Origin of the sequence: Nonomuraea sp. B5E05, assembly GCF_039880665.1 — a bacterium.
Taxonomy (GTDB): domain Bacteria; phylum Actinomycetota; class Actinomycetes; order Streptosporangiales; family Streptosporangiaceae; genus Nonomuraea.
Window position 1 is genome coordinate 1 of record NZ_JBDPMJ010000001.1, and the last position, 56,092, is coordinate 56,092.

Below are 56,092 nucleotides of genomic sequence, written 5' to 3' on the forward strand. Positions count from 1 at the left end.
GGTCTCCCACCCCGTTTGGGGGTAAGGCTCCCGGTAGACGACCGGGTTGATAGGCCGGGTGTGGAAGCACGGTAACGTGTGGAGCTGACCGGTACTAATAGGCCGAGGACTTGACCACAAAGCATACCTTTCCGGTGTGTGCAGCGCTCTGTTACCTTCGCTGGGTCCGGAGCCGCGCCGCATCGTGGTGAGGTTTCTTGCTCGCGTCCACTAGGCAATTCTGAGGCAGCAAACGGTTGTGTTTGTTGTTTCGCAAGGTTACGGCGGTTATGGCGGGAAGGAAACACCCGGTTACATTCCGAACCCGGAAGTTAAGCTTCTCTGCGCCGATGGTACTGCACTCGGGAGGGTGTGGGAGAGTAGGTCACCGCCGGACAATCTTTGGAGGGGGTTTCGACGCCTAGCGCGTCGAAACCCCCTCTTTTTTGGTGTTGGGGCACCTCCGCAGCCGGGCCGCGTCGAATGCCCTCTTCTGATGCTCGACTGGGAGTCCGGTGGAGCGACGCCTTGGAACTGCGGCGTCCGCAACTGGACAAGGGACCCGTGCGTGGTGGCGCGGGTCCCTTACGGCTGGTTCTGGGGGGTGACTCCGGGCGTTACTTGGGGAGGACCAGGAGAGCGTCGCCGATGCCGCGTTCCGAGCCGTCAGAGGGCCGGTTGACGACCTTGTTGTCGACCACCATCGCCGTCGAGCCGCCCCCGTCCAGGTTGATGGCCTGCTTGGCGCCCAGCCAGCGCATGAACTGGGCCGCCTCCACGAAGTTCGCGCCGACGGTCACTCCGGGCTGCCGGCCGTCGATGGCGGCCAGGATGAGGCTGCCGTTCTTGGTGGTGCCGAGGAGCGTGCGCGGGTGGCGGCGGAGGATCATGTTCATCGAGTCATGGCCGTCACGCTTGGCGGTGATCCTGACCTCGCCGTTGCGCACCAGCCCGACGCCGCCCGCGATGACGTTCAGCTCGGGGGTCAGCTTGAGTGCCTTGTTGGTGCGCAGGTCGACGACCTTGGTGTCGATCTTCACCTTCCACTCCTGCCAGGCATGCTCGTTGAGCCAGTCGGCGCCCACGCCGTTGCCGTGCAGCACCCGCATGCCCTTGACGATCTTCCCGCCGGAGGCGCGCAGGCCGACGACCTTGCCGTCGGCGTCGATCACGGCGTCGGTGCCGCCGGTGGGGGTCTTGGCGCCGTACTCCTCTGTGTAGAGGACCAGTTCGTCGGTGGCGGCGGCCCGGTTGACGCCGTTGACCTCGGTCTTCTCGCCGTCCTGCGAGATCGCGGTCACGGTCGTCTTCAGCTCGGTGATCTTGACGGTCCTGCCTCTGAGCACCACGGCCGAGCGGCCGGGGATTGCCTCGCTCAGGAGCTTGCCGTTGACCACGGACGCGCCGACGGGCTCGCCGCGCAGCGCCTTGGCGGTGTGAATGTTGAAGAAGCCGCCGTTGACGCCGACCAGCGCCTTGGCTGCCTTGGCCATCGACGAGACGGTTTCGCGCTTGGCCACGCTCTTGCCGAGCGAGGCCACGTACGAGCCGCGGAAGGCCTTTCTGTCGATCATGACGACTTTGACGTTCCAGGGGCCCGTGGTCTTGAGGCCGTCGTCGCCGAGGTAGTCGACCTTGACCTTCAGGTCGGCCTTCGTGAGTTGCTTGGCTGTCTTCTCGGCCTTCTTCTTGTCCTTGAAGGACCAGAGGCCGACCCGCACCATGTACACGGTCTGCGAGGGGGCGTCGGCGACGCCGGGCCTGATCACCTTCTGCAGGCTGGGGGTTTCTCCGGCGGCCTCCACCTCGGCCGCCGTGGCCTCGGCGGTCGGGAGGGTCCCGTAGTCGCGGCCTGACGGCATCAGCACGGTCACGGTGTAACCGTCGGTCGACGTGCCCGCCTGCACGTCGTACAGGTCGATGCCCTGTGCCACGGTCGTCATCTTCTTGGTCGCCGCGGGCCGGGTGCCCAGCGGGAACTTGGCCGACGGAAACCTGACCGACGCCTGCTCGGCCGCGACGGACGCGACCGGCAGCGTGGTGAGGGTGAGTGCCGCGGCTATGGCCAGGCCGCCGGCAAGGGTGCGTCGAGACATGAATTCTCCAGAGGGCGGTAAAAGGACCGCACCATCCTGACGAGATCAAGGTCTCTAAGGGAGGCGAACACGCGAAAGAAGTGGAGAGGTTACGAGATTGACACCACCAGTGGATACAATTCGGATATGACACAGAGCGGCATGTGGTGGTGGCCCGTAGACGGCCACTGATTCCCCATGTCCGGGCCGTCTCGAGACGGCCCGGTTAACGTGCGGGTTCTCTCCGGGACGGCATTAATCCCAAAGGAGAGACACCATGAAAGAGGTCGTGCTCACGGGTGACCGTCCGACCGGGCCGCTGCACCTGGGCCACTATTTCGGTTCGCTGGCCAATCGCGTCCAGTTGCAGGACGTCCATCCCATGTACGTCCTGGTCGCCGACTATCAGGTGATCACCGACCGCGACCTGCCCGGCCAGGTCCAGCGGAACATCACCGAGCTGCTGCTCGACTACCTGGCCGTCGGGCTCGACCCGGCCAAGGTCACGATCTTCCGGCACAGCGCGGTCCCCGAGCTGAACCAGTTGCTGCTGCCGTTCCTCAGCCTGGTGTCGGTGGCGGAGCTGCAGCGCAACCCCACGGTGAAGGACGAGATCGCGCACAGCTCGCAGCGGGCGGTCAGCGGCCTGATGTTCACCTATCCGGTGCACCAGGCGGCCGACATCCTGTTCTGCAAGGGCACGTTGGTGCCCGTCGGCAAGGACCAGCTTCCGCACGTGGAGATGACGCGGCTGGTGGCGCGCCGCTTCAACGAGCGCTACGGCGAGGTGTTTCCGCTGCCCGAGGCCATGATGGGGGAGCACCCGCTGCTCAGAGGGCTCGACGGCGGCAAGATGAGCAAGAGCCGCGGCAATGCGATCACCCTGTCGGCCACCGAGGACGAGACGGCCGCCCTCATCCGCAAGGCCCGCACCGACTCCGACCGGCTGACCACGTTCGACGAGACGCACCGCCCCGAGGTGGCCAATCTGCTCACGCTGGCGGCCCTCTGCCTGGGCCGGTCACCGCAGGACGTCGCGGAGGAGATCGGGTACGGTGGCGCCGCCGCGCTCAAAAGCCTGGTGACGGAGGCGGTCAACGAGTTCCTGCGCCCGATCAGGAAGCGCAGGAAGGAGCACTCAGAGCAGGACGTGCGGCAGATCCTGGCCGACGGCGACGAGCGGGCGCGTGAACGGGCGGTCGTCACCCTCGACGAGGTGCGGGCCGCGATGGGGTTCTAGCGACGTGGAGTGGCGCACGGGCGATGGTGAGCGGTTCATGCGGGTTGCCGGGTCTGATAGACCTTCCTGAGCGTCTCATGCACGATCCAGGTGGTCCTGGCGCCCTCGGCCAGCAGCCCGACGTCGCCGGGGCCGACCTCGATCGTGGTGCCGCCCTCGACGGCGATCGTGGCGCGGCCCGACAGCACGACGAAGATCTTGTCGGTCTCCACGCCCGTCACCACGCCGGGCGTGATCTCCCAGATGCCGCGGCCCTCGCCGAGCTCCAGTGAGGAGGCGGCGGGTGCGCCTGCCACGATCTGGCCGGGATCGAGTTCGTCCGGGGTCAGGCGCACGTCGTGGACGGGCACCGAGAAGGCTCCCGCGGTGGCCAGCATGCGGCCGAGGTCGGCCAGATCGGGCATCAGCACATCAGACATATCGCCCATTCCAGCACATCGGGCTGCTCACCGGCTCTCCCGGCGGAAGGACTCCAGGGCCAGCAGGGCCACATGGAGGGAAAGGCAGGACTCGACGTCGTCGAGATCGGTGTCCAGGATGCGTTCGAGGCGGCGCAGGCGGTCGTAGAAGGCGGGCCTGGACAGATGGGCCTTCTGGGCGGCGACCGCCTTGTTCCTGCCCGCGTCGAGGTAGATGCGCAGGATGCGGGTGAGATCGCCGCCCCGCTGCGCGTCGTGGGCCAGCAGCGGGCTCAGCTCCCGCTCGGCGAACGTCTGCAGCCTCGCGTCGTCGCGCAGCAGGTGGAGCAGGCCGCGCAGGCGCAGGTCGGGCAGCCGGTAGAAGGCCCGGCCGTCCGGCTGGCGGACCGCCACGTCGGCCACCTGCTCGGCTTCGAGAAAGCTGCGGCGTACGTCCCTGATGGACTCCACCAGCGAGCCCGCCGCCAGCACGAACGCCGAGCCGGGCCGCCACAACACGCGCAGCCGGTCGGCCAGCGCGGTCAGCGCCGCCTCGGCCTCGGCGCGCGGCGGCAGCGGCATCAGGACCCCGACGCGCTCCTGGTCGAGCGCTCCCACGAGGGCGGGCAGGCGCGCGTCGCGGCAGGCGGCGGCGGTCGCCTCGGCCAGCTCGCCGAGCAGCGCCTGGCCGTCCAGCGCCTGGTCCACCGGGTCGGTCGGCCTGATGACCACGCTGACCAGCTTGCGGCCGGTGAGCGGCACGCCGACCGCGCGGGCGCGGGCGGCGGCCTCCTCGGGATCGGCGTAGGCGTGGGTGAGGATGCCGGTGATGATCGTGCCGTGCGCCTGGCGTTCGAGCGACTCCTGGTGGCGCTCCAGCAGGCGGCCCAGGGCGAGCGTGGTGGCGGCGCGCTCGGCCAGCACCATGTCGCGCGGGCTCGGCGAGGAGCCGCAGATCAGGATCAGCCGCCCCCAGTCCTGCCCGCGCGCGCCGACCGTGGTGACCAGCCATCCCGAGGCGGCGTCGTACGCGGTGCGTTCGGCCGGGGCCACCGCCCTGGACCTGGTCTCCCACCCCGCCAGCAGGGCGCCCGTGTCGCGGCCGGCGGACTCGCAGGCCAGCACCTGGTGGGCGAGGTTCTCCAGCAGCACGGGCCGACCGGACAGCCTGGCCACCTGGGCCAGCACCTCGGCGGGCGAGGCGCCTTCGACCGACAGCTCGGTGAAGACCTCGTGCAGTTGCTCGGAGGCTCGCAGCTCCTCCAGCTGGATGTCGATGATCCGGGCGTGCACGGACTCGGTGATCTGTACGAACGGCGTCTCGCGGGTCAGCACGACGAGCGGCAGGCCGTGCTCCTCGGCGGTCTTGACCACTGCGCGGGGCAGCTCGCGGACGAACTTGCGGCCCAGCTCCACGATCAGGCCCGAGGCGCCCACAGAGGAGAGCTCGCCGATGTAGTCGGCGAGCTTCTCCGGGTCGTCGGGGAGCGCGACGCCCGTGGTGAGGACGAGCTCCCCGCCGCGCAGGAGATGAGCGATGTCGGCGATCTCGCCGACGTGCACCCACCGCACCTTGGTGTCGAGCCGGTCGGCGCCCGCGACCACGCGCGGGTTGCCCCGGCGCACGGTCTCCAAGGCGAGGACATCGGCGATGGTGGGCAACACGGGGCAGAGCCTAGCTGATCAGCCTGTAAGAACGGGTAAAGGGGGATTTACACTGTGAGTTGTTGTCATGGTGCCAGGTCCTCCTCGCGGAACTCGTGGCGGGGCTGGCGTACCCGCAGCTCAACCCGCCGGATCTTGCCGGAGATGGTCTTCGGCAGCTCGTCGAACTCCAGCCGCCGCACCCGCTTGAACGGCGCCAGCTCCCGGCGGCAGTGCTCGAAGATCGCCCGTGCGGTCGTCTCGTCCGGTTCGAAACCGGGTGCGAGCGTCACGTAGGCCTTCGGCACGGCCAGCCGCACCGGGTCGGGGGCGGGGACCACGGCGGCCTCCGCCACGGCGGCGTGCTCCAGCAGGACGCTCTCCAGCTCGAACGGCGAGATGCGGTAGTCGGAGGCCTTGAAGACGTCGTCGGTGCGGCCGACGTAGGTGATGTAGCCGTCCTGGTCGCGGGTGGCGACGTCGCCGGTGTGGTAGAAGCCGCCGCGCATGGCTTCACTAGATCCACCGACATATCCGGACATGAGGCCTAGGGGGCGGCGGTCGTCCAGCGGCAGGCAGATCTCACCGTCGTCCCCCTGCTCGCCCGAGACCGGGTCGATGAGGACCACCTCGTAGCCCGGCAGCGGCCGCCCCATCGAGCCTGGCCTGACCGGGTCGTCCGGCGCGTTGCCGATCTGCGCGGTGGTCTCGGTCTGCCCGTAGCCGTCCCTGATGGTGATGCCCCACGCCTTGGCCACCTGGTCGATGATCTCCGGGTTGAGCGGCTCGCCGGCGGCCACGGCCGTGCGCAACGGCAGCCGCCAGGCCGCGAGGTCCTCCTGGATGAGCATCCGCCACACGGTCGGGGGCGCGCAGAACGTGGTGACCTGCTCGTCCCGCAGCACCTCCAGCAGGGCGCGGGCGGAGAAGCGCTGGTAGTCGTGGATCAGCACGGTGGCGCCGGCGTTCCAGGGGGCGAACACGTTGCTCCACGCGTGCTTGGCCCAGCCCGGGGACGACACGTTGAGGTGCACGTCGCCCGGCCGCAGGCCGATCCAGAACATGGTCGACAGGTGCCCGGCGGGATAGGAGGCGTGCGTGTGCTCGACCAGCTTCGGTTGCGAGGTCGTGCCGGAGGTGAAGTAGAGCAGGAGCGTGTCCTGTGCCCGGGTGGGCTCGTCGGGGACGAAGTGCTCGGGCGCTTCGTACGCCTCGTGGTAGGACAGCCAGGTGTAGGCGTCACCGACGGCGATCTTCGTGTATTCGCCGCCCGTGAACTTGCCCGCGTCGGCGGCGTTGGCGATCACGTGGGCGACGCCGCCGCGCTCGATGCGCTCCGTGATGTCCTTCGCCGTCAGCAGCGTGGTGGCGGGGATGATGACCGCGCCCAGCTTCATCGCCGCCAGCAGCGACTCCCACAACTCGGCCTGGTTGCCCAGCATGAGCAGGATCCGGTCGCCGCGCCGCACGCCCTGCTGGTGCAGCCAGTGGGCGACCTGGTTGGAGCGGGCCGACAACTCGGCGAAGGTGTAGGAGGCGCTGCTCGCGCCGACGATCTTCAGTGCGACGGCGCCGGGTGTCTCCGCGGCCAGCACCCCGTCGAACCAGTCGAGCGCCCAGTTGAACTCCGACGGCTCCGGCCAGCGGAAGTCCCGGCGCGCGGTGTCGGGGTCGGAGCCGAGAAGGAAGTCACGGGCGGCGCGGAAATCGCTCATGTCTCGGATCCTGCTACGTCGCCAGCCGCCGCTCAAGGCCGTCGAGCATCGACACGAGCCCGAAGTCGAAACACATCTCCCGCATCGCCATCGGGTCGTCGTAGCTGTCCATGTTGATGCGCTCCAGCATGTCGGGGTGGCCTGCGGCGGCCCTGGCGACCGCGGCGCGCATCTCGTCGGGGTCGTACCGGGCGCCCATCGTGGCGTTCCAGGCGGTCTCGGGGATCGTCATGCCGAACACGTAGGCGGTCAGCGTGGCGTTGGCGAAGTCGATGTCGAGCCCGGTGAACCCGGCCGCCTTGAACATCTTGCGCATGCGGTCCGCGACGTCCATCGCGTGCGGGCCGAGCGCGGGCAGGCGGCCGATGAGGTCGGCCGACCACGGGTGGCGCAGGACCACCTGGCGCATGCCGTGTGCCAGGGCCGAGGCCGAGTCGCGCCAGCCCACCCGGTCGGGATCGGGGACGGTCATCTCGCCCCACACCTCGTCGTAGGCCAGCTCCAGCAGCTCGTCCTTGGTGGCGACGTACCAGTAGAGGCTGGTGGCGCCGGCGCTCAGCTTGGCGCCGAGCTTGCGCATGCTCAGCCCGCTGAGCCCTTCCTGGTCGAGCATCTCCACGGCGGCTCTGACGATCTCCTCGCGGCTGCGGCCGGGAGTGGCCGCCTTGCGCGGCTCGCGGAGCCATACGGAGGTGAACTGCTTGCCGGTCATACGCCCATGATAAAAGCACTCGCACGCCGTACGAGTTCTGCCGTACGGTGTGCGAGTGAACTCGAACATTGTACGAGACCCCCGTCGGTGGTGGACCCTCGTCGTCCTGTGCCTCTCGCTTCTGGTGCTGACCGTGGACGGCACCGTGCTCAACCTGGCGATCCCGTCGCTCATCGAGGAGCTCGGCGCCACGTACTCAGACATCCAGTGGATCCTGGACGCCTACGTGCTCGTCTTCGCGGGCCTCCTGCTGACCGCGGGCAGCCTGTCCGACCGTTACGGGCGCAGAAGGTTCCTGGTCGTCGGCCTGGCCTTCTTCGGCGGGGCGTCGCTGCTCGCGGTGCTGGCCACCGAGCCGTGGCAGGTGATCGGCGCGCGGGCGCTGATGGGCGTCGGCGGATCGATTCTGATGCCCTCGACGTTGTCCATCCTCATGACCGTCTTCGCCGAGGACGAGCGGCGCAAGGCCATGGCCATCTGGGGCAGCGTCGCCATGCTCGGCGTGATCGCGGGGCCGACGCTGGGCGGCTTCATGCTGGAGCACTACTGGTGGGGTTCGGTCTTCCTGCTGAACATCCCGATCGCGGCGGTGGCCATCATCGCCGCCTACGTCCTGATGCCGGAGACCCGCAGCGGCGGGCGGAAGATCGACCCGGTCGGCGTGGTGCTGTCGATCGCCGGCCTGACCGCGGGCGTCTACGTCATCATCGAACGCGAGTGGAACCCCCTGGTCATCGCCCTCGCCGTGATCGCCCTGGGCGCCTTCGTGTTCTGGGAGCGCCGCTCCGAGCACCCGATGTTGCCGCTGGCGTTGTTCAGGAACCGCAACTTCGGCGGCGCCTCCTTCTCGATCCTGCTCATGTCGTTCGGCGCCGGCGCCGTCATGCTGATGCTGACGCAGTACCTGCAGTTCGTGCTGGGCTACGGCGAACTGCGGGCCGGGCTCGCCATGTTGCCGCAGGCCGCCGCCGCGGTGTTGTTCAACGGGATCGGCGCGGGACTCGGGAAGAAGGTGAGCAACCGGATGCTGGTCTCGGGCGGTCTGCTCGTCATGGCCGCCGGCTTCGTGGTGATGGCGAGCACCACCGGCTACCTGCCGCTGATGTGCGGCCTCGTGCTGATGGGCGCGGGTGGAGGGCTGGCCGGGCCGTCGGCGTACGCGTCGCTGATGGGGGCGATCCCGCTGGAGCACGCCGGTGTCGGCTCGGCGCTCAACGACACCGTCCAGCAGGTGGGCCTCGCCCTGAGCATCGCCGTTCTCGGCAGCGTGCTGGCCGGGGTGTTCACCTCGTCCATGCCCGACGGCGTGCCCGCGGCGGCTCAGGAGTCGATAGGTGAGGCGTTCAGGCTCGGCATGGTGGAGCCCGCCAGGGAGGCGTTCACCACCGCCATGCACGTCGGGTCGTGGGTGGGGGCCGGGTTCACCGTGGCCGCCGCGCTGCTCGCGTTCACGGTGTTGCGGCCTGCCGCCGGCCCGGCCTCCGACGCCGTCGAGGCGCGCGAGCCCGCCGCCGAGGGGGTCTAGCAGACACGTGGCTCCCCGGCGGTCACGGACAAGAGGCAGGCCCGCTGGATGCCGGCGGGCCTGCCTGGCGTGCGGCGACCGCGGCAGGAAATTCTTCGGCCCCGCCAAACCGGAAAATCGGACAACATGGACGAACTCAACGCAATAATGCCTTTACATACGGTTGACTATCATGACTAAACGGGAATACTGGTTTATCCGTTGACCGTCGTTCGACTGAGACCGAGGATGCCATGTCGCTTGGCCTCGCCCTGGCCCAGGCAGAGCCGCACCAGGCACGCAGTCGTGCCGACGTCGCGGAAAGGCGCGGTCCGCACCGACATGGTCCATGCCGGACGTTGTGCTGATTCCGCCACGCGCCGCTAGCAGACTCTTCGGCGGTTGACATTTTCCGCCGGCTCTCCTCGACCTCAGGACTTGTCATGCCGCCAGACTCCTTCAGCGTCCCGATAGCGCTCATCGCCCTTGGCCTCCTCATCGCCCTCGTGGGCGTCGTGCTCCTCCACCTGCGCGTACGCCGCGATCTCGCCCAGGCCCGTGGGCAGCTCGGCAAGGCTCGTCAGGAACAGCGCCACCGGACGCACGAGTCCAGCGCCGGTCAGCAGCGGCTGGCCCAGGCGGAGCGCCAGATCAAGGAGAGCGCGGAGCAGGTGCGCGAAGCGCGCGCCCAGCACGACCTCGTACGCGCCGAGACCGAGCACCTGATCACGAGGCGAATTCCCGCCCTGCTGTCCCACCTGCGCACCCCCCACGTGGTCGTGCCCGGAGTGCAGGAGCCGGCACTCGCCGGCACCGACGTCGACAGGCAGCACAGCGCCCTCCTCGACGCGTTCGCCCGCGGCCTCAGAGAGGAAGGCGAGCGCATCGACGAAGCGGCCCAGGCGGTCATCAGAGGCGCGATGTCCCGCGTGCAGACCCAGGCGTTGCGCGCCCAGGACCTGCTCGCCGATGTGCAACAGCGCTACAGCGGCGACGAGCACACCGCGCTCCTGCGCGAGGTGCTGGGACTGGACATGTTCAACGAACTGATCATCCGTCGCGTGCAGGTGACCGGCATCGCGTGCGGCGCCACGCCCGGTCTGTCGCGTGACGACACGTATCTGGTGGACCTGGTGGTGGGCGCCGTCTCCCGGGTGGAGAACTTCGAGCAGCGCATCGAGAGTCCGGCCAACCACCTGCGCCGCCGGATCGGGGTCGCCGCCCGCGCAGCGGAGTCGATCCTGTTCATCACCGCCGAGTTGCTGGCCAACGCGGTCCACCACTCCTACGGCACGCTCAAGGTGAGCATCGCCGTCCACGAGACCAACAGCGGCGCCGCCATCGTCATCGACGACGCCGGTGTCGGCCTCAACGAGGAACAGTACGCCCGCGCCACCCGCCTGCTGAGCGGCACCCAGCCGATCCGCCTGGTCGACCTCGGCAACCCGCCCCGTACCGGCTGGGCGGCCATCGGCCGCCAGGCCGCGCACTACGGCCTGCAGGTCACGGTCAAGAAGAGCGCCTTCGGCGGCGTACAGGCCGTGCTCACCGTCCCCGCCGCCCTGCTGGTGGAGATGCCGGAGAACACCCGGCCGTCGGTGCTGGCGCCCGAGCCGGTCCGCGCCCCGGTCCCGGCCGGCCAGCCGGAGCGCATGCCGGCGGCTTCGCGGCTGGAGCCGGTCTCCTCCGCCGCGGATACCGACTTCGTGACGGCGCCGCAACAACGGTCGGCGGAGGACCTGGCGCCGCTCCCGCAGCGCCGCCGCCAGGCGCCGCGCGCCACGTCCGGCTCCGGGCGCGCCGGAGGCGGCTCGCAGGGCCCTGACGGCCGCACGCTCACCACCCCGGAGGAAGCCCAGAAGCGGTGGGGAGACTTCCAGATCGGAGCCGAAGCGGGCCGCCGCGAAGCATTCCCGACCGAGCCGCACGACACCACCGAAGGGAATTGACCGTTCCATGGACGCTCACAGCGCTTCAGGCCGTGTTCCGACCAAGGGTCGCGCGTTGTCCCTCGACGTGTCCTGGGTCCTGTCACCGCTCCTGGCACTGCCCGGAGTCACGCGAGGTGTGGTGCTGAGCCGTGACGGGCTGATCCTCGGCGGCTCGGCCGATGTGACGACCGAGAACGGCGAGCGCGCCGCCGCCATGACGAGCTCCGTCCTGGGGGCCGCCCGCGCCCTGTGCGAGGGCCTCAGCGGCGGCACCGACGACGGGGTGGAGGACATCGTCATCTCCGCCGGCAGCGGCTACTACTACATCGCCCCGGCCGGCGACCGCGCCGCCATCGTGGTAGCCGCCACCGGAGCGGTCAACATCGGGGCGCTGGCCTATGAGGTGCAACTGCAGGTGCAGAAGCTGATCAAGGCTCTCGACGAAGCCAGCGCGGCCAGGGTGCCGGGCGTCCGGACGTGACCTCCGGACGGCAAAGGCGGCGGGTCGTCCCGGACTACATGGCCGCCGCGAGGCTGACCGTGCCCGAACACATCGATGTCGAGCGCACGACCCTGGTCTACATCGCACCCGACGCCGCCACCAACGGGCTGGACCCGCCCGGGTCGCATCTGCTGGCCCTGCTGGAGGACGGGCCGTTGTCGGTGTACGAGTGCGCCGCGCACCTCGGCCTCCCGTACTGCGTGGTGCGGTTGCTGGTCGCCGGACTGGTAGGCAGCGGAACGCTGCTGACCCGCAATCCGCCGGTGGCCACCAGCCTGCCGGACATCGAGATCTTGGAGTTGGTACTCAGTGGCCTCCGCGCTCTCTGACAGCCGTGTCAGTGCCGAGCACATCCCGGTCAAGCTGGTCATCGCAGGGCCGTTCGGCGTGGGCAAGACGACCATCGTCAGTGCGCTCTCGGAGATCAAGCCCCTCAACACGGAGGAGGTGCTCACCCAGGCGGGCACGCTGGTCGACGACCTCACCGGCGTGAACGAGAAGACCACCACGACCACCGCGATCGACTTCGGGCGCCTCACCCTGCCGGGGGCCGTGCTGTACCTGTTCGGGGCGCCGGGACAGACCCGCTTCCAGGTCCTGTGGGACGAGCTGGTACGCGGCGCACTGGGGGTCCTGGTGCTGGCCGACACCCGCCGCATCGACGAGAGCTTCGCCGTCCTCGACCTGGTGGAGAACGCCGGCATCCGTTACGCGGTGGCCGTCAACCACTTCCCCGACTCGCCGGACTACCCGCTGGAGTCCGTGCGTAAGGCGCTCGACCTGGACCCGCGCACGCCGCTGATGGTGTGCGACGCCCGCGACCCCGCCTCCGCCCGTGCCTCGCTGATCGCACTGGTGGAGCACGTCAGAGAGCTGGTGTTGTCATGACCCTGCGCTACATGCCCGACGCCGGGCGCCTGTACGGGCCCGAGTACGCCAGAGACCCGCAGGCGATCTACGCGCAGCTGCGCGTGCGGCACGGCGCGGTCGCGCCCGTGGAGATAGCCCCGAGCATCGAGGCCCACCTGGTGATCGGCTACCGGGCCGCCCTGGACGTGCTCACCAACGTCGGCGGCGTCTGGAGCAAGAACTCCAGTGCCTGGCAGGCGCGGCTCCCCGACACCCCGGAGGCCGCGGGGGCGATCGCCATGCTCGGCCGCCGGCCGAACGCGCTGTTCTCCGACGGCGCCGAGCACGCCCGCTACCGGAAGGTGATCTCCGACTGCTTCGAGCAGATCCAGCCGCACAAGCTGCGCCAGATGGTGAGCGAGGTGTCGGACTCGCTCATCAGCCAGTTCGCCGCGAAGGGCGAGGCCGACCTGGTCGCCGAATTCGCCCGGCTCATCCCGGTCCGCATCTTCAACCGGCTCTTCGGGCGGCCCGACGCGGACAGCGCCGGCCTGACCCAGGCCCTGTCGGACATGATGGAGGCCGACGGCGAGACGGGCGCGCGGGGCAGCGAGGCGTTCAGCCGCTACATCGGCGAGCTGATCCAGACCAAGCACGCCCAGCGGGGCGACGACCTGACCTCCTGGCTCATCGACCATCCGGCCGCGCTGCAGCCCGACGAGCTGGGGGAGACCCTCGTGCTGGTGGTGGCCGCCGCCTACGAGCCCACGGCCAACCTGATCTCCAACACGATCTCCCGGATGGTCAGCGACGACCGCTACTTCAGCTCGCTCACCAACGGCGCGCTCAGCACGTACGACGCCCTCATGGAGGCCCTGCGCGCCGAGCCGGCGATGTCGAACTACGGCCCGTACTTCGTGCGCCAGCCCGTGCACTTCCACGGCACCTGGATCCAGCCGGCCGAGCTGGTCCTCGTCTCCTACGCCGCGGCCAACACCGAGCCCACCAACGTGCCTGAGGAGCTGCGTTCCGACGGTGGCGCGTACCTGGGCTTCGGCGCCGGGGCGCACCGCTGCCCGGCCAGCGATCCTGCCGTGCTCATCGCCATGACCGCGATCGAACGCCTGACCTCCCACCTGTGCGACCTCGAACTGACCGTGCCCCGCGCGGAGCTGCCGTGGCGGCCCGGCCCGTTCCATCGCGCGCTGGCGCACCTGCCGGTGAGCTTCACCCCGATCCGCCCCGACCAACCAGGAGATTCTCCGTGGGCAATGCAGCCCCTGTCGTCCTCGACCCCTTCGGCACCGACCTCTCCGGCGAGGTCCGCCGACTACGTGACCTCGGCCCCCTGGTCCTCGTAGAGCTCACCGGAGGCATCCCGGCCTGGGCGGTCACCCGGCACGACCTGCTCAAGCAGCTGATCCTTGATCCGCTGGTGAGCAAGGACAAGCGGCACTGGCGGCTGCTGCCCCAGGCGCTCTCCGAGCCCGGCTGGAGGTGGATCATGACCTGGATCGGCGTGTCGAACATGCTCAGCGCCTATGGCGAGGAGCACAGGCGGCTGCGCAAGCTGATCGCCCCGAGCTTCACCGCGCGCCGTACCAAGGCCATGCAGCCCATCGTCGAGGGCATCGTGGCGGAGCTGCTGGACGCCATGGCCGCGCAGCCGCCGGGCCGCCCCGTCGACCTCCGCAGCGCCTACGCCCACCCGCTGCCGATGCGGGTGATCTGTGAGCTGTTCGGCGTCCCCGCGCACATGCGGGAGGAGATGGCCCAGGTCATGGAGGCCATCATGGACACCACCGCCACGCCGGAGCAGGCGGAGGCCACGGCCGTCCAGATCGGCACCGTGCTCCCCGGCCTGGTCGCCTACAAACGGGAGCACCCGGGCGACGACCTGACCACCGAGCTGATCAACGTTCGCGACAGCGGCGACTCGCTCAGCGACGACGAGTTGCGCGACACCCTGCTGCTCCTCATCGCGGCCGGGCACGAGACCACCGTCAACCTGATCGGCAACGCGGTGCACGCCCTGCTCACCCATCCGGACCACCTGGAGCGGGTCCTGTCGGGAGAGATCTCCTGGGACGCGGTGATCGAGGAGACGCTGCGCTGGTCGCCGTCGATCGCCAACCTGCCGCTGCGGTTCGCCATCGAGCCGATCGAGATCGGCGGGGTACGGATCGAGGCGGGCGACGCGATCATCACCAGCTACATGGCGGCCGGGCACGACCCCGACCAGCACGGCCCGCAGGCCGACCGGTTCGACCCGACCAAGGAACACGGTGAGCACCTGGCGTTCGGCATCGGCGTGCACCGCTGCATCGGGGCGCCGCTCGCCCACCAGGAGGCGCTCGCCGCCCTGCCCGCGCTGTTCGCCCGGTTCCCGGACCTCCGGCTGGCCGTGAACGAGAGCGAGGTGCCCCACGTCCCGTCCTTCATCGCGCACGGCTGGGGCAGCCTGCCGCTCCTGCTGGGCCGCTGACCCGCGCGGAGGCAGGGGCCGGCCTGCCCCTGCCTCCATCGGCTGCTCGCGGTTACACTGTGTAACTCGATTTTCTCCTGCGCCGACACTCTGGAGATAGGAGGATGGGGGCGAAAAAGGAATACTCGGGAGCATGTCGGAGCTTCTCGCGCGCCATCGGGCAGTGATGCCTGCCTGGCTGGCGCTCAACTACACCGAGCCCATCGAGATCGTCAGCGGCAAGGGCAACCGCGTCATCGACGGCGACGGCAAGAGCTATCTCGACTTCTTCGCCGGCATCCTGACCAACATGATCGGGTACGACGTGCCCGAAGTGCGCGAAGCCGTCGAACGCCAGCTCGCCACGGGTGTGGTGCACACCAGCACCGCCTACCTGCTGCGCGGCCAGGTCGAGCTGGCCGAGAAGATCGCGCGGCTCTCCGGCATCCCCGACGCCAAGGTCTTCTTCACCAACTCCGGCACCGAGGCCAACGAGACCGCCCTGCTGCTGGCCACGTACGCGCGCAAGAGCGACCAGGTGTTCGCGATGCGGCAGAGCTACCACGGGCGCAGCTTCGGCGCGATCAGCGTCACCGCCAACCGGGCGTGGAAGAACAACTCGCTCTCCCCGCTCAACGTGCACTTCCTGCACGGCACCGACCGGCACCTCACCCAGTTCGCGGGCCTGTCGGACGCCGACTACGTCAAGGCGTGCGTCGACGACCTGCGCCACGTGCTGGCCACCTCCGTCTCCAACGACGTGGCCGCGCTGATCGCCGAGCCGATCCAGGGCGTGGGCGGGTTCACGATGGCCCCGGACGGGCTGTTCGCCGCGTACAAGGAGGTGCTCGACGAGCAGGGCATCCTGTTCATCTCTGACGAGGTGCAGACCGGCTGGGGCCGCACCGGCAGCGCGTTCTTCGGCATCCAGAACCACGGCGTCACCCCCGACATGCTCACGTTCGCCAAGGGGCTGGGCAACGGCTTCGCCGTCGGCGGCGTCGTGGCGCGCGGCGACCTGATGGACGCCCCGCACGCGGTGGGCCTGTCGACGTTCGGCGGCAACCCGATCTCCATGGCCGCCGCCAACGCCACCCTCGACTTCGTGCTCGACCACGACCTGCAGGCCAACGCGGCGCGTACCGGCGCCATCATCATCAAGGGGCTCAAGGAGGCGGCCGAGCGGCTGCCCGTGGTCAAGGAGGTGCGGGGCAAGGGCCTGATGTTCGCCGTCGAGCTCGAAAGCCCCGCGCAGGCGTCGCGCTTCATGGAGGAGACCAAGAAGGCGGGCCTGCTGGCGGGCAAGGGCGGTTTGTACGGCAACGCCATCCGCATGGCGCCGCCCCTCACCCTCATGGTGGACGAGGCCGTCGAGGGGCTCGGCATCATCGTCACCGCACTGGAAACCATCAACGCAGAGGCAGCAGCTCAGTGAAGTCGGTCAAGCACTGGATCAACGGGGCGCTCGCGGACGGCGACGACCGTGCCGCCGAGCTCTTCGACCCCGCCACCGGCGAGGTCAGCGGGCACGTGGCGCTGGCGTCGGCGGCCGATGTGGACGCGGCCGTGGCGGCCGCCACGGCCGCGTTCCCCGCCTGGCGGGACGCGTCCCTGATGAAGCGGTCGCAGGTGTTGTTCCGCTTCCGCGAGCTCATGTACGCCCACCGCGACGAGCTGGCGGCGCTGATCTCGTCCGAGCACGGCAAGGTGCACTCCGACGCGCTCGGCGAGGTGGCGAGGGGCCTGGAGGTCGTGGAGTTCGCCTGCGGCATCCCGCACCTGCTCAAGGGCGGCTTCTCCGAGGGCGTCTCGACCCGGGTCGACTCCTACTCCATCCGCCAGCCGCTGGGCGTGGTGGCCGGGATCACGCCGTTCAACTTCCCCGCCATGGTGCCGATGTGGATGTACCCGATCGCGATCGCGTGCGGGAACACGTTCGTGCTCAAACCGTCGGAGAAGGACCCTTCGGCGTCGCTGCTGATGGCCCGGCTCTGGCAGGAGGCGGGGCTGCCCGACGGCGCGTTCAACGTCGTGCAGGGCGACAAGGTCGCCGTGGACCGGCTGCTCGAACATCCGGACGTGCGGGGCGTCTCCTTCGTCGGCTCCACTCCGATCGCGCGCTACGTCTACGAGACGGGCACCGCGCACGGCAAGCGGGTGCAGGCGCTCGGCGGCGCCAAGAACCACATGCTCGTGCTCCCCGACGCCGACCTCGACCTGGTGGCCGACTCGGCGGTGTCGGCCGGGTTCGGCTCGGCGGGGGAGCGCTGCATGGCGATCTCGGTCGTGCTGGCGGTCGACCCCGTCGGCGACGAGCTGGTGGAGAAGATCGTCGAACGGGTCGGCCGGCTGGTGATCGGCCCGGGCGACGACCCGAAGTCGCAGATGGGGCCGCTGGTCACGGAGGCGCACCGCGACAAGGTCGCCTCCTACCTCGACCTGGGCGTCGAGGAGGGCGCGAAGCTGGTCGTCGACGGCCGCGAGACGGCGGTGCTCGGCGGCGGCAGGGCCGCTGAGACGCCCGGCTTCTGGCTCGGCCCGACGGTGCTCGACCACGTGCCTCCGGGCTCGCGTACGCACCAGGACGAGATCTTCGGCCCGGTGTTGTCGATCGTGCGCGTCGGCTCGTACGAGGAGGGCCTGGAGCTGATCAACGGCGGCGAGTACGGCAACGGCACCGCGATCTTCACCAACGACGGCGGCGCCGCCCGGCGTTTCCAGAACGAGGTCGAGGTCGGCATGGTCGGCATCAACGTGCCCATCCCGGTGCCGATGGCCTTCTACAGTTTCGGCGGCTGGAAGTCCTCGCTGTTCGGCGACACGCACGTGCACGGCACCGAGGGCGTGCACTTCTACACCCGCGGCAAGGTCGTCACGTCCCGCTGGCTCGACCCGTCGCACGGCGGCGTGAACCTGGGCTTCCCCACGAACCGGTAACCCGCGATTCCGGACGGGAGGGATGCGCGTCCCTCCCGTCCCGCTCCCCGGTAAGCTCCCAGCAGACGGACAAGGGGGGACATCGTGGATCGTCGTCGCACTTATGCCCTGGCGATCGCCGCATCGGCGCTGGCCGTCGGCATGGGAGCGGCGAGGCCCACACCGGCGCCGAGCCCGTCGGCGAGCCCGACCGCCAGCCCCACCGCCAGCCCGACGGCGACGCAGAGCGACGGCACGCTGCAGATCCTCACCTACCGGGGTTACGCCGAATACGGCGGCACCAGCCCCAAGGTCAACTGGACGGGCGCGTTCGAGAAGGAGACCGGCTGCCGGATCGCCAAGCTCGACACCGTGCAGACCTCCGAGGAGATGGCCGAGAAGGTCACCCAGCGGCCCTACGACGTGATCTCCGCCGGGCCGGTGCTGGCGGCCGACCTGATCGCGAAGAAGCAGGTGCAGGCCGTCGACCCGGCCAAGGTCGCCGGCTACGACGACATCGACGAGCGCTTCCGCGACATGTCCACCGTGTCGGGCAAGGTCTACGGCGTGCCCTACCTGTGGGGATACCACGAGTTCATCTACGACTCGGGCCGGGTCGAGGGCGGCGACCTCGGGCAGGTGTTCGCCTCCGAGCGGGTCGCGCTCAGGGACACCCCGCTGACGATCGCCGACGCGGCCATGGCCGGCGGCTCCTCGGACGAGCCGTACGAGCTGACCGAGAAGCAGCTCGACGAGACGATGACGATGCTGGAACGCAACAAGGACCGCGTCTACTGGCGTAACCCGATCGACCTGGTCAAGGGGTTCGCCACCGGGTCCCTCGACTACGCCCAGGCCACCCCCTACTACCGGATGTTGCTGCAGAAGGCGGGAAAGCCGATCAAGGCCGTGCACACCCGCGAGACCACCGGATGGGTCGATTCCTGGATGCTCGGCGCGAACGTGCCCGACACCACCTGCGCCTACCGGTGGCTCAACTGGGTGACCGCGCCCGACGCGCAGCGCGACGCCGCCGCGTGGGTGGGGCTGGCGCCGGCCAACGACAAGGCGTGCAAGGGGCGGGCCAGGCAGATGTGCGAGGCGTACGGCGCCGGCGAGGACAAGAAGCTCGACCACATCGCCTTCGCGGTACGGCCGCCCGCTTGCGGGGAATGTACGGACTATGACGCCTGGACCGAACGGTGGCGCGAGCTCGCCGAGTGAGGAGCGCAGCCACCGGACCTGACGTGCTGTGCCGCGGGCGCGCCCCCTCCCCCCGCTGGGCGTGACCTGCAGAGACGCCCTGGGCCTTCCCCCTCTGTCCCGGGGCGTCTCGCTGCCCGGCGAGAGTTCAGCGGGACGGGAAGGCCACGACGGTGGCCGCGGGAGCGGGCAGGAGCGCTTCGGCGCAGTCGCCGCAGGCCAGGACCGGAGCGTCGTCGGGCAGCCGGCCGACCCTCATGCGCGGCCGAGGCCAGCGTTTGTGACAGACGACGCAGGCGTCGCCGTCACGCTGGGCCCAGGTCAGTCCCTCAGGGTCGAACGTCACCATGCTCCGCGCCGCCGTTTTGGTGGAACCCCAGTTCATTACGCTTCCCGCAGCCATCGCCCATCCGTATACCGGAACCGTTATAACCCTGACCGTGGCTGTGATCGTCTAGCAGAGCGTCAAGTCAGGGTGATTTCTCTACCCGGTCGACGGCTGTTACACCAACAAATCGGGCATCCAACCACAAGCCGGATGCCCGATTCGGATGGGTTCGTTCTAAAGTTCGGCGATCGCCTTCTCCAGGATGCCGAGCCCTTCCTCGAGCAGGTGCTCGGGAATGACCAGCGGCGGCAGGAAGCGCAGCACGTTGCCGTACGTGCCCGCCGTGAGCACCAGCAGGCCCTCTGCGTGGCAGCGCCGGACGATCTCCTGGACGGCGGCCGGGTTCGGCTCCTTGGTGCCCGGCTCGACCAGCTCGATGGCGATCATCGCGCCTCGTCCGCGCACGTCGCCGATCACGTCGAAGCGCTCCTGGAGCGCCCTGAGCCGGGGCAGCATGATGTCGCCGATGCGGCGGGCCCTGGCGACCAGATCCTCCTCCTCGATGGTCTCCAGGACGCCCAGGGCGGCCTCGCAGGCGAGCGGGTTGCCGCCGTACGTGCCGCCGAGGCCGCCGGCGTGCACCTTGTCCATGATCTCCGCGCGCCCGGTCACGCCCGCCAGCGGCAGGCCGCCCGCGATGCCCTTGGCGGTGGTGATGATGTCGGGCACGATGCCCTCGTCCTCGCAGGCGAACAGCGTGCCGGTGCGCGCGAACCCGGTCTGCACCTCGTCGGCCACGAACAGGATGCCGTTGGCCTTGCAGAACTCCGCGATGCGCGGCAGGAAACCCCTGGCGGGAACGATGAAGCCGCCCTCGCCCGCGATCGGCTCGATCACCACGGCGGCCACGTTGCCCGGGCCGACCTGCTTGGTGATCATGTCGATGGCCTGCTCGGCGGCCTCCTCGGCGCAGTTGTCCGGCCCGGACGGCCAGCGGAACGGGTACGCCAGCGGCACCCGGTAGACCTCAGGCGCGAACGGGCCGAACCCCTCCTTGTACGGCATGTTCTTGGCCGTCAGCGTCATCGTGAGCAGCGTGCGGCCGTGGTAGCCGTGGTCGAACACCACGACGGCCGGTCTGCCTGTGGCGTGCCGGGCGATCTTGACGGCGTTCTCCACGGCCTCGGCGCCCGAGCTCACCAGCACGGTGCGCTTGTCATGGTCGCCGGGGGTCAGCTCGTTGAGCTTCTCGCACACCCGCACGTACGACTCGTACGGGGTGACCATGAAACAGGTGTGGGTGAAGTCGGCGACCTGCCGCTGCACGCGTTCGACGACCTTGGGCGCGGCGTTGCCCACGCTGGTCACGGCGATGCCTGAGCCGAAGTCGATCAGCGAGTTCCCGTCGGCGTCCTGGAGCACGCCGCCGCCCGCGCGGGTGACGAAGACCGGCAGCGTCGTGCCGATGCCGGGCGGGACTGCGGCCTGCTTGCGGGCCAGCAGCTCCTGCGACTTGGGGCCTGGGATCGCGGTCACGACGCGTCGCTCCTGGGGAATGCTCATGCTCCGACGCTACGGCGGCCTCTCACCTGCGCCGATATGTCGATATGTCAAACTGGAGGCGGTCGTATTCGCCAGAATGGACAAAAGCCACATGCCGCCTTCACTGCGGACCGTGGTGCGCCGCATGCGCCTCCGGCCCCTCGCCGGCACCACCACCCGCGCGTCCTCCGACCGTCCGGGGGCGGAGGCGCCGGGTGGTCGGGGCCGCCAGCCGGTGTCACGCCTTCGAGGCGACGGGCCCGTACAGGGGCATCCGGGTGACCGGCCCGTGCCGGGGGTTCCGGTGGGCGGGCGGTCCGGCGCGGGTGCGCTGGACGTGCCGGTGCGGTGGGTGGCGGTCAGCGAGCTCGCGGACCCGACTCCGTACTTGGAGGGTGGGGAACTGCTGCTCACGACGGGGATGCGGATGGCGGGCGACCTATCCGGATATGTCGCCCGACTGGTCGCTCGCGGCGTGGCCGGCCTCGGCTTCGGCGTCGGGGTCTCGCACGAGGAGGTGCCCGCCGCCCTGATCGCCGCCGCGGAGGAGCACGGGCTGCCCTTGCTGGAGGTGCCGCGCGAGACCCCGTTCATCGCCGTCGGCAAGGCCGTCAGCGAACTGCTGGCCGCCGAGCAGTACGAGGAGATCACCCGCGCCTTCGACGCCCAGGGACGGCTCACGCGGGCCGCGCTGCAACCGGAGGGCATGTACGCGGTCATCGACCGGCTCGCCAAGGAGGTCGGCGGCTGGGCCGCGCTGCTGGACGAGTCGGGCGAGGTGCGTCACGCCACGCGCGGTGCCAGGACGGGCGCGGTGACCGCCGAGCTCGGCCGCCTCCGGGGCGCCCGCCACCAGGACGCGTCCGCCGCCCTCCAGCCGCCCACCGGGTTTCCCGCCAGCCTGGCTCTGTCGGGGCCGGGCGAACACATCGTGGCGCAGCCGGTGGGCGGCGGGGTGCGGCCGCGCGGGTTCCTCGCCGTGGGGGCGGAAGAGGCGTACTCGCCCATCACCCACACGGTGATCAACGCGGCGGGCTCCCTGCTCACGCTGGCCATGGAGCAGGGCAGGTCCCAGCTGGAAGCCGAACGCCGGGTGCACGCCGCGGTGCTGCGGCTGCTGCTGGAGGGCGCCCGGGAGCAGGCGCGTGTGGTGCTGGAGCCGCTCGGCCGCCGGTTGCCCGAGGAGCCGCTGGCGGTGCTCGCGACGGGCCCCGAGGCTCTGGACGTGCTGGAGACGTACGCCTTCGCGGCCCTGCACGACGACACGGAGACGTGGGAGGGGGTGCGACAGTCAGGCGGGAGCCGCTCCCAGGCCCGGGCGGCACGCCCCCGGGCGAAGGGGCAGGTGGCCATCGCGCTGGTCGCGGCCGGCACCGTGGACAACCGGGCGGGAGGTCCGGCGGAGGACGCCGCGGTGCGCATGGCGGAGAGGGTGGCCCTTGAGGCGGACGCACCCGTGGGGGTCAGCCTGCCGTGTGGCGATGACCCTGTGGCCCTGCGAAGCGCGCTCGACCAGGCGAGACGAGCTCTTGAGGCAGCCGGGTCGAGCGCGGGAAAGGGCGGTGAAACGTCGGGATCCAGGGCGCTCGGCAGCGGCGGTGGGGGTGGTTCGAAGGCTGGGGAAGAGGGCCGGGGGCCGGGGAGGGAAGGGGGGCGGGTGGTGCGGTTCGCGGAGCTGGCCGGGCAGGGCGTGCTCGGGCTGCTCGACCAGGCGGACGCCCAGGCGTTCTCGGCCGCGCTGCTGGCTCCGCTCACCGGCTACGGCTCCCGGGCCGGCCTCGTCGAGTCCCTGCGCGCGTACCTGGAGAACAACGGCCACTGGGACGCGGCGGCGCAGCGGCTCGGCGTGCACCGGCACACGCTGCGCTACCGCATGAAACGCGTGGCCGAGCTGCTCGGCCGCGACCTCGACGATCCGGGCGTCCGCGCCGAGCTGTGGTTCGCGCTCGAAGCGGCCCGACGTTGAGTGTCGGCGGTGGAGCCCGGCCCGACGTTGAGTGTCGGCGGCGGGGCCGGGGAACCGGTCAGGCCTGCTTGTCGACCTGGTAGCAGCAGATGGTGGCCATGGTGACCGCCTCGAACGTGCGCCCGTCGCGCAGATGTCCGGCGCGCTCCAGGCTGATCGCCCCCTGGGCCGCCGCCCACAGCGCGTCCGCGATCTTGCGGGGCTGGGTCGGGATGAGGTAGCCGGCGGAGATGCAGTCGGCGATCACGCGGTCGAGGATGTTGAGTGCCGCACGGGCGAGGGTCCTCGCGCGCTCGCTCGGTTCGAAGCCGGGGATCGCCCGCTCGAACATCAGGCTGTAGTAGCCGGGCTCCGACAGGCACGCCTGACGGTAGGCGGGCCCGAGGGCGGTCAGGTGCTCGAACGGGCTGCGTCGCTGCGGCACCGACTCCAGGTAGCGGCGGAAGCGCTCGAACCCCTCCAGATAGAGCGCCTCCGCCAGGCCCTCCCGGTTGCCGAACATCGTGTAGATGACGGTCGTCGTGCACCCCGCCTCCGCGGCGATCCTGCGCATGGTGAGGCTGTCGGGGCCGTCGGTCTCGAGCAGGTTGACGGCCACGTCGAGGAGGTGGGAGCGGAGTTCGTCGTGGCTGGCGCGCTCTCCCTTGAGGTAAGCACCCTGGAGCCCCAGCGGCGCCGAGGTCATGAGACCTCCTCAGCGGCCAAGGAGCTATGTGTCCTTGTGACCTCACGGTGTTCGGTCACGGGGCCCACGCCTTTCTGATCGGGGGCCCACCACGCTGTAGACCCGCATCCGATGACTTAGCCAGAGCGACGATTGCTCAAACCACTCCGCACGGTAAACATCCCGAATTGGGTCTAGTTCCGTTACATCATGGGTATACAACAGAGCTTGTACTTAACGGTGGGGTCCCTCGAGAGTCTTGTGCACCATGGTGCAATCCCCGAACGTCCGCTTCGCATAACGTCTGAACTATGGACGTGCGTACCTTCTGGCTGGCCGGCCGCCCAGCGACCGGGGACTCCGAGCTCACTGTCACCAACCCCCACGACGGCCGCGAGGTCGGCAGGCATTCCGTGCCCACGGACGCGCAGGTCGAGGAGGCCATCGCCGCGGCGCACGCGGTCGCGGATCAGGCCGCCGCGCTGCCCGTGCACGTGCGGGCCGAGGCGCTGGCCCACGTCTCGCGGCGCATCGAGGAGCGGGCCGACGAGATCGCCCGCCTGATCACCGCCGAGAACGGCAAGCCGATCTTCTGGGCGCGCGGCGAGGTCACGAGGGCCGTCGCCACGTTCCGCTTCGCCGCCGAGGAGACCCGCCGCTGGTCCGGCGAGGCGCAGCGGCTCGACACCGAGCCGGCCGCGGCCGGGCGCCTGGCGTACGTGTCGCGGGTCCCGTACGGGCCCGTGCTGGCGATCACCCCGTTCAACTTCCCGCTGAACCTCGTCGCGCACAAGGTCGCCCCGGCCATCGCCGTCGGCGCCCCCGTCATCGTCAAGCCCGCGCCCGCCACGCCGCTGTCGTCGCTGCTGCTGGGCGAGATCCTGGCCGAGACCGACCTGCCCGCGGGCATGTTCTCGGTGCTGCCGGTGCCGAACGAGCGGGCCGCCGGCCTGGTGCAGGACGCGAGGCTGCCCGTGGTGTCGTTCACCGGCTCGGCGCCCGTCGGGTACGCCATCGCCGACCAGGTGCCGCGCAAGCACGTCACGCTGGAGCTGGGCGGCAACGCGGCGGCCGTCGTGCTGGCCGACGCCGACCTCGACTGGGCGGCGCGGCGCATCGCCCTCTACTCCAACTACCAGGGCGGCCAGAGCTGCATCGCCGTGCAGCGGGTGATCGTCGAGCAACCGGTCTACGACGCCTTCGTCGAGCGCCTGGTCCCGGCGGTCAAGGGGCTCGTCACCGGCGACCCCGCGGACGAGAAGACCCAGGTGGGCCCGCTCGTCTCCGAGGCCGCCGCCGAGCGCGTGGAGCAGTGGGTCGACGAGGCCGTCGCGGCCGGCGCCGAGGTGCTCGCGGGCGGCGTCCGCGAAGGGACGTCGTACGCCCCGACGGTGCTGGCCGGCGTGCCCCACGACGCCAAGGTGGCCCGCGAGGAGGTCTTCGGGCCCGTCATGATCCTCCAGCCCGCCGCCTCCGCCGACGAGGCCTACGCGATGGTCAACGACTCCGCGTACGGCCTGCAGGCCGGAGTGTTCACGCGGTCGCTGGACGCCGCCTTCCTGGCCAACAGGCAGCTGAAGGTGGGCGGCGTGATCGTCGGCGACGTGCCGTCGTACCGGGCCGACCAGATGCCGTACGGCGGGGTCAAGGACTCGGGCGTCGGACGTGAAGGGCTGCGCTCGGCGATGACGGACTACACGTACGAGAAGGTCATGGTGCTGACCGGGCTGCCGCTCTGAGGAGCCCGGGAAAAGGCGTTGCTCCGCCTGTCGGCACCCTGGTAGAGGTAGCCGGTCTACTTATTGGGAGATCTCATGCTGACCGGAGACCGCGTGCGCCTGCGCGCCCTCGAACCCGCTGACAGCGAAGCCCTGTGGCGGTGGTATCACGATCCGGAGGTGGGGAGGTGGATGGACGCTTCGCCGCCCATCTCCCTCGCCCAGAACATGGAGAAGGGCGCCAACCGGCCGCGCAACACCTTCGAGCAGATGTCGCTGGGCATCGAGACGCTCGACGGCGGGCGGCTGATCGGCTATGTCGCGCTCGGCGACACCGACTTCATCCAGGGCGAGGCCACCCTCCAGAGCATCGCCATCGGTGACCGTGATCACCAGGGAGGCGGCTACGCGACGGACGCGCTGCGCCTGATCTGCAGGTACGCCTTCGAGGAGATGGGTCTGCACCGGGTGACGCTCTGGGTGGTGGCCGACAACACGGCGGCGGTGCGGGCGTACACCAGGGTGGGGTTCGTCGAGGAGGGGCGGCGGCGCGAGTCGTTCCGCACCAAGGGGAAGCGGCACGACTTCCTCATGATGGGGCTGCTGGAGTCGGAGCTGAAATGAGCCGGCACGCCGGTCAGGCGCGTCCTGCCATGGCGTAGAGGGCCTTGGCGGCGTCGCCGAGGTAGGGGCCGTACATCGTGCGCTGGTCGTCGCTGTACTTGAAGCTGCTCAGCGAGGTGATCGTGCCCCTGCCGGTGGCGGTGTTGAACGTGGTCATCCATGGGCCACCGCTGGAGCCCGCCGTCATGGCGCAGCCGAGGCCCTGGTCGCGGGTCTCCTTGTGCGGGTCGTCCCGCAACCGTCCCGCGCAGTAGACCAGGTGCCCGCCGTTGTACGGCGGATCGGCGGGATAGCCGAAGCCGAACGCCTGGCCGCCGCGTGGCGCGTTGAAGGCGATCTCCTGGGTGCCGACCACGTCGGCCACGTGCCTGCCGCGTGACGTGGCCAGGGCGACCATGCCGACGTCGTAGTTGTCGTCGCCGCTGCGCGCCCACGGGCCGGCGACGAACATGCGGCGGGCGGCGTACTGCCCGAACGGCGCCCGCCCGCCGGACCCGTAGCCCGGGACGAACGTCCAGTTCGCCGCCCACTCGCCGGCGCCGTCCTTGACGCAGTGGCCGGCGGTGACCACGAGGTCCTTGTTGGCGCTCCTGACCGTGCTGGCCGAGCAGACGAAGTCGGCGCCGGCGACGGTCAGGAACACGCGGCCCGTCGTTCTGGCGACGAGGCCGCCAGAAGCCCAGCGGGTGCCGACGGTGCTGGTGCTCGGTGCGGCGGCCGCGTGGCGGCGACGCACGACGGTGCCCGCCGTGCGGCCGGGAACGGCCTGACCGGCGGCCTGGCCGGTGAGGGCGGGAAGCGCCCGCCCGCCGGTCAGACCGCTCAGGGCGCGCCCGCCGGGCAGAGCGCTCAGCGGGCGCCCGCCGGTCTGGTCGCTCAGCAGGCCCTTGTCGCGCGTGACGAGGCCGAGCAGCCCGATCGGCAGGGCCTTGGCCATGCGCTGCGGTGTCCAGTAGTCGAGCACGCGCTGCTGGTCGGCGGGCGTGCGCGCGGCCACGTGCTCGACTATGCCGTCCAGCCGTGCCACGGAGGCGGGCCCAGTGATGGACCCAGCGATGGACCCAGTGATGGACCCGGTGCCGGACCCGGTGATGGACCCAGCGATGGACCCGGTGCCGGACCTGCTGATGGACCCGGTGACGGGTGCGGTGACGGGTGCGGTGACGGGGGGCGCGGCCTGCTGCGGGGCCGGGGCCGCGCCGACGAGCGCGGAGCCGATCAGCCCCGCGAGGAGCGGGGCCCCCGCGAGCATGGGGGTGCTCAGGGTCATGCCCCCCGAGTCTGCACCACGAGATGTGTTCTTGTGACTACTTTCGGTAAGTTGCTCAGAGGGCGTTGGTGTTTTGTGCCGTCTGGTAGACGGCCTGAGCCTCATTTCCGAAATATGGGCCGAACATCCAGTTCGGGGCAAAGTTGTATTTGAAGCTGTTCACCGAATTCTGCGTGCCGAGGCCGGTCGACTCGTTGAAGTTCAGCATCCACGGACCGCCGCTCGAACCGCCGGTCATGTTGCAGGTCAGGCCGTGGTCCTTCGACATCGCGAGGTCGTCGAAGGTCCGGCCGCTGCAGTGGATGAGCTTCGAGCCGTCGTACGGCGCCGCCGCCGGGTAGCCGAAGGCGTACATCGGCTGCCGTCTGGGCTGGTTGAAGGCCACGCCCTGGCCGCCCACGACGTCCACGAGCGTCTTGCCCTCCAGCGGCGCGACCACCGCGGCGGCGATGTCGAAGTTGATGTCCTCGCGGGCGTTCCACTGGGGTGTGGTCAGCAACCGGGTGGCGGCCCAGGTGCCGAAGGGGCGCTTGCCGTTGTCGTAGCCGGGCACGAAGACCCAGTTGGTGTGGAAGGCGCCGTTCATCTTCACGCAGTGGCCGGCGGTCAGCACCACGCTCTTGTTCGCGCTGGTCACGGCCGAGCCCGAGCATGAGGCGTTGCGCCCCTGCGTGGTGAAGAAGACCCGGCCGGTGGTCTTCACGACGGCGCCGCCGCGCGTCCAGGGCGTGCCGGACGACCTGGCCGCCTGCAACGCCGCGCCGTTCTTCCGCGCGCCGCTGGGCGGCGCTGTCCACGGGGTGCCTTCGGCGGGCTCCGCCATGGTCTTCTTCGCCCTGGCCTCGGGTCCGGGCGCGTTCAGCGGCTTGGCCGCCTCCATGCGCCGCTCCGTCCAGTACGTCAGGACCTGGCGCCGCTCGGACGCCGAATCCGCAGCCGCCTTCTGCGCGGGCGCGGGCTCCGGCCGCATCCCTACGTGAGCCTGCGCCCCGCTCGCCGGGAGCAGGGCGGCGCTCCCCGCGGCGAGGGCCAGGGCGGAAATCAGAGCAACTTTGCGGTGCATTACGTGCCTCCCGAAACCGAACGTGAGCTTCGGAAGGTAGTGGCATCGATATCCCGTTTTCTCGAGATTTGCGCGATCCGATATGGCGATATTCCGGCACGAATCTACTGTGTTATCTCGCGTCACATAAGTAAGGCACTTTGCGGCTGATCGGGGTCTCGTGCCCGAGTACGCCACGCAGCGGGGACAATGGACGGGTGCATGAACAGACCCTCCGCTCCGTCGTCGTGCTCGGCTCCACCGGCTCGGTCGGCACCCAGGCACTCGACGTCATCGCCGCCGACCCCGGCGGCTTCACGGTTACAGGGCTGGCGGCGGGGGGTGGCAAAGTCGACCTGCTGGCCAGGCAGGCGGCCGAGTTCGGCGTCGAGGTCGTGGCGGTGGCCGACGCCTCGGCCGTGCCGGCGCTGAAGGAGGCGCTGGCCGCGCACGGCGCGCAGCCCACGGTGCTCGCAGGCCCCGAAGGCGTCGCCGAGGTGGCGGCGTGGCCGTGCGACACCGTGCTCAACGGCATCACCGGCGCGCTCGGCCTGACCTCCACGCTGGTCGCCCTGGAGTCGGGCAGAACGCTCGCGCTGGCCAACAAGGAGTCCCTCATCATCGGCGGGCCCCTGGTCAAGCGGCTGGCCAAGCCGGGGCAGATCCTGCCGGTCGACTCCGAGCACTCGGCGCTGCAGCAGTGCCTGTGGGCCTCGGGGCCAGAGGGCTACGACCCCGCGCAGGTCAAGCAGCTCGTGGTCACCGCCAGCGGCGGGCCGTTCCGTGGGATGAAGCGCGCCGAGATGGCCGACGTCACCCCCGAGATGGCGCTGGCCCACCCGACCTGGTCAATGGGGCCGGTCATCACGATCAACTCCGCCACCCTGGTCAACAAAGGGCTGGAGGTGATCGAGGCGCATCTGCTGTTCGACCTCGGCTTCGACCGCATCGAGGTCGTGGTGCACCCGCAGTCGATCATTCACTCCATGGTCGAATACGTCGACGGCTCCACCATCGCCCAGGCCAGCCCGCCCGACATGCGGCTGCCCATCGCGCTGGCGCTCGGCCACCCGCACCGCATCCCCGGCGCGGCCCGCCCCATCGACTGGACCAAAGCGCACACGTGGACGTTCGAGCCGCTCGACGACGAGGCGTTCCCCTCCGTCGCGCTCGCCAGGCACGTCGGCGGCGCGGGCGGCACCGCGCCGGCCGTCTACAACGCCGCCAACGAAGCCTGCCTCGACGCGTTCATGCGCGGCGACCTGCCGTTCCTGGCGATCGTCGACACCGTCGCCCAGGTCGTCGAGGAGCACGACGTCACACCGGCCGGCTCCGTCGACGAGGTGCTGGCGGCCGACGCCTGGGCCCGGGCCCGTGCGGCCGAACTCACAGCGGGGCAGTCCCGCTGACTACCTAGACTGAAAGCGTCGTCACAGTAAGGGTTGAAATGTCATCTGTAGCTCTCGGCATTCCGGCGGTGCGCCCCAAGCCGCTCGCCGAACGCCGCCACTCCCGCCAGCTCATGGTCGGCAGCGTGCCGGTGGGCGGCGACGCCCCCGTCTCGGTGCAGTCGATGACGACCACGGTGACCGCCGACGTCAACGCCACCCTGCAGCAGATCGCCGAGCTGACGGCCTCCGGCTGCCAGATCGTGCGTGTCGCGGTGCCGTCCCAGGACGACGCCGACGCGCTGCCCGTCATCGCCAGGAAATCGCAGATCCCCGTCATCGCCGACATCCACTTCCAGCCGAAATACGTGTTCGCGGCCATCGAGGCGGGCTGCGCTGCCGTGCGCGTCAACCCGGGCAACATCAAGAAGTTCGACGACAAGGTCGGGGAGATCGCCAAGGCCGCGGCCGAGCACGGCGTGCCGATCAGGATCGGCGTCAACGCCGGTTCCCTTGACCCGCGGCTGCTGCAGAAATACGGCAAGGCCACGCCCGAGGCGCTGGTGGAGTCGGCCCTGTGGGAGTGCTCGCTGTTCGAGGAGCACGGGTTCAGAGACATCAAGATCTCGGTCAAGCACAACGACCCGGTCGTGATGATCAACGCGTACCGCCTGCTGGCCGCCCAGTGCGACTACCCGCTGCACCTGGGCGTCACGGAGGCCGGGCCGGCCTTCCAGGGCACGATCAAGTCCTCCGTCGCCTTCGGCGCGCTGCTGGCCGAGGGCATCGGCGACACGATCAGGGTGTCCCTGTCCGCGCCGCCGGTCGAGGAGGTCAAGGTGGGCGCCCAGATCCTGGAGTCGCTCGGGCTGCGCGAGCGCGGCCTCGAGATCGTGTCCTGCCCGTCGTGCGGGCGGGCCCAGGTCGACGTCTACACGCTGGCCGACCAGGTGCAGGCAGGGCTGGAGGGCATGAAGGTCCCGCTGCGGGTGGCCGTCATGGGCTGCGTCGTCAACGGGCCGGGCGAGGCCCGCGAGGCCGACCTCGGGGTGGCCTCAGGCAACGGCAAGGGCCAGATCTTCGTCAAGGGCGAGGTCATCAAGACCGTGCCCGAGTCGCAGATCGTGGAGACCCTGATCGAGGAGGCCATGCGGCTGGCCGAGGAGATGGGCGTCGAGATCGATCTCGACGACGACGCCGGCCCTCAGGTCACGGTCGGCTGACCTGCCCTTAGACCCACACGGAGACCCCGGGCCCGCCATCGGCCCGGGGTCTCCGGCGTCCGCGGGCCGCATGTCGCCCTTCACTCTTTGCAACCGATCCATTACATGATGGCAAGCATTTGCCCATACCCAGCGTCATGGCCCGCTCACGTACGGGAGCATCGCAAGGCCTATGACATGGGAGGGGGCCGGGTGAAACGGGTAGTCGGGATTGTCGCCGGAACGGCGGTGCTCGTCGCCGTAATCGTCAGCGCGGACGGGATGGCGGTGGCCAGCGGAGCGAGAGGCGCGCCGGCCGCGCCGGCCGCGGTGGCCTGGGGGCCGTGTCCCCAGGTGTCGGGAAAGCCGGCGCAGGCCGGCCTGGAGTGCGCCACCGTGCGCGTGCCGCTCGACTACCGCGAGCCGCTCGGACATTCGATCAAGGTGGCGATCAACCGGATCAAGGCCAAGACGTCGCGGGACGCCGACCACCTGGGGACGCTCCTGGTGAACCCGGGCGGCCCCGGCGCGTCCGGCCGCAACCTCACCTCGTACGTCGCCAGGAACCTGCCCGGAGACCTGCGCGACCGCTACGACATCGTGGGCTTCGACCCCCGCGGCGTCGGCGCGAGCGAGCCGGCGATGCGCTGCGTCGACCCCGGCGCCTACTACAAGGCGCCGCGGCCGGACGCCGTGCCGCGCGGGCGGGCCGAGGAGCGGGTGCTGCTCAGCCGGGCGGCCTCGTACGCGAACGCGTGCGGCAACCGCTGGGCCTGGCTGCTGCCGCACCTCACCACCGAGAACTCCGCCAGGGACATGGACGCCATCCGCGCCGCCCTCGGCGAGCAGAAGATCAGCTACTTCGGCTACTCGTACGGCACCTACCTCGGCGCCGTCTACGCCACGCTCTTCCCGCAGCGTGTCAAGCGGCTGGTCCTGGACAGCGTCGTCGACCCCACCGCGGTGTGGTACGAGGCCAACCTCAGGCAGAACGCCGCCTTCGAACGCCGCCATCGCCTCTTCCTCGGCTGGGTCGCCGAGCACAACTCCGTCTACACGCTCGGCAGCACCACGAAGCAGACGTCGTTCGCCTACTACGCGATGCGTGACAGGCTGAGGGATCGCCCGGCAGGCGGCATCGTGGGGCCGAGCGAGCTCGACGACACGTTCACCATCGCCGGCTACAGCGACAAGCTCTGGCCCGCGTTCGCCGCGGCCTGGTCCGACTACGTCCGGAAGGGCGAGGTGAAGGGCCTGGTCGACCTCTACGACAAGCACGGCAAGGTCGAGGCGGCGGACGAGAACAGCTACGCCGTCTACCTGGGCGTCCAGTGCCGCGACGCCCGCTGGCCGCGCGACTGGGACAGGTGGCGGGCCGACATGACCAGGTCGCACCGCAGCGCGCCGTTCCTGACCTGGCCGAACGCGTGGTACAACGCCCCGTGCGCGTTCTGGCACGTGCGTGGCGGCGAGCCGGTCGAGGTGCACGGGTCGCCGAAGTTGCCGCCGATCCTCATCCTGCAGTCCCGTGACGACGCCGCGACACCCTACAGGGGGGCGCTGACGGTGCACCGCCTCTTCCCGCGCTCCCGCCTGGTGGTCGAGCAGGGGGGTAACCACGGCGTGTCCCTGGGGGGCAACCAGTGCGTGGACGGGCACCTGGCGGCGTACCTGAGTGACGGCTCGCTGCCGGCGCGGGACGCCGGGTGCCGCGCGCTGCCCGAGCCGAGCGCGTCCGCCCGCATGGCCGCGAAGCCGCCGGAGCGGCACGATCTGCTGAGCGCTCTCGGGCTGCTGGGGCTGCTCGGCGCAGGGTGACGTCAAGAATCGGTTACCGCGGGCATCGCCAGATGAGCTAATCGGTAACCCTTCGCGTAGTCTGACCGTGTGATGCTGCGAACATCGGCGTCGCGCGTGCTCGACGACAGCGACCGGGACGAAGTTCTCGCCATGCTTGACTCCGACCCGGTCGCCAACGTCTTCGTCTCCTCCCGGGTGCGGGCCGTCGGACTCAATCCGGCGAGGCTGGGCGGGCAGATGTGGGGATTCGGGCCGCGCGGTGGCCTCGTGTCACTCTGTTACGCCGGGGCCAACATGGTGCCGGTCAACGCCGGTCCTGAGGCCGTGCACGCGTTCGCCGACCGCGCCCGCAAGCAGGGGCGCCGGTGTTCGTCCATCGTGGGTCCCGCCGACGCTGTCTCCCTGTTGTGGGAGCGGCTGGAGCCGCACTGGGGCCGGGCCCGCGCGATCCGCTGGGCGCAGCCGGTCATGGCCACCTCGCACAAGGCGCCGGTGCCCGCCGACCCGCTCGTCCGCCGGGTGCGGCCGGAGGAGTTCGACATCCTGCTGCCCGCGTGCGTGGCCATGTTCACCGAAGAGGTCGGGGTGTCGCCGAACCTCGGCGACGGCGGCGCCCTCTACCGCACCAGGGTCGCCGAGCTCATCAGGATCGGCCGCTCCTACGCCCGCATCGAGGACGGGCGGGTGGTGTTCAAGGCGGAGATCGGCGCGGTCACGCCCCACGCCTGCCAGATCCAGGGTGTCTGGGTCGCCCCCGAGCTGCGGGGGAGGGGCCACGCCGTGGCGGGCATGGCCGCGACGGTGGAGGCCGCGCTGAGCTGCTTCGCACCCGTGGTCACGCTCTACGTCAACGACTACAACCGATCGGCGCGCGCGGTCTATCGCAAGGTCGGCTTCCACGAGGTCGACACCTTCATGTCGGTGCTGTTCTAGCGCGCGGGAGCCCGCCCCCGGTCAGAGGCGTACGAGCTTGTCGAAGAGCCTGGCCAGCTCGGTGTCAGGGTCGCTCGTCAGCCCCGCGTGCACCGGCCCGGCCTGCACGATCGTGCTGCGCGGGGCCGTCAGCCAGCGGAACCTGCCGCCGAGCGACTCGCCCTCCAGCGGACCGGCCTCCTCGCCGCAGGCCAGCTCGTACGCGCTCAGCGCCCGGCGTACGCCGTCGAGGTCGGCGCCGGGATCGACGGCCCTCAGCCGGCCGGCGTCGAGCTCGACCCGCGCGCACAGGTAGCCGCGCGGCTGGCAGTAGAGCAGCACGCCCGCGTTGATCTGCTCGCCCCGCTCGACCCTGGGCACGACGCGGATCACCGCGTATTCGTAGACGTCCCTGGTCACCGGCCGCCTCCCCGCCAGAACTCGCCGACGGACCCCGGCCCCTGCCTGGGCGCCCTCTGCTCGGAGGACACCAGCCAGTCGTGCGGCTCTCGGGCCCTCCGGAGCAGGTGATCGGCATAGGCCTCGCGGACGGCGCCGGCCGAGCCGAACCCGGGCTCGCCGTCGAGCCATTCGCCGGGCACCAGCGCCGTCACGGCCTCCAGCAGCTCAGGGGTGATCTTCGCGGCCAGCTCGGTGCCCGCCGCCGCCACGTCGCGGGTGAACGGCGCGAGCACGTGGTCGCCGGCGTCGAACGGCCGCCGCGGGTCGGCCGTCTTCCAGTTGTGGTGGAACCAGAGCGCCGCGCCGTGGTCGATCAGCCAGGTGTCGCCGTGCCAGACCAGCAGGTTGGGGTTGCGCCAGCTCCGGTCGATGTTGTGGATGAGGCCGTCGAACCACACCACCCTCGACGCGAACACCGGATCGGCCGACCAGGCCAGGGGGTCGAACCCGAGCGCGCCCGGCAGGAAGTCGATCGCCAGGTTGAGGCCGGTGCTGGCCTTGAGGAGGTCCTGCACCTCCTCGTCCGGCTCTCTGACGCCGAGCTGGGGGTCGAGGTCGATGAGCTTGAGCTCGGGTGTCCGCAGGCCCAGCCGGCGGCCCAGCTCGGCCGCGATGATCTCGGCGACGAGCACCCGCCGGCCCTGGCCCGCCTCACGGAACTTCACGACGTAGGTGCCCAGGTCGTCGGCCTCGACGACGCCCGGCAGCGACCCGCCCTCGCGCAGCGGGGTCACGTAGCGCGTGGCCGCGATCCTTTCCAGCACGAGACGAGGTTATCGCCCCCTCCAGTTACCCCGGGCCGGGCGGCCAGGCGGGCGGGTCAGAGCTTGGCGACGACCTCCTCGGCGAAGCGCTCCATGGTGGCGATCTTGAGTTCCAGGGTGTCCTCGCCGTACCGGGCCTTCTCTTCCGGGGTAGCCAGCCACCAGGGCGCGGCCAGCGTTCCCGTCACGCCCTTGGCGGCGAAGCGCCGGTACGTGCCGGCGTCCGGCGGCACCGCGAGCGGCGCGATGATGTCGAACGGCTGCCCGCTCCTGCCGTTGGCGTCGAGGTGCCGGCGGAGCGTGTCGAGCACGGGGTCGAGCTGCTCCTCGGTGTAGATGCGGTTGCCGATCCAGCCGTCGCCCAGCCGCGCCGCCCGGCGCAGGGCGGCCTCGCTGTCACCGCCCACGTGGACGGGGATGCGCCCGGCGGGGACCGGGGAGATCGACAGGGCGGGCAGCCCGTCCAGGGTGACCGTCTCGCCCGCCCACAACGAGCGCAGCACGGGCACCATCGCGTCCAGCCGCCGCCCCCGCGTGTGGAAGTCCTGGCCGGTCGCGACGAACTCCTCCTTGCACCAGCCCACCCCCACCCCGAACGTCACCCGCTCCCGCGACAACACCGCCGCCGTGGACACCTGCTTGGCCACGGTGAACAGGTCGCGCACCGGGGCGATGTAGACGTTGGGGGCGAACCGCAGCGACGTGGTCACCGCCGCCATGGCCCCGATCGTCACCCACACGTCCGGCCAGTGCGTCCGCGCGTTCCAGCGCGGCCGCCCCGACTTCGAGTACGGGTACGGCGTCGCGAAATCGGCGTAGAAGAGATGGTCGGAGAGCGTCAGCGTGTCGAAGCCGCACCGTTCGGCGGCCCGCGCCAGCTCCACGAACTGGTCCGTGTCGGAGAACGAGGCCCCCAGCCACATCTTCATCGGAACTCCGGGGCGACCTTGGTGGCGAACATCTCCAGGTTGCGCTTGACCGTGTCGAGCGGCAGCACCCCCTGCTGACCCTGCATGTAGAGGCCGAACCACTCCAGGTCGGGCATCCGGTCGAGCATGCGCTGGATGCCGCGCTTGACGTCGTCGGGGGTGCCGAAGAGCGCCATCTCCACGTCGTTCATGCGCTTGGCGTCGCCCTTCTCCGGGGAGATCGGCTTGTGTTTCTCGTCCTCCTTCTTCCGCAGCACCTCGAGGTAGCCGAACGGGCCGAAGAAGGCGGCGAAGTCCTTCGGGATGCTGCGGCCGAAGGTGTTGATGGCCTCCTCGGTGGTGTCGGCGATGCCGACGATCTTGAGGATGCCGGTGTGCTCGCCCAGCTTGTAGTGGCGGCCCTGCTTGGCGGACTCCTCCTGGTAGAGCCTGGCCTTCTGGGCGTGGTCGTCGGGGTTGGGGGTGAACATCCACGGCATGATGTCCTCCTGGGCGGCCCTGATGACCGACCGGTCGGAGATCGTGAACGGCTGCCACAGCTCGGGGTGCGGGTTCTGGTACGGCCTGGGGCAGACGGAGACGGCCCGCACCGTGCCGTCGTCGGCGAGCTCGCCGGGCGCGCCGAACGTCCTGGTCCACTCCTGCGCCGGCCAGCCCTCGATGCCCTCGTACGGGAAGGGCACCTGGTAGTCCAGGACGTCGGACTTGTAGCGCAACGTCTCCTGGGTCCACGCCAGCTTCATGATCTTCAGCACCTCGCCGAAGACGTCGAAGTTGCGGGTGTCGGAGGCCGAGCCGTCGGAGCGGGCGGCGGCGGCGTGCCAGCGCTGGCCCAGCACGTTCATCCAGCGGTTCTGGTAGCCGCGGGCGACGCCGAGGCGCAGCCGTCCCTTGCAGAACTGGTCGAGCAACGCCACGTCCTCGGCGGCTCTGATCGGGTCCCAGGCGGGCAGGACCAGGCCGAGCGGCGCCAGCAGGATGCGCTCGGTCCTGGCGGCCAGGTCGGTGAGGAACATGAGTGGGTTGACCGAGAACTCCATGCCCTCCGAATGGAAATGGTGCTCGGTCATCATCAGCGCGTCGAACCCGACCTGGTCGGCGTGGACGGCTATCTCCCGCACCTCGTGCAGCAACCTCTGGTACGACTCCGTGTCACGCCCGATGGGCCGCCTGGCCTTGGCGTTCTCCTCGGCCGCGTAGCCAGAGCCGGGAATCTGCGGATTCAGGAAGATAGAGAACTTCACCGTTGGGCCTCTCTCCGCGGATGGTCTTCTGCAAGGTACTCTGGAAATCTTAACCGAGCAATCGCTTGGTCACGACGGGAGGTCCCCATGAGGCTCGGGGTCACGATGTTCGCGACGGACCTGGCCATGCCGGTCCACGAGCTGGCCAGAGCGGCGGAGGAACGCGGCTTCTCCTCGCTCTACCTGCCTGAGCACACCCACATCCCGGTCTCGCGCCGCACCCCTCCCGCGGGCGGGCAGCGGGAACTGCCCGAGGAGTACAAGCGCACCCTCGACCCCCTCGTCGCCCTCTCCTTCGCCGCCGCCGCGACCGGGCGGCTGTGCCTGGGCACCGGCATCCTGCTCGCCGCTCAACGCGACCCCATCGTGACCGCCAAGGCCGTCGCCACCCTCGACCACCTCTCCGGCGGGCGCGTGGTGGTCGGCGTCGGGTTCGGCTGGAACGTCGAGGAGATCGAGAACCACGGAGTCCCGTACGGCCGCCGCCGCGAGGTCGCCAGGCGCAACGTGCTGGCGATGCGGGCCCTGTGGCGCGACGAGGTGGCCGCTTTCGACGGGTTCGAGCCGTCCTGGTCCTGGCCCAAACCGGTGCGGGTCCCGCCCGTGTACGTGGGCGGCGCCGCCGGGCCGACGTTGTTCGCGCACGTCGCCGAGTACGCCGACGGCTGGATGCCGATCGGCGGCCACGGGATCAAGGCGGCGCTGCCCGCGCTACGCGAAGCGTGCGAAAAGGCCGGGCGGCCGATGGCCGAAGTGATACCGTTCGGGACACGGCCGACGAAGGAGAAGCTCGACTACTTCGCCGGTCTCGGCATCGATGAAGCCGTGGCCACGCTGCCGAGCGGGTCCGCGGACGAGGTGCTGCGTTTTCTTGATCAATACGCGGCCCTTCATTGATGACGGGCATAATGGCGGTATATGTCCGAGCTTCGTGCCGATGATCCGCGGCGACTTGGGCCGTACCGGCTGACACGCAGGCTCGGCCAGGGCGGCCAGGGCGTCGTGTATCTCGGCGAGTCCCCGCAAGGCGCCAAAGTCGCGGTCAAGCTCCTGCGCGCCAGCCTGTCGAGCGACCCCGACGTGCGGCGCAGGTTCCTCGGCGAGGTCGAGGCCGTGCGCCGGGTGGCGGCCTTCTGCACGGCCCAGCTGATCGAGGCCGACCTCGAAGGCGATCGGCCCTACCTGGTCAGCGAGTACGTCGAAGGCCCCTCGCTGCGCGAGCACATCGTGGCGGAGGGGCCGCGCCAGGGCGGCTCGCTCGACCGCCTGGCCATCGGCACCGCCACCGCCCTCGGCGCCATCCACCGCGCCGGCGTCGTGCACCGCGACTTCAAACCGGGCAACGTGCTGCTCGGGCTCGACGGGCCGCGCGTGATCGACTTCGGCGTGTCCAGGCTCGTGAACACCGAGGCGACCACCGGCCACATCCCCGTGGGCACCCCGGCCTACATGGCGCCCGAGCGCATCCACGGAGAGCCCGCGGGGCCGCCCGCCGACCTGTGGGCGTGGGGGCTGACCGTCGCGTACACCGCCAGCGGCCGGCACGCGTTCACGGCGGAGACGCACCGGGAGGTGCTGGCCAGGATCCTGTACGGCAAGCCGGACCTGGGACCGTTGCGCGGGCCGCTGCGCGAGATCGTGCAGGCGTGCCTGGCCCCCGAGCCCGGCGACCGGCCGAGCGCCGAGGAGGTGCTGCTGCGGCTCCTGGGGCAGCAGGCGGCCGGCGAGCAGGACGTGCTGACGTCCGGCGCCATGGCCGCCGTCGGCGCCGCCGAGCGGGACGAGATCGTGATCACCGATCCTGACCCGACGACGAGCTTCCCCGTCGTACGCGTCCGCGAGACGGCCGCCACCTCCGCGCACCGGCACGCCGGCACCCCCTCCGGTGCGGCCGGGCTGGAAAGGACCGGAAGCACGTCCGGGGGCGCGGGGCGGGAGAGCGGCGGGAGCACGGCCGGCGAGGGCGCGGACGGTGACGGGCGGCTCCCCGGAACGCGGCCCGCGCGGGGGCGGGTGCGGCTCTGGCAGGTCATCGTGGCGGTGGCCGGGCTCGCCATGGGGGTGGCCGGGTTCGTGTTCTGGCTGCGCGGCGCCCAGGGTCCCGGCCTCGAAGGCATGTGGACCGGCTCGGCCGAGCACTTCACCGCCGAGCGCGTGTTCCCCATCGAACTGCACGTGCACCCCGAAGGCGGCGGCGCCATGCGATGGGGAGCGGATCTGCACTGTTCCGGACGGATCGGGCAGACCGGCACCCAGATGGTGTTCACCCTCGATCAGGTCCGGGGCGAGGAGTGTTATCCAGGGACGCTGAGGATGCTCCCGACCGCCGACACTAACCAGATGGCCATCAAGGTCACCCGCCACGGTGAGGACCAGGTTACGTATTCGGGCAAGGTCGCCCGTACCTCCTGACCTGCTGTATCACGGTCAGGCAGCGATTGGCCTGCGCACGGTTGACTGCGGGCGGCCCGTTGCCTTCAGTAGGTAGCAGGCGGCGAGGGGAGGGTGCCCGTGCCAACGGCGCAGCCGCTCAGGACGGGGGACCCGCAGCGGCTCGGGGAGTACACGCTCTCCGGGCGCCTGGGCGAGGGTGGTCAGGGTGCGGTGTTCCTCGGCACGAGGGGCGGGGAAAGATACGCGGTCAAGCTGCTGCATGGGCCGGTCGGCGACGAGCGGGGGGCGTTCCTGCGGGAAGTCGAGCTGGCCAAGCATGTGGCGCGCTTCTGCACGGCGCAGGTGATCGACGCGGGGTTCGACGAGGGCCGGCCGTACATCGTGAGCGAATATGTCGAGGGGCCCTCGCTGCAGCGGGAGGTCGCGCTCACCGGGCCGCGGCGGGGCGGCGCACTGGAGCGGCTCGCGGTCGGCACCGCGACCGCGCTCGCGGCGATCCACCGGGCCGGGATCGTGCACCGCGACTTCAAGCCCCAGAACGTGTTGCTCGGCCCCGACGGGCCGCGCGTGATCGACTTCGGCCTGGCCAAGGCGCTGGACGCGGCGGCCACGGTGAGCGGCAGGGGCGTGGGGACGCCCGCGTACATGGCGCCCGAGCAGATCACCGCGTCGGCGGTCACCGGGGCGGCGGACGTGTTCTCGTGGGGCGCGACGATGTGTTTCGCGGCCAACGCGAGCGCGCCGTTCGGGCAGGACTCCGTCGCGCCAGTGCTGCACCGCATCCTGACCGCGGCGCCCGAGCTCGGGCTGCTGGACGGCCGGCTGCGCACGCTGGTGGAGTCGTGCATGGACAAGGACGCCCGCAACCGGCCGACCAGCAGGGACCTGCTGCTCGCGCTGCTGGGTGAGGCGGGCGACGTGCCGGACGGTGTGCTGAGCTCGCCACCCGCCCCCATCCTGCGTGCCACGCCGCCGCTGATCCCCGAGCCGCGGCCCCCGATGGCCGAGCCGGAGGAGACGGGGGCATCCGGCGGTTACGTGCTGCCCGAGTCGCGGGAGCCGACGGGGTCCGGATCCGCTCTCGCAGAGCTCGGTAGGGAGCAGAGCACGTCCGGAGGTCCCGCCTCGGTGGATTCCCCGGCAGGCGTGGGCGGCGGGTCGGGAGCCACCGGGTGGGGGCGGGTGGGGCGCCCGCCCGAGACGTCGGGGCCCCACCCTGGCACGCAGCTGACGCAGCCCCCGAAACGGGGCTGGCCGAGGGCCGCCATCGCCGTCTGCGCGGCGCTCACGGTGACCGCCGCCGTGCTGCTCACGGTGCTCATCCCCACGTTCGACGAGCAACGGGGTGCGCAGGCGGGACCGCTGCTGCCGGACACGAACCCACCCGTGATCACCCAGTCGCCGATCGGCGAGTCCACCCCGATCAGGACCAGGAAGGAGACGCAGGAGCAGCGCGAGCCCACCGCGAAGCCACCCCCGGCGACCCGCCCGGTCACCGTGCCGGTGCCTTCGCTGGTCGGGATGAGCAAGGGCGCGGCGACCAAGGCACTCAAGAAGGCCGGGCTGGCACTGGGCGCGGTCACCGAGGCCGACTCGCCGGAGAAGATCGGCCAGGTGCTCGGCAGCGAGCCGGCCTCCGGCGCGGAGGCGGCCAGGGGCAGCAAGGTCGCGCTCCAGGTGTCGAAGGGGGTGGCGGTGCCCGCGGTCACGGGCAAGGCGCGCCAGGCCGCCGAGAACGCCCTGACCGGCGCGGGCCTCGAGGTCGGCACGATCAGCCACACCTGCTCCGACCAGCCCGGCGGCCGGGTGCTCGGCAGCGACCCCGAAGCGGGCAGCCGCGTCGCCGGTGGCACCTCGGTGAACCTCACCCTGTCCCGCCACGGCACGGCCGTGCCGCCTGTCGTCGGCCGGTCCAGGGCGGACGGGCGGGCGGCCCTGGAGGCCGCCGGCTTCAGGGTGCGGCAGCGCGGGCAGGTGGTGGAGGACGAGTCGCGGGCGGGCACGATCCTGCGTCAGAGTGTCCAGGCGGGCAGCTGCGCCAAGCCGGGAGCCACGGTCCTGATCATCGTCGGCGTGGCCGGCCAGTCAGGCCCTCCGGACCCCGGCGACGAGCAGCCTTCGCCGACCCCGAGCGGCCAGATCCCCGGCGATTGACCGCGCGGGCGCCTCGCACGGACCCACGCGTGCCGCGCCGTTCCCGGGGCAGGTGCAGCTCATGAAAAAGCTCTTCATGTTCTTCGCCGCGAAGTGGCTGACCCGGACGCCGCTCGGACTCGCCGTTCTGGGGCTGGGCTGGTTCCTGACCAGGCGCCGCAGGCAGCGACAGGAGGGCGCCCGTCCCCCGGAGCGGCGGGCGGCGGCGGCCCACCCCTAGGTTCCTCGGGGTGAGCGGTGGCGTGGTCACTTGAGGGCTCCCGCCGTCAGCCCCGCGACGATGCGGCGCTGGAAGAACAGCACCAGCAGCACCAGCGGGATCGTCACCAGCACGCCCGCCGCCATCTGCGTGCCGAACGGGGTGTCGAACTTGGCCGCGCCGGTGAACTGGGCGATCCGGACCGTGGCCGTCTGGCGGGACTGGTCGTTGACCATGGTGACGGCGATGATGAACTCGTTCCACGTCGCGATGAAGGCCAGGATCGCCGTGGTGAAGACTCCCGGCGCCGCCAGGGGGAGCATGACGCGGCGGAAGGCGGCGAAGGCGGTGCAGCCGTCGATCATGGCGGCCTGCTCCAGCTCGTACGGCAGCTGCCGGAAGAACGTCGTCAGGTTCCAGATGGTCAGCGGCAGGGCGAAGGACATCGACGGGACGATCATCGCCTGGTAGGTGTTGATCCAGCCGATCGTCGTGAACAGCTTGAGCAGCGGCACGATGAGCAGCGCCCCGGGGAACATGGACACGGCGATCACGAGGGCCAGGATGACGTTCTTGCCGCGGAAGGCCAGCCGCGCCAGCGCGTACGCCGCCATGGTGCCGACCAGGAGGGTGACCGCCGTGGTGGTGCCCGCGACGACGAGGCTGTTGACGAGCGACCGGCCGAAGCCCATGCCCTCGGCGAAGACCGCGTCGTAGCTCTCCAGCGACCACGGCGCGGGCAGCGGCGACTTGTCGTGGATGTCGGCCGTGCGGCGGAAGCTCGACACCACCATCCAGTAGAACGGCACCAGGCAGTACAGCGCGATGCCCGTCATGGCGGCCCTACGCCACATCGCGGGCCTCCTTCCGGCGCGAGCGCACGTCGCTCAGCAGGTCGGCCCCGAGCAGCTTGACGAAGACGAACGCGATCACCGCGATGTAGGCGAACAGCGCCGTCCCGTACGCCGACGCGGGCCCGTAGTGCACCCGTGTCGCCTCGTCCCAGATGAGTCCCGACAGCGTCTCCACCGACTGCTTGCGCGGCCCGACCAGCACGTACGGCAGGTCGAAGATGCGCAGCGCGTCCATCAGCCGGAAGAGCACGGCCACCAGCAGGGCGGGCCGGACCAGCGGCAGGGTGATCCGGCGGAACGTCTGCCAGGGGGTGGCGCCGTCGACCTTGGCGGCCTCGTACACGCTGGACGGGATGATCTGCAGCCCGGCCAGCACGAGCAGGCCGACGAAGGGGGCGGTCTTCCAGGTGTCGGCGATGATCACGGCGAGCTTGGCCCAGGGGCCGTCGGCGGTCCAGAGGATGTCGGTGCCGAGCAGAGTGTTGGCCACGCCGTCCGCCTGGAAGATCCACTTCCACATGAGGCCCGCGACCGCCGTCGGGACGGCCCACGGGATGAGGATGCTGGCCCGCAGGAACGCCCGCCCCCTGAAGGCCCGCCGCATGACCAGTGCCATGGCCATCCCGAGCACGACCTCCAGCGCCACCGTCACCACGGTGAACAGGGTGGTGTTGAACGCGGCGTTCATGAAGCGCTGCTCCGCCACGCCCGCGTAGTTCGCGAGTCCGGCGAACCACTCGCCCTCCACCACGAAGCCGTCCGCGTCGAGCCGTTGCCCGCTTTCGTAGAACGATTCGCGCATGGCCGCGACCAGCGGGTAGAAGACCACGAGCGCCAGCACGATCATGGTGGGCGACAGCATGGCGGCGGCCGTCCACGACTGGCCGCGCGGCGCGGCCGGGCGCACTCTCACGTGAGCAGCGGGCCGAGGGCTGACTGGAGCTCGGTCAGGGCCTGGTCGACGGGCTTGGCGCGGGTGATGATGGCGTACGCGGACTCCTGGACGGCGGCGGTCACGTCACCGTACTTGACGGCCGCGGGGCGCGGCACGGCGGCGAGGATGCCCTCCTTGAGCGCCGGCAGGTACGGGTACTTCTTGACCAGCTCGGGATCCTCGTAGATCGCGGCCCGCGCCACCGGCATCGAGCTGGTCTGCGCGAACGCCTTGAGCTGCGCGGCGCTGGTCATGAACGCGACGAAGTCCCTGGCGCTCTGCTTGTGCTTGGAGAAGGCGGAGACGGCCAGGTTGTTGCCGCCCAGCGTGCCCGAGCCCGGGCCGGTCAGCCCGGGGATGGGCGCCACGTCGACCTTGCCGGCGACCTTGCTGGAGCCGTCGGTCTTCTGGGCGGCCTCGTAGCCGTAGGCCCAGTTGCGGTAGAAGAGCAGCTTGCCCTCCTGGAAGGCGACCCGTCCCTCTTCCTCCTTGTACGTGATCGCCTCTTTCGGGATCATGCCGCTGTCGAACCCGTCGGCGAGGAACCGCGCGGCCTGCTTCGCCGCCTCGCTGGTGACCTGGGGCTTGCCGGATTCGTCGAGCAGCCGGCCGCCGGCGGAGGAGACGGCCTCGGCGAAGTTCACGGTCAGGCCCTCGTACTTGTCGAACTGGCCGGCGTAGCAGCTCATGCCCTTCTGCTCGGGCAGGACGTCCGCGCAGATCTTCTTCATCTCGTCCCAGGTCTTGGGCGGCTTCTTGACCAGGTCGGTGCGGTAGTAGAGCAGGCCGGTGCCGGTGAACAGCGGCATCGCATAGAGCTTGTCGCGATATTTCGCCGTTTCGATGGTGGTGGGGAGGAGGCCGGTCGTGTCCAGCTTCAGCTCGTCCACCCACCGGTTCGCGGCGAACTCGCTGGTCCACACCGCGTCGATGAGGATGACGTCGCCGGTGTCCGACTTGGTCTGCGCGCTCTGGATGAGCTTGCGGCGCTGCTCGTCGGCGCTCTCCGGGAGCAGCACGACGGTCGCCTTCTCGTCGGGGTGCGCGGCGTTCCAGGCGTCGACGATCTTCTGCACCGACTCGGCCTCGAACTTGCCGCCGAGGAACGTGATCGGCCCGCGCCCGCCGTTCTCCTGCGCGGCCGGCGCGCTCGCGGGGGTCGTCGAGCCGCAGCCGGCCAGTCCCGCGCCGAGCGCCAGCGCGGCGGCGATGTGGATTGCCTTCATCGGGGGGTTCCTTCCAGGGTTACGGTCTCGCCGTGCAGCCGCGACCGCTCGGCCGCCCAGGCGATGAGGTGGCTGTGCAGGCTCTCGCCGGGGGAGGAGAGGATCGGGGCGCGGTCTCTCGTGGCCACAGCGGTCAGGAACGCCTCGACCAGCGCCTGGTCGCCGCCGCCGTGGCCGCCCCTCGCCGTCGCGTCGCCGGTCGGACTGGTGTCGACGGTCTCGGATCGGCCCGTGACGAAGTCGGTCACGATCAGGCGGTCGCCGTCGCCCTCGATGGAGCCTCGGGTGCCGAAGATCCGGGTCTGGCGGTGGAGCGCGGGCGTGAAGGCCGTCATCGTGAACGACGCGGTCGCGCCTCCCTCGAACTCCAGGTTCACGACCTGGTGGTCGACCACGTCGTTGTCGCAGGCGTACACGCACCTGCCGTACGGGCCGGTCCTGAGCGCCTCCAGCACCCCCTGCTCGGAGACGTCGTCGGTGAGCACGGACAGCGGCCACTCGTCCGTGCCCGCCAGCGGCAGGTAGATGCGCCGGGCGGAGTAGGGGCAGTCGGGCTCGACCCGGCAGTCGAGGCAGCGGTCGGCGGCGCCCTCCGGCCGGTTCTCCGGGCGGAAGTGCTGCAGGCCGCCGAACGACGACACGCGGGTGACCTGCCGGCCCGTCAGGTGCACCAGCCAGTCGAGGTCGTGGCACGACTTGGCGAGCAGCATGAACGTGGACTCGTCGGCCCGCCGCCAGTTGCCCCGCACGTACGAGTGCGCCTGGTGCCACCAGCCCACCGGCTCCAGGTGCTGGATGTTGACGATCTCGCCGATCCGGCCCCCGTCGAGCAGCTCCTTCAGCACCCTGGTGTACGCCGTGTAGCGCAGCACGTGGCAGACGGCGAATATCGCGCCGGAGCGCTCGGCGGCTTCCACGATCGTGTGGCAGTCGTCCTCCGAGACCGCCATGGGCTTCTCCAGCAGGATGTCGTAGCCCAGCTCGGCGAAGCGCACGGCCGGCTCGACGTGCTCGCGGTCCTGGGTGGCGATGACGACCGCGTCCGCCTGGCGGGGCAGCGCGGCCAGCTCGCGCCAGCCCTCGTACGGCGTCGCGTCGGGGAACCTGGCGCGGCGGCCGGCGAGCGGGTCGGCCACCGCGACCACGCGTGCCCGGCCGGTCTCGACGGCGTGGTCGGCGTAGGAGGCGCCCCGCGAGCCCGCGCCGACGATGGCGAGCGTGATCATCAAGCTCCTCTACTTATGTAACCAATTCACGTATGTCGGCTGATGCTAAGATCCGGGCTGGTAGACGTCAATAGGGAAGTTATGGGGAAAGGTCTCATAAGTGACCGAGCTCCGGCCGGGTGACGCGTCGCTGCTGCGCAAGGTGAACACCCAGGCCACGCTCAGGGCCCTGCGCCGCGAGGGCGTGGCCACGCTGACGCAGCTCGGCCGCATCACCGGGCTGTCCAGGCAGACGGTCGAGGCGGTCCTCGACGAGCTGGGCGAGCGCGGCTACGTCAAGGAGGTGCCGCCCGACGAGGGCGCGATGGGGCGGCCCGCGCGGCGGTTCGGGTTCCGCGCGGACGCCGGCTACGTGGTGGGCGTGGAGGTCGGCGGCGACACCATCGTGGCCGCGCTGGCCGACCTCGGCGGCGAGGTGATCGCCTGGGAGCGGGCCGAGGTCGACATTGACGCCGCCGCCCACGAACGCCTGGCCGCCGCCCGCCGCACCTGCCTGGCCTGCGTGGACGGCGCGGGCGTGGCGCGCACCCGCGTGTGGGCCGTGGCGGCCGGCACCTCGGGCATCGTCGACCGCACCGGGCGCGTGTCGTTGTCGATCACGCTGCCCGGCTGGACGGGCGTCGACCTGGCGGGCCTGGCCGGAGACTGGTTCGGCTGCACCGCGTTGGCGGCCAACGACGCCAACCTCGCCGCGCTCGCCGAGCACTGGCGCGGCAGCGCCCAGCACGCCTCCGACGTCGTGTACGTCATGATGGGCCGCCGGGTGGGCGCGGGCATCCTGATCGGCGGCCGGCTGCATCCGGGGCGTGGCGGGGCCGCGGGCGAGATCGGCACGCTGCGCCAGGTCGGCTGGGAGGACGCCGCCCGCGACCTGGTCAAGGACGCCTCGGCGGCCGAGGTGTTCGAGGCGGCGCTGCGCGGCGACCGCGACGCCCGGCGCCGGGTCGACGGTTACGCCGAGACTCTCGCCATCGGCGCCTCGGCGCTCGCGCTGGCCATCGACCCCGACCTGCTGGTGCTGGGCGGCGGCTACGTGCGGGCCGGAGACGTGCTGCTCGAACCGGTCAGGCGGCATTTGGCCGAGTTGTGCGTGAGCGTGCCCGAGGTGGTGGCGTCCACCTTCGGGGACGAAGGGGTGGCGCTGGGCGCGGTACGTCTCGCGCTCTCCCACGTCGAGCGCGAGATCCTCGGCCTCTAGCCGCCTCGTGGGTCGTGCCAGATCGCCCTGGCGGACTCCAGCATGGCCGCTCTGACCTGCTCTTCCGGCAGGTCCATGGTCTTGACCGTGCCCCACTGCAGCGCGCCGAGCAGGGCCCAGCCCTTGAGCCGGGTCTCCGGGCAGGGGTCCTCGCCCACGAGCTTGGCGAAGATCTCGTCCCTGTACGTCCTGATCACCGCGCGCTCCGAGCCAGGCGAGACGGGGGAGACGGAGTCGTCGCCGGCCAGGTCCTCCATGAACAGGCGGATCACCGAACGGTAGCGCACCGCGAACCCGACCAGGGCCTCGACGAACTCGTCCCGGCTCTCGTGGCCGGAGTCGAGCAGCGCCAGCATGTCGCCGGCCGCCGGCGAGAGGAGCTCGGCCGCCAGGCGGTCCTTGGGGTGGAAGTGGTAGGCGACGGCGGTCTTGGTCAGCCCGACGGCGGCGGCGATGTCGGCCAGCGACGTGGCCGCGTAGCCGCGCTCGGCGAACAACTCGCGGGCGGCGGCCAGGATCCGGGTGCGGGTGTCGTCGGCTGTGGTCATCGTCTCATTTCTCTGGAGGAGACAGCCTTCCCAATATTTCCCGTTTTATCGTATGTCCTGTACGACCGTACTGGACGGCCGTCGAGTGGGGGCTTTTGCGATGACGCGGTTGCTGGGACGGCTGGGCGGCTGGTGCGCACGGCACGGGCGGATCGTGCTGGTCCTCTGGGTGGTCGCGGCCGCCGCGCTGATGGGCGGCAGCCTCGTGTTCGCCGCTCCCACCAGCAACGACGCGAGCATCCCCGGCACCGACGCGCAGCGCGCGCACGACCTGATGAAGACCGGCTTCGGCCCCGGCTACGCCGCCGGCGGCACGGTGCAGCTCGTCGTCTACTCCGCCGACGGCTCTCTCACCGAGGACGCGCCCAAGCGCGCAGTGGAGCGGGCCGTCGACCGGCTCCGGACCATGCCGCACGTCGTGCAGGTGGACTCGCCGTACCGCGTGGGCGGCATCGCCTCCAACCTGCAGATCGGGCTCATCGGCGTCCGCATGGAGGGCCACGACAGCGACGAGATCGCCGCACTCACTCAGAGCCTGTCCAAGGCCGCGGACCCGGCACGGGCCGCCGGGCTCGAGGTGGTGCCCGCGGACAGCTCCACGCCCGCCGACAAGGAGATCAAGACGGGACCCAGCGAGATCATCGGCGTGCTCTGCGCGCTGCTCGTGCTGGTGTTCGCGTTCGGGACGCTGGTGGCCGCGCTCATCCCGATCTTCACCGCGCTGGTCAGCGTGGCCTCGGGGCTCGGCGTGATCGGCCTGCTCGGGTGGGTGGTCGACATGCCCAAGCAGGCCGGCATCATGGCCACGATGATCGGGCTCGGCGTGGGCATCGACTACGCGCTGTTCCTGCTGTCCCGCCACCGCCGGCTGCTGGCCGACGGGGTGCCGGTCGTGGAGTCCGTACGCCGCACCGTGTCGAGCTCGGGCGGAGCCGTCGTGTTCGCCGGCGGCACGGTGATCATCGCGTTGAGCGCGCTGATGCTGGCGGGCTTCCCGCTGCTGGCCACGCTCGGCTGGGTCACCGGCATCTCCGTCGTCGCCGCCGTGCTGACCTCCGTCACGCTCGTCCCGGCCCTGCTCGGGCTGCTCGGCCACCGCGTCAACGCGCTCAAGGTGCCGTTCCTGAAGGGCGCCGACGGGTCCGGCGCCGGATGGGCCGGGCTCGGCTCGTGGGTCGCCCGCCGCCCGTGGCGGGTGTTGTTCGCCAGCGCCCTCGTGCTCGGAGCGCTGGCCGCGCCCGCGCTGGCACTGAAGCTCGGGCCCCTCGACGAGGGATACGGCACGCAGGGCTCGGATTCGCGGCGGGCGTACGAGCTGATGGCCAGCGGCTTCGGGCCCGGCGCCAACGGTCCGCTGATCGTGGTCGCCGAGCTGCCCTCGAAGGTCGCCGGCTCGGGCGACCCGATCGTCGACCACCTCACCCGCGCGGTCGACGACGTCGAAGGCACCGCACACGTGGGCGAGCCCAAGGTCAACACCTCGGGCCGGTCGGTCCTGCTCCAGGTCGTCACCGACTACGCCCCGAGCGACGCCCGGGCCGCCGAGGTGGTCAGGGACGTCAGGAAACTCGCGCTGCCGGGTGTGCAGGTGCACGTCGGCGGGAAGGTCGCGGGGCTCACCGACGCTGGAGACCGCATGGCCGAGCGCACTCCGCTGGTCATCGGGGTGGTCGTGCTGCTGAGCGCGCTGCTCCTGCTGCTCGCCTTCCGCGCGCCCATCGTCGCGATCAAGGCCGCGGTGATGAACCTCGTCTCGCTCGGGGCCGCGTTCGGCGCGCTGGCGCTGGTGTTCTCCATCGGCGTGGGCAGCGGGCTGGTGGGCATGGACCCGCCGGCCAGTTCGTCGTACGTGCAGACCATCTTCTTCTCGGTGCCGATCGAGAGCTACGTGCCGCTGATGTTGTTCGCGGTGCTGTTCGGGTTGTCGATGGATTACGAGGTGTTCCTGCTGACGGCGGTGCGGCAGGCGTACCAGCGGCACCGGGGCAACGCGCGGTCGGTGGCGCAGGGGCTCGGGTCGACGGGCCGCGTCATCACGTCGGCCGCCCTCATCATGGTGGCGGTGTTCGTGGCGTTCATCGCGTACCCGGATCCGATGGTCAAGACGTTCGGAGTCGGGCTGGCGGTGGCCATCGCGGTGGACGCCACGATCATCAGGGGCTTCCTCGTGCCCGCCACCATGGTGCTGCTGGGGCGGCTCAACTGGTGGTGCCCGCGCTGGCTCGACCGTATCCTGCCGAACCTGTCGGTCGAGGGCCACGAGGAGGACGAGACCCCGGCCCCGCCCCGCCCCGCACCCGTCAAGGCGGGCGTGTAAGGACGGCCCGTCAACCGGGGCGGTCGGTCGGCCGGTCGGCCCGTCAGCCGACCCGGTAGCTCCCATTAGTCGGAGTCGGTCAGGTTGCAGGCGGGAACCCAGCCGACGACCCCGGTCGCCACGTTGCGGCCGTGGTGCCACAGGGTGCTCTCGAAGAAGTCGCAGCGGTAGAGGCCGTACTCAGCCGACCGGTCCGACTCGAATCCCTGACCGGCGTAGCCGACGCCGGCGCGGCCCGCACCCGCCCTGGGCTCGCTCCAGATGACCACGCCCAGGGCGCCGAAGTCGTGGACGTCTCCGGCCACGGCGGACTGGGACTGGACCCCCGTCATGACCAGCCCGGTGAGCGCCCCGGCCATGGTGACGTTCTTGATGTGCACCGTCTCTCCTCCCCGTGGTGTCGGTAACCCACGGTAGGAGATCGATCACTCATCGTTCCAGTGGTTCGCCTCACGTCGTCGGCCCTCAGCGGCGCCCAGCCGGTCAGCGTGCCTGTGGAGCGGCGGCCTCAGACCATGTACTGGTCGTGGCGCAGGTACAGCTCCGTCCACTCCTCCGGGCTCAGCTGCCGGCCGGCGGTGGCGATGCCGGCGAGCTCCTCGAAGTACGCCTCGCGGGGGGCGCCCGGCGTGAACAGGATCAGCATCGAGGCCGGTTCGCCCGACTCGTTCTTGAAAGCGTGCACACCGCCCTCGGGCAGGAACAGGAAGTCACCCGGCTTGCCGTCGGCCCACTTCTCGCCGTTGTAGAGGCGGATCGTGCCCGACAACACGTAGAACGACTCGGTCATGGTCCGGTGGAAGTGCGGATCGGGGCCGCCCGGGCGCGGGCCCATCTCCCACCGGTAGAGGCCGTACGCGCCGTTCGTGGAGCCGCCCGTCGCGAGATAGTGCACCTGCGTGCCTCCCACGCCCATGGACAGGTCAGGCTCCCGGCCGGTCAGCTGGAAAGTGCCGCTGTGCTCGCCGGTCTCGCCGAAGTAGCGGGGCTCAGGATAGGACATACCGCCTCCTCTGATCTTTGGAGGAAGTGTAGAGACCTCTGCTGAGCTCCGGAGCCGCCACAACATCGGAGCCGAAACGAGAAAGGCATCCGCTGAGGCGGCTGGCCGTTAGTCCCGATACCAGAACCCGCCGCCGGCGGCCGGTCGTGGGTAGTGTGGATCAGGGTTTCTGGGCGGCTTCGTCGCCTTCGGTCCCTTTCTGTTGTGTGCGTAGTCGGAGGTGATCATGGTGCACCCGGTCTAGCGACGGCCCCAACCAGGGGCGTCACGGAGCCGAAAGGTGACCGTATGAGCAAGACCGACAGGACCCGGCCCCGGTGGGTGCGGATGGCCGACGCGCCGCCGACGACCTCCGTGCCCGTGCATGATCATCGTTTTGGGCCGTGCACGCTGCCGGACGAGATCACAGCCGACAGCGCGAACTGGCGCCGGGGTGGCTGTTACTGGGGCGCCCCCGGCTACCACGTGCTCGTGTGCGACACCAAAGGTGCCAACCGGGAGTGGTACTACATCCGCCGTGAGGAGCGCCGTCGCAGCCGGCACCAGGCGCGCCGTAAGCTGCGCGCCTACCGCGCCGATCGCGCTCATCTAGACGAGGACTGAGACGACGCGAGGGCCCTACGGCCGGGCGGTCACAGCGTGGCTCGACCACGCCCTGATGCGCGGCATGGGTTCTAGAAAGTGATGACCGTGCGGGCGACGGTGCCCTGGCGGACGTGGTTCACGGCTTCGTTGATCTGGTCGAGGGGCAGGCGTTCCGTGATGAGGCCGTCGAGGTCGAGGCGGCCCCGGAGGTACTGCGCCGCCAGCATGGGCAGGTCGCGGTGCGGTGCGGCGTCTCCGCCCTGGGTGCCCATGAGGCGGCGGGAGGCGAACAGCAGGCCGGTGTCCACCTCGGCGGGCCGGCCCTGGGGCGGGCTGCCGACCATGACCGTCGTCCCGCCGGGCCGGGTGGCGGCGAAGGCCCGGGAGAGCACGCCGGGCGCGCCGGTGGCGTCGAAGGCGTAGTCGACGCCGCCCTTCACGAGTTCGCCCACCTGCCGGGGCAGGTCCGCGGCTAGGAGGGTGTGGGTGGCGCCGAAGCGTTCGGCCAGCTTGAGTTTCGGCTCGGCCGTGTCGGCGGCGACGATCGTGGTCGCGCCCGCGAGCACGGCCCCCTGGATGACGTTGAGTCCGACGCCGCCGCAGCCCACGACGAGGACGGTGGCCCCGGGGGGCACCTTGGCGACGTTCGTGACGGCGCCGACGCCGGTGACGACGCCGCAGGCCAGCAGGCACATGGCGGCGAAGGGTGCGTCGGCGGCGATCCGTACGCACATCGACTCGGAGACGACGGTGTACTCGGCGAACGAGCCGATGCCGATGAAGCGGCGGGTCTCCTGCCCGTCGAGGATGACGCGCGGCGGGCCGCCCATGATGGTGGGGAGCCTGGCGGGGCCGGAGCACAGGTGGAACCGGCCCGCGCCGCACGGGCGGCACCGGCCGCAGGGGCCGTTCATGGCGATGATGACGTGGTCGCCGGGCTTGACGGTGGTCACGCCCGTGCCGACGCTCTCCACCACTCCGGCGCTTTCGTGTCCGAGGATGAACGGTGGCCGGCTCGCCACGGGGCTCTTGCCGTCGATGGCCTTGAGGTCGGAGCCGCACACGCCGGACGCCATGATCCGCACGCGTGCCTCGCCGGGGCCGGGGTCGGCGATCTCGACCTCGCGGATCTCCATGGGGGCGTGGAACCTGGTCAGGACGGCCGCGCGCATCAGCATGCGCCAAACGGTAACCCCGCGCCGAGACCGTGAGCAAGCGGTTGCTCGGGACTCCGTTGACACCCCTATGCTCGCCACAACGGCACGCCCGCCGAGATCAGTCAGGACCCGGTCGTCAGGGCCGCCTATCTGGGCTGAGCGTGGCGCTCGGTGAAGGACAGGATGCGCCTCCAGGCGTCCTGGCACGCCTCGGCCCACTCGCCGTAGGTGCGGTCGAAGAACGAGTGCGGCGCGCCGTCGTAGACGTGCGTCTCGTGCTCCGTGCCCACCTGGTCGAGGGCGGCTTCGTACGCCTCGAACTCCTCCGGCGTCGAGACCGTGTCGGCCCCGCCCCTGAGCAGGAGGAGCGGCGCTCCTGGGCCTGACCCCGGCGGCTCGATGAAGCGCAGCGCGCCGTAGAAGCCGATGCCGCCGGCCAGGCCGTTGCCCTCGGCGGCCTGCCGCCACGACTGTGCGCCGCCCATGCAGAAACCCACCGTGAACACCGGCCCTCCGCCCGCCAGCGCCTCGGTCGCCGCCCTCGCGTCGGCTCTGATCCCCTCGGGGGTGAGCTGGTTGACGTGCGTCATGAACTCGAAGTCGTCGCCGCGCTCGCCGCGGCCCGCCGTCCGGCCGAAGTAGTCGATCGCGATCGTGGAGAATCCCGCTTCGGCGAAGCGCACGGCGAGGTCACGGTAGAAGGGGTGCAGGCCGCGTACGTCGGGCAGGATCACCACGCTGCGGCCGTTCGGCTCGGCGGGCTCGGCCCGGTAGGCGAGGAAACGGTTGCCGTCGGCGGCGGTCAGCTCGATCTGCTCATGTGAGGCCACCTCTCCCTGGACGGGCGGAGCGGGCGGTCTGCTGTCGGTGGAATGGCACATGCCGGACAGCCTGCCCGGGGCGTTCGCGGATATCCACGTGCTCGGAGGGTCGCGGCGGCGATGTTCGGGCGTGGCGGAGCGGCCGCTCCGGCGCCGGATCCTATGGTGTGTTAACCAAGCGTGCGCTAGGTTGGTTATGTGGATCTCGACTTCTCCCCGGCCGAGCGGGACTTCCGAGCCGAGGTTCGTGACTGGCTGCGCGCGCACCTGCCGCGACCGCTCCCGCCCTTGGACACGGCGGAGGGCTTCGAGGCGCACCGCGCCTGGGAGGCGCTGCTGGCCGGCGCGCGGCTGTCCGCCGTCTCCTGGCCCGAGCACTACGGCGGGCGCGGCGCCTCCCTCATCGAGTGGCTGATCTTCGAGGAGGAGTACTGGGCCGCCGGAGCCCCCGCCCGGGTGACGCAGAACGGCATCTTCCTGCTGGCGCCGTCGCTCATGAGATTCGGCACGCCGGAACAGCGCGACCGCTGGCTGCCGCGGATGGCCCGGGGCGACGACGTGTGGGCGCAGGCATGGTCGGAACCCGAGGCGGGCAGCGACCTGGCCGCGCTGACCTCCAGGGCCGAGCCCGCGCCCGGCGGCCGGCGGTTGTACGGCCACAAGACGTGGAGCTCGCGCGCCGCCCACGCCACCCACGGGTTCGGCCTCTTCCGCACCTCCGGCACGCGCCACCACGGCCTCACGTACGTCATGTTCCCCATGGACGACGTCGCCGTCCGGCCGATCGCGCAGCTCGACGGGCTGCCCGGGTTCGCGGAGCTGCACTTCGACGGGGTGTTCGTGCCGGAGTCGATGGTGGTCGGTGAGCCGGGCGACGGATGGCGGATCGCGATGGCCACCACCTCGTCCGAACGCGGGCTGACCCTGCGCAGCCCGGGACGGTTCCTCGCCACCGCCGACCGGCTCGTCGCGCTCGCCCGCGACGCCGGCCCGGCCCTCGCCGACCGGGCCGCCCGGTGCTGGGCCGACGCGGAGGCCTACCGGCTGCACACGTACGCCACCGCGCGGCGGCTCACGACCGGCGAGGAGCTCGGGCCCGAGGCCAGCATGGGCAAGGTGTTCTGGTCCGAGCTGGACCTGCGCATGCACGCCCTCGCCATGGAACTGCTCGGAGACCGGGCGGGGGACACGGCCTGGCTGGACGGGTTCCTCTTCGCGCTGGCGGGCCCGATCTACGCGGGCACGAACGAGATCCAGCGCACCATCATCGCCGAACGTGTCCTCGGGCTGCCCAGGGCGGGGGTGCGGCCGTGAACTTCGGCTTCACCCCCGACCAGCTCGCCCTGGGCGCGACCGTGCGCGACGTGCTGCGGGCGCACTGCCCGCCGGCCGCGCTGCGCACCGAGCGGCGGCCCGCCTGGAAGCAGCTCGCCGGCCTGGGCTTCTTCGGCCTGCTGCTGCCCGCCGAGTCCGGCGGCCTGGGATTGTCGCCGGCCGACGTCCTGCCGGCGCTGGAGGAGACCGGGCGGGCGTGCCTGCCGGGGCCGGTCGTCGAGACCGCCGTGGCGGCGGCGTACCTGCCGGCGAGCCTGCCCGGGCTGGCCTCCGGCGCCGTGTGCGTGAGCGTGCTGCCGCCGGGGCAGGCGTACGCGCCGGACGCCGACCTGGCCGACCTGCTGGTGGTGGCGCGGGCGGGCGGCTGGCACCTGGTCCGCGAGGAGTCCGTACGCCTCGCGCCCCGCCCCGGCGTCGATCCGTGCCGGCCGCTGTTCGAGGTGGGCTTCGACGCGTCCGAGGACCTGGGCGGGGCCGTCGAGCCGGCGATGGACGCCGTGGTGCTCGCGGCCACCGTCGCCACGGCGGCGCAGCTCGTCGGGGTCGCCAGGGAGCTGCTCGCGGTCACCGTCGCGTACGCGCGGGCCAGGACGCAGTTCGGGGCGGCCATCGGGTCGTTCCAGGCGGTCAAGCACCAGCTCGCGGACGTCGCCGTGGCCGTCGAGTTCGCCGCGCCCCTCGTACACCGGGCGGCCCTGTCGGTGGGCGGGCCCCGGAGCCGGCCGCTGCCCAGCGCCGGACGAGACGCCAGCGCCGCCAAGGCCGCCGCGGGGGAGGCCGCCGACCTCGCGGCGCGGGTGGCGCTGCAGGTGCACGGGGCGATCGGGTACACCGAGGAGCTGGATCTGCGGTTCTGGCTCGCGCGGGCCTGGTCGCTCTCGTCCGCGTACGGCACCGCGGCCGCTCACCGCGAACGCCTCTGCGCAGCCGTCATCAACGGCGGCCCGGGACGGTATCCGTGAAGTTCGGCGTGCCGCTCGGCCTGCTGCATCCCGCCGCGTGGAAGGACGTGGCGGTGGCCGCGGACGAGCTGGGGTTCGAGTCGGTGTGGCTGCCCGAGCACCTGGTGTTCACCACGGACCTGTCGCTCGCCGACTACCCGGGCGCCACCGGCCCGGGGATCAACCCCGGCACGCCGCTGTTCGACGCGCCCG

51 protein-coding genes and 2 rRNA genes (1 of these 53 cut by a window edge) are annotated in these 56,092 nt (G+C 70.8%); 30 read left to right on the top strand and 23 right to left on the bottom strand.

The annotated features are described in order from the left end of the window. Both ABGB01_RS00005 and rrf read left to right on the top strand, forming a co-directional pair. Positions 1-118, top strand: a 23S ribosomal RNA gene (locus ABGB01_RS00005); the annotation flags it as partial. A 141-nt stretch (positions 119-259) separates the two neighbouring features. Then, positions 260-376, top strand: a 5S ribosomal RNA gene (gene rrf, locus ABGB01_RS00010). A 220-nt stretch (positions 377-596) separates the two neighbouring features. Here the strand turns inward: rrf and ABGB01_RS00015 are convergent. Continuing rightward, a complete protein-coding gene (locus ABGB01_RS00015) occupies positions 597-2,075 on the bottom strand; it encodes a phosphodiester glycosidase family protein (RefSeq protein ID WP_347768904.1) in 1,479 nt (492 codons plus the stop codon). Between the two features lie 256 nt (positions 2,076-2,331). On the opposite strand from ABGB01_RS00015, the gene trpS reads away from it, so the two are divergent. Then, positions 2,332-3,294, top strand: coding sequence for a tryptophan--tRNA ligase (trpS, locus tag ABGB01_RS00020; RefSeq protein WP_347768906.1), 963 nt, complete (start codon positions 2,332-2,334; stop codon positions 3,292-3,294). 35 nt (positions 3,295-3,329) lie between these two features. Here trpS and ABGB01_RS00025 read toward each other — a convergent pair whose 3' ends face one another. The 4 genes from ABGB01_RS00025 to ABGB01_RS00040 form a co-directional block, all read right to left on the bottom strand. Then, positions 3,330-3,713, bottom strand: coding sequence for a cupin domain-containing protein (locus ABGB01_RS00025; RefSeq protein WP_347768908.1), 384 nt, complete (start codon positions 3,711-3,713; stop codon positions 3,330-3,332). 27 nt (positions 3,714-3,740) lie between these two features. Continuing rightward, positions 3,741-5,357: a PucR family transcriptional regulator gene (locus ABGB01_RS00030; protein ID WP_347768910.1), complete on the bottom strand. Its 1,617-nt coding sequence runs from the start codon at positions 5,355-5,357 to the stop codon at positions 3,741-3,743. A 65-nt stretch (positions 5,358-5,422) separates the two neighbouring features. After that, on the bottom strand, positions 5,423-7,051 hold the full coding sequence (locus tag ABGB01_RS00035) for an AMP-binding protein (RefSeq protein ID WP_347768912.1): 1,629 nt from the start codon (positions 7,049-7,051) through the stop codon (positions 5,423-5,425). A gap of 13 nt (positions 7,052-7,064) precedes the next feature. Next, positions 7,065-7,763, bottom strand: coding sequence for a TetR/AcrR family transcriptional regulator (locus ABGB01_RS00040; RefSeq protein WP_347768914.1), 699 nt, complete (start codon positions 7,761-7,763; stop codon positions 7,065-7,067). 55 nt (positions 7,764-7,818) lie between these two features. Between ABGB01_RS00040 and ABGB01_RS00045 the strand changes: the two genes are divergently transcribed. The 10 genes from ABGB01_RS00045 (at position 7,819) to ABGB01_RS00090 (ending at position 19,153) form a co-directional block, all read left to right on the top strand. Further along, a complete protein-coding gene (locus tag ABGB01_RS00045) occupies positions 7,819-9,288 on the top strand; it encodes an MFS transporter (RefSeq protein WP_347768916.1) in 1,470 nt (489 codons plus the stop codon). 422 nt (positions 9,289-9,710) lie between these two features. Continuing rightward, positions 9,711-11,216, top strand: coding sequence for an ATP-binding protein (locus tag ABGB01_RS00050; protein ID WP_347768918.1), 1,506 nt, complete (start codon positions 9,711-9,713; stop codon positions 11,214-11,216). A gap of 55 nt (positions 11,217-11,271) precedes the next feature. Then, positions 11,272-11,679, top strand: coding sequence for a roadblock/LC7 domain-containing protein (locus ABGB01_RS00055; RefSeq protein WP_347768920.1), 408 nt, complete (start codon positions 11,272-11,274; stop codon positions 11,677-11,679). Continuing rightward, complete coding sequence (locus ABGB01_RS00060) at positions 11,676-12,029, top strand: DUF742 domain-containing protein (RefSeq protein WP_347768922.1); 354 nt, start codon at positions 11,676-11,678, stop codon at positions 12,027-12,029. Before ABGB01_RS00055 ends, ABGB01_RS00060 begins: the two co-directional genes overlap by 4 nt. Further along, positions 12,010-12,588 carry an ATP/GTP-binding protein gene (locus ABGB01_RS00065; RefSeq protein WP_347768924.1) on the top strand — a complete coding sequence of 193 codons (579 nt, stop codon included), beginning with the start codon at positions 12,010-12,012 and terminating at the stop codon, positions 12,586-12,588. The genes ABGB01_RS00060 and ABGB01_RS00065 overlap by 20 nt, the downstream gene beginning before the upstream one ends. Continuing rightward, complete coding sequence (locus tag ABGB01_RS00070; RefSeq protein ID WP_347768926.1) at positions 12,585-13,910, top strand: cytochrome P450; 1,326 nt, start codon at positions 12,585-12,587, stop codon at positions 13,908-13,910. The genes ABGB01_RS00065 and ABGB01_RS00070 overlap by 4 nt, the downstream gene beginning before the upstream one ends. Continuing rightward, the gene (locus ABGB01_RS00075; protein ID WP_347768928.1) at positions 13,814-15,034 is read left to right on the top strand and encodes a cytochrome P450; all 1,221 of its coding nucleotides are present in this window, start codon (positions 13,814-13,816) and stop codon (positions 15,032-15,034) included. Before ABGB01_RS00070 ends, ABGB01_RS00075 begins: the two co-directional genes overlap by 97 nt. A gap of 133 nt (positions 15,035-15,167) precedes the next feature. Beyond that, positions 15,168-16,448 (top strand): aminotransferase class III-fold pyridoxal phosphate-dependent enzyme, encoded by a 1,281-nt coding sequence (locus tag ABGB01_RS00080; RefSeq protein ID WP_347768930.1) that lies wholly within the window; start codon positions 15,168-15,170, stop codon positions 16,446-16,448. Then, on the top strand, positions 16,445-17,950 hold the full coding sequence (locus ABGB01_RS00085) for a CoA-acylating methylmalonate-semialdehyde dehydrogenase (protein WP_347768932.1): 1,506 nt from the start codon (positions 16,445-16,447) through the stop codon (positions 17,948-17,950). The genes ABGB01_RS00080 and ABGB01_RS00085 overlap by 4 nt, the downstream gene beginning before the upstream one ends. An 84-nt stretch (positions 17,951-18,034) precedes the next feature. After that, positions 18,035-19,153 (top strand): extracellular solute-binding protein, encoded by a 1,119-nt coding sequence (locus tag ABGB01_RS00090; protein WP_347768934.1) that lies wholly within the window; start codon positions 18,035-18,037, stop codon positions 19,151-19,153. 127 nt (positions 19,154-19,280) lie between these two features. Here the strand turns inward: ABGB01_RS00090 and ABGB01_RS00095 are convergent, their stop codons facing one another. Further along, on the bottom strand, positions 19,281-19,517 hold the full coding sequence (locus ABGB01_RS00095; protein WP_347641415.1) for a hypothetical protein: 237 nt from the start codon (positions 19,515-19,517) through the stop codon (positions 19,281-19,283). A gap of 177 nt (positions 19,518-19,694) precedes the next feature. After that, positions 19,695-21,023: a 4-aminobutyrate--2-oxoglutarate transaminase gene (gene gabT, locus ABGB01_RS00100; protein WP_347768936.1), complete on the bottom strand. Its 1,329-nt coding sequence runs from the start codon at positions 21,021-21,023 to the stop codon at positions 19,695-19,697. Between the two features lie 124 nt (positions 21,024-21,147). Between gabT and ABGB01_RS00105 the strand changes: the two genes are divergently transcribed. Continuing rightward, on the top strand, positions 21,148-22,968 hold the full coding sequence (locus ABGB01_RS00105; RefSeq protein ID WP_347768938.1) for a PucR family transcriptional regulator: 1,821 nt from the start codon (positions 21,148-21,150) through the stop codon (positions 22,966-22,968). A 58-nt stretch (positions 22,969-23,026) separates the two neighbouring features. On the opposite strand, the gene ABGB01_RS00110 is transcribed toward ABGB01_RS00105, so the two are convergent. After that, positions 23,027-23,653, bottom strand: a complete 627-nt coding sequence (locus ABGB01_RS00110; RefSeq protein WP_132605232.1) for a TetR/AcrR family transcriptional regulator — start codon at positions 23,651-23,653, stop codon at positions 23,027-23,029. A gap of 290 nt (positions 23,654-23,943) precedes the next feature. On the opposite strand from ABGB01_RS00110, the gene ABGB01_RS00115 reads away from it, so the two are divergent. Both ABGB01_RS00115 and ABGB01_RS00120 read left to right on the top strand, forming a co-directional pair. Beyond that, a complete protein-coding gene (locus tag ABGB01_RS00115; RefSeq protein WP_347768940.1) occupies positions 23,944-25,371 on the top strand; it encodes an aldehyde dehydrogenase family protein in 1,428 nt (475 codons plus the stop codon). 75 nt (positions 25,372-25,446) lie between these two features. Beyond that, positions 25,447-25,974, top strand: a complete 528-nt coding sequence (locus tag ABGB01_RS00120) for a GNAT family protein (RefSeq protein WP_347768942.1) — start codon at positions 25,447-25,449, stop codon at positions 25,972-25,974. A gap of 13 nt (positions 25,975-25,987) precedes the next feature. Here ABGB01_RS00120 and ABGB01_RS00125 read toward each other — a convergent pair whose 3' ends face one another. Both ABGB01_RS00125 and ABGB01_RS00130 read right to left on the bottom strand, forming a co-directional pair. Further along, complete coding sequence (locus tag ABGB01_RS00125; RefSeq protein ID WP_347768944.1) at positions 25,988-27,244, bottom strand: trypsin-like serine protease; 1,257 nt, start codon at positions 27,242-27,244, stop codon at positions 25,988-25,990. 55 nt (positions 27,245-27,299) lie between these two features. Next, positions 27,300-28,307 carry a peptidase gene (locus ABGB01_RS00130; RefSeq protein WP_347768946.1) on the bottom strand — a complete coding sequence of 336 codons (1,008 nt, stop codon included), beginning with the start codon at positions 28,305-28,307 and terminating at the stop codon, positions 27,300-27,302. Positions 28,308-28,504: 197 nt separating this feature from the next. Between ABGB01_RS00130 and dxr the strand changes: the two genes are divergently transcribed. From dxr to ABGB01_RS00150, 4 genes are all read left to right on the top strand, one after another. Next, positions 28,505-29,695, top strand: coding sequence for a 1-deoxy-D-xylulose-5-phosphate reductoisomerase (dxr, locus tag ABGB01_RS00135; protein WP_347768948.1), 1,191 nt, complete (start codon positions 28,505-28,507; stop codon positions 29,693-29,695). 38 nt (positions 29,696-29,733) lie between these two features. Beyond that, a complete protein-coding gene (gene ispG / locus ABGB01_RS00140) occupies positions 29,734-30,897 on the top strand; it encodes a flavodoxin-dependent (E)-4-hydroxy-3-methylbut-2-enyl-diphosphate synthase (protein ID WP_347768950.1) in 1,164 nt (387 codons plus the stop codon). Positions 30,898-31,089: 192 nt separating this feature from the next. Beyond that, on the top strand, positions 31,090-32,694 hold the full coding sequence (locus ABGB01_RS00145) for an alpha/beta hydrolase (RefSeq protein ID WP_347768952.1): 1,605 nt from the start codon (positions 31,090-31,092) through the stop codon (positions 32,692-32,694). Between the two features lie 72 nt (positions 32,695-32,766). Further along, positions 32,767-33,609 carry a GNAT family N-acetyltransferase gene (locus tag ABGB01_RS00150; protein ID WP_347770142.1) on the top strand — a complete coding sequence of 281 codons (843 nt, stop codon included), beginning with the start codon at positions 32,767-32,769 and terminating at the stop codon, positions 33,607-33,609. Positions 33,610-33,630: 21 nt separating this feature from the next. On the opposite strand, the gene ABGB01_RS00155 is transcribed toward ABGB01_RS00150, so the two are convergent. The 4 genes from ABGB01_RS00155 to ABGB01_RS00170 are packed head-to-tail and all read right to left on the bottom strand — an operon-like array spanning position 33,631 to position 36,987. Continuing rightward, positions 33,631-34,008: a DUF3037 domain-containing protein gene (locus ABGB01_RS00155; protein WP_347768954.1), complete on the bottom strand. Its 378-nt coding sequence runs from the start codon at positions 34,006-34,008 to the stop codon at positions 33,631-33,633. After that, positions 34,005-34,814, bottom strand: a complete 810-nt coding sequence (locus ABGB01_RS00160; protein WP_347768956.1) for a HipA family kinase — start codon at positions 34,812-34,814, stop codon at positions 34,005-34,007. Before ABGB01_RS00160 ends, ABGB01_RS00155 begins: the two co-directional genes overlap by 4 nt. 56 nt (positions 34,815-34,870) lie before the next feature. Continuing rightward, complete coding sequence (locus ABGB01_RS00165) at positions 34,871-35,743, bottom strand: TIGR03619 family F420-dependent LLM class oxidoreductase (protein ID WP_347768958.1); 873 nt, start codon at positions 35,741-35,743, stop codon at positions 34,871-34,873. Next, positions 35,740-36,987 (bottom strand): LLM class flavin-dependent oxidoreductase, encoded by a 1,248-nt coding sequence (locus ABGB01_RS00170; protein ID WP_347768960.1) that lies wholly within the window; start codon positions 36,985-36,987, stop codon positions 35,740-35,742. Before ABGB01_RS00170 ends, ABGB01_RS00165 begins: the two co-directional genes overlap by 4 nt. A gap of 87 nt (positions 36,988-37,074) precedes the next feature. Here ABGB01_RS00170 and ABGB01_RS00175 point away from each other — a divergent pair, with 87 nt between their 5' ends. The 4 genes from ABGB01_RS00175 (at position 37,075) to ABGB01_RS00190 (ending at position 41,755) form a co-directional block, all read left to right on the top strand. After that, a complete protein-coding gene (locus ABGB01_RS00175; protein WP_347768962.1) occupies positions 37,075-37,884 on the top strand; it encodes a TIGR03619 family F420-dependent LLM class oxidoreductase in 810 nt (269 codons plus the stop codon). Between the two features lie 21 nt (positions 37,885-37,905). Continuing rightward, positions 37,906-39,399: a serine/threonine-protein kinase gene (locus tag ABGB01_RS00180; protein WP_347768964.1), complete on the top strand. Its 1,494-nt coding sequence runs from the start codon at positions 37,906-37,908 to the stop codon at positions 39,397-39,399. Between the two features lie 99 nt (positions 39,400-39,498). Then, positions 39,499-41,535, top strand: coding sequence for a PASTA domain-containing protein (locus ABGB01_RS00185; RefSeq protein WP_347768966.1), 2,037 nt, complete (start codon positions 39,499-39,501; stop codon positions 41,533-41,535). Between the two features lie 61 nt (positions 41,536-41,596). Then, on the top strand, positions 41,597-41,755 hold the full coding sequence (locus ABGB01_RS00190) for a DUF6203 family protein (protein ID WP_347768968.1): 159 nt from the start codon (positions 41,597-41,599) through the stop codon (positions 41,753-41,755). A 26-nt stretch (positions 41,756-41,781) separates the two neighbouring features. Here the strand turns inward: ABGB01_RS00190 and ABGB01_RS00195 are convergent, their stop codons facing one another. Genes ABGB01_RS00195 through ABGB01_RS00210 form a run of 4 tightly spaced genes read right to left on the bottom strand, consistent with a single transcriptional unit; the run spans position 41,782 to position 45,974 of the window. After that, positions 41,782-42,588: a carbohydrate ABC transporter permease gene (locus tag ABGB01_RS00195; RefSeq protein ID WP_347641439.1), complete on the bottom strand. Its 807-nt coding sequence runs from the start codon at positions 42,586-42,588 to the stop codon at positions 41,782-41,784. Then, a complete protein-coding gene (locus ABGB01_RS00200) occupies positions 42,578-43,501 on the bottom strand; it encodes a sugar ABC transporter permease (protein WP_347768970.1) in 924 nt (307 codons plus the stop codon). The genes ABGB01_RS00195 and ABGB01_RS00200 overlap by 11 nt, the downstream gene beginning before the upstream one ends. After that, on the bottom strand, positions 43,498-44,748 hold the full coding sequence (locus tag ABGB01_RS00205; RefSeq protein ID WP_347768972.1) for an ABC transporter substrate-binding protein: 1,251 nt from the start codon (positions 44,746-44,748) through the stop codon (positions 43,498-43,500). The genes ABGB01_RS00200 and ABGB01_RS00205 overlap by 4 nt, the downstream gene beginning before the upstream one ends. After that, the gene (locus ABGB01_RS00210) at positions 44,745-45,974 is read right to left on the bottom strand and encodes a Gfo/Idh/MocA family oxidoreductase (RefSeq protein ID WP_347768974.1); all 1,230 of its coding nucleotides are present in this window, start codon (positions 45,972-45,974) and stop codon (positions 44,745-44,747) included. The genes ABGB01_RS00205 and ABGB01_RS00210 overlap by 4 nt, the downstream gene beginning before the upstream one ends. 100 nt (positions 45,975-46,074) lie before the next feature. On the opposite strand from ABGB01_RS00210, the gene ABGB01_RS00215 reads away from it, so the two are divergent. Further along, positions 46,075-47,172, top strand: coding sequence for an ROK family transcriptional regulator (locus ABGB01_RS00215; protein WP_347768976.1), 1,098 nt, complete (start codon positions 46,075-46,077; stop codon positions 47,170-47,172). On the opposite strand, the gene ABGB01_RS00220 is transcribed toward ABGB01_RS00215, so the two are convergent. Continuing rightward, positions 47,169-47,720, bottom strand: a complete 552-nt coding sequence (locus ABGB01_RS00220; RefSeq protein WP_347768978.1) for a helix-turn-helix domain-containing protein — start codon at positions 47,718-47,720, stop codon at positions 47,169-47,171. The two genes, ABGB01_RS00215 and ABGB01_RS00220, sit on opposite strands and share 4 nt — an antisense overlap. A 100-nt stretch (positions 47,721-47,820) precedes the next feature. Between ABGB01_RS00220 and ABGB01_RS00225 the strand changes: the two genes are divergently transcribed. Continuing rightward, the gene (locus ABGB01_RS00225; RefSeq protein WP_347768980.1) at positions 47,821-50,037 is read left to right on the top strand and encodes an MMPL family transporter; all 2,217 of its coding nucleotides are present in this window, start codon (positions 47,821-47,823) and stop codon (positions 50,035-50,037) included. Between the two features lie 65 nt (positions 50,038-50,102). Here the strand turns inward: ABGB01_RS00225 and ABGB01_RS00230 are convergent, their stop codons facing one another. Beyond that, positions 50,103-50,417 (bottom strand): hypothetical protein, encoded by a 315-nt coding sequence (locus ABGB01_RS00230; protein ID WP_347768982.1) that lies wholly within the window; start codon positions 50,415-50,417, stop codon positions 50,103-50,105. Between the two features lie 128 nt (positions 50,418-50,545). Further along, positions 50,546-51,040: a cupin domain-containing protein gene (locus ABGB01_RS00235; protein WP_347768984.1), complete on the bottom strand. Its 495-nt coding sequence runs from the start codon at positions 51,038-51,040 to the stop codon at positions 50,546-50,548. 288 nt (positions 51,041-51,328) lie between these two features. On the opposite strand from ABGB01_RS00235, the gene ABGB01_RS00240 reads away from it, so the two are divergent. Next, entirely contained in the window at positions 51,329-51,643 is a 315-nt protein-coding gene (locus ABGB01_RS00240) for a hypothetical protein (RefSeq protein WP_347768986.1), read from the top strand. A gap of 71 nt (positions 51,644-51,714) precedes the next feature. On the opposite strand, the gene ABGB01_RS00245 is transcribed toward ABGB01_RS00240, so the two are convergent. Together ABGB01_RS00245 and ABGB01_RS00250 are read right to left on the bottom strand one after the other, a co-directional pair. After that, positions 51,715-52,803, bottom strand: coding sequence for an alcohol dehydrogenase catalytic domain-containing protein (locus ABGB01_RS00245; protein WP_347768988.1), 1,089 nt, complete (start codon positions 52,801-52,803; stop codon positions 51,715-51,717). Positions 52,804-52,928: 125 nt separating this feature from the next. Continuing rightward, complete coding sequence (locus tag ABGB01_RS00250) at positions 52,929-53,612, bottom strand: dienelactone hydrolase family protein (protein ID WP_347768990.1); 684 nt, start codon at positions 53,610-53,612, stop codon at positions 52,929-52,931. A gap of 189 nt (positions 53,613-53,801) precedes the next feature. Here ABGB01_RS00250 and ABGB01_RS00255 point away from each other — a divergent pair, with 189 nt between their 5' ends. The 3 genes in view from ABGB01_RS00255 to ABGB01_RS00265 are tightly spaced (each overlapping or abutting the next) and all read left to right on the top strand, a layout consistent with a single transcriptional unit that may run on beyond the window. Then, positions 53,802-54,917, top strand: a complete 1,116-nt coding sequence (locus ABGB01_RS00255; protein WP_347768992.1) for an acyl-CoA dehydrogenase family protein — start codon at positions 53,802-53,804, stop codon at positions 54,915-54,917. After that, entirely contained in the window at positions 54,914-55,900 is a 987-nt protein-coding gene (locus ABGB01_RS00260; protein WP_347768994.1) for an acyl-CoA dehydrogenase family protein, read from the top strand. Before ABGB01_RS00255 ends, ABGB01_RS00260 begins: the two co-directional genes overlap by 4 nt. Then, positions 55,897-56,092, top strand: the 5' portion of a protein-coding gene (locus ABGB01_RS00265; RefSeq protein ID WP_347768996.1) for a TIGR03619 family F420-dependent LLM class oxidoreductase. Its footprint extends 617 nt past the window's final position; the window shows 196 of its 813 coding nt (coding positions 1-196); it begins with the start codon at positions 55,897-55,899; its stop codon lies beyond the right edge, outside the window. The genes ABGB01_RS00260 and ABGB01_RS00265 overlap by 4 nt, the downstream gene beginning before the upstream one ends.

What these genes read in the sequence shown, in the direction of transcription:
- ABGB01_RS00015 (WP_347768904.1), bottom strand. Translation starts at nt 2,075, where the DNA reads ATGTCTCGACGCACCCTTGCCGGCGGCCTGGCCATAGCCGCGGCACTC.
- trpS (WP_347768906.1), top strand. Translation starts at nt 2,332, where the DNA reads ATGAAAGAGGTCGTGCTCACGGGTGACCGTCCGACCGGGCCGCTGCAC.
- ABGB01_RS00025 (WP_347768908.1), bottom strand. Translation starts at nt 3,713, where the DNA reads ATGTCTGATGTGCTGATGCCCGATCTGGCCGACCTCGGCCGCATGCTG.
- ABGB01_RS00035 (WP_347768912.1), bottom strand. Translation starts at nt 7,051, where the DNA reads ATGAGCGATTTCCGCGCCGCCCGTGACTTCCTTCTCGGCTCCGACCCC.
- ABGB01_RS00040 (WP_347768914.1), bottom strand. Translation starts at nt 7,763, where the DNA reads ATGACCGGCAAGCAGTTCACCTCCGTATGGCTCCGCGAGCCGCGCAAG.
- ABGB01_RS00050 (WP_347768918.1), top strand. Translation starts at nt 9,711, where the DNA reads ATGCCGCCAGACTCCTTCAGCGTCCCGATAGCGCTCATCGCCCTTGGC.
- ABGB01_RS00070 (WP_347768926.1), top strand. Translation starts at nt 12,585, where the DNA reads ATGACCCTGCGCTACATGCCCGACGCCGGGCGCCTGTACGGGCCCGAG.
- ABGB01_RS00080 (WP_347768930.1), top strand. Translation starts at nt 15,168, where the DNA reads ATGTCGGAGCTTCTCGCGCGCCATCGGGCAGTGATGCCTGCCTGGCTG.
- ABGB01_RS00095 (WP_347641415.1), bottom strand. Translation starts at nt 19,517, where the DNA reads ATGAACTGGGGTTCCACCAAAACGGCGGCGCGGAGCATGGTGACGTTC.
- gabT (WP_347768936.1), bottom strand. Translation starts at nt 21,023, where the DNA reads ATGAGCATTCCCCAGGAGCGACGCGTCGTGACCGCGATCCCAGGCCCC.
- ABGB01_RS00105 (WP_347768938.1), top strand. Translation starts at nt 21,148, where the DNA reads ATGCGCCTCCGGCCCCTCGCCGGCACCACCACCCGCGCGTCCTCCGAC.
- ABGB01_RS00110 (WP_132605232.1), bottom strand. Translation starts at nt 23,653, where the DNA reads ATGACCTCGGCGCCGCTGGGGCTCCAGGGTGCTTACCTCAAGGGAGAG.
- ABGB01_RS00115 (WP_347768940.1), top strand. Translation starts at nt 23,944, where the DNA reads ATGGACGTGCGTACCTTCTGGCTGGCCGGCCGCCCAGCGACCGGGGAC.
- ABGB01_RS00120 (WP_347768942.1), top strand. Translation starts at nt 25,447, where the DNA reads ATGCTGACCGGAGACCGCGTGCGCCTGCGCGCCCTCGAACCCGCTGAC.
- ABGB01_RS00125 (WP_347768944.1), bottom strand. Translation starts at nt 27,244, where the DNA reads ATGACCCTGAGCACCCCCATGCTCGCGGGGGCCCCGCTCCTCGCGGGG.
- ABGB01_RS00130 (WP_347768946.1), bottom strand. Translation starts at nt 28,307, where the DNA reads ATGCACCGCAAAGTTGCTCTGATTTCCGCCCTGGCCCTCGCCGCGGGG.
- ispG (WP_347768950.1), top strand. Translation starts at nt 29,734, where the DNA reads ATGTCATCTGTAGCTCTCGGCATTCCGGCGGTGCGCCCCAAGCCGCTC.
- ABGB01_RS00150 (WP_347770142.1), top strand. Translation starts at nt 32,767, where the DNA reads ATGCTGCGAACATCGGCGTCGCGCGTGCTCGACGACAGCGACCGGGAC.
- ABGB01_RS00165 (WP_347768958.1), bottom strand. Translation starts at nt 35,743, where the DNA reads ATGAAGATGTGGCTGGGGGCCTCGTTCTCCGACACGGACCAGTTCGTG.
- ABGB01_RS00175 (WP_347768962.1), top strand. Translation starts at nt 37,075, where the DNA reads ATGAGGCTCGGGGTCACGATGTTCGCGACGGACCTGGCCATGCCGGTC.
- ABGB01_RS00180 (WP_347768964.1), top strand. Translation starts at nt 37,906, where the DNA reads ATGTCCGAGCTTCGTGCCGATGATCCGCGGCGACTTGGGCCGTACCGG.
- ABGB01_RS00190 (WP_347768968.1), top strand. Translation starts at nt 41,597, where the DNA reads ATGAAAAAGCTCTTCATGTTCTTCGCCGCGAAGTGGCTGACCCGGACG.
- ABGB01_RS00195 (WP_347641439.1), bottom strand. Translation starts at nt 42,588, where the DNA reads ATGTGGCGTAGGGCCGCCATGACGGGCATCGCGCTGTACTGCCTGGTG.
- ABGB01_RS00205 (WP_347768972.1), bottom strand. Translation starts at nt 44,748, where the DNA reads ATGAAGGCAATCCACATCGCCGCCGCGCTGGCGCTCGGCGCGGGACTG.
- ABGB01_RS00210 (WP_347768974.1), bottom strand. Translation starts at nt 45,974, where the DNA reads ATGATCACGCTCGCCATCGTCGGCGCGGGCTCGCGGGGCGCCTCCTAC.
- ABGB01_RS00220 (WP_347768978.1), bottom strand. Translation starts at nt 47,720, where the DNA reads ATGACCACAGCCGACGACACCCGCACCCGGATCCTGGCCGCCGCCCGC.
- ABGB01_RS00225 (WP_347768980.1), top strand. Translation starts at nt 47,821, where the DNA reads ATGACGCGGTTGCTGGGACGGCTGGGCGGCTGGTGCGCACGGCACGGG.
- ABGB01_RS00235 (WP_347768984.1), bottom strand. Translation starts at nt 51,040, where the DNA reads ATGTCCTATCCTGAGCCCCGCTACTTCGGCGAGACCGGCGAGCACAGC.
- ABGB01_RS00240 (WP_347768986.1), top strand. Translation starts at nt 51,329, where the DNA reads ATGAGCAAGACCGACAGGACCCGGCCCCGGTGGGTGCGGATGGCCGAC.
- ABGB01_RS00245 (WP_347768988.1), bottom strand. Translation starts at nt 52,803, where the DNA reads ATGCTGATGCGCGCGGCCGTCCTGACCAGGTTCCACGCCCCCATGGAG.